General features: G+C 72.7%; 51 protein-coding genes and 1 pseudogene (2 of these 52 cut by a window edge). 22 read left to right on the top strand and 30 right to left on the bottom strand.

All coding sequences use genetic code 11. The features are described from left to right. The 14 genes and pseudogenes from P3T41_RS13395 to P3T41_RS13330 all read left to right on the top strand — a co-directional run. Positions 1-93 carry the final stretch of a hypothetical protein gene (locus P3T41_RS13395; protein ID WP_280690016.1) on the top strand. It extends 156 nt beyond the left edge of the window, so the window shows 93 of its 249 coding nt (coding positions 157-249); its start codon lies off the left edge, out of view; its stop codon occupies positions 91-93. A gap of 146 nt (positions 94-239) precedes the next feature. Next, entirely contained in the window at positions 240-2,054 is a 1,815-nt protein-coding gene (locus tag P3T41_RS13390) for a peptide-N4-asparagine amidase (RefSeq protein ID WP_280690015.1), read from the top strand. Positions 2,055-3,081: 1,027 nt separating this feature from the next. Then, entirely contained in the window at positions 3,082-5,067 is a 1,986-nt protein-coding gene (locus tag P3T41_RS13385) for an ATP-binding protein (RefSeq protein ID WP_280690014.1), read from the top strand. After that, a complete protein-coding gene (locus P3T41_RS13380) occupies positions 5,064-5,540 on the top strand; it encodes a roadblock/LC7 domain-containing protein (protein WP_280690013.1) in 477 nt (158 codons plus the stop codon). Before P3T41_RS13385 ends, P3T41_RS13380 begins: the two co-directional genes overlap by 4 nt. Positions 5,541-5,563: 23 nt before the next feature. Next, the gene (locus P3T41_RS13375) at positions 5,564-6,046 is read left to right on the top strand and encodes a DUF742 domain-containing protein (RefSeq protein ID WP_280690012.1); all 483 of its coding nucleotides are present in this window, start codon (positions 5,564-5,566) and stop codon (positions 6,044-6,046) included. Positions 6,047-6,104: 58 nt separating this feature from the next. Further along, positions 6,105-6,704 (top strand): ATP/GTP-binding protein, encoded by a 600-nt coding sequence (locus P3T41_RS13370; protein ID WP_280690011.1) that lies wholly within the window; start codon positions 6,105-6,107, stop codon positions 6,702-6,704. A 61-nt stretch (positions 6,705-6,765) separates the two neighbouring features. After that, on the top strand, positions 6,766-8,007 hold the full coding sequence (locus P3T41_RS13365; protein ID WP_280690010.1) for a styrene monooxygenase/indole monooxygenase family protein: 1,242 nt from the start codon (positions 6,766-6,768) through the stop codon (positions 8,005-8,007). Between the two features lie 146 nt (positions 8,008-8,153). Then, positions 8,154-9,668, top strand: coding sequence for a DUF4190 domain-containing protein (locus P3T41_RS13360; RefSeq protein ID WP_280690009.1), 1,515 nt, complete (start codon positions 8,154-8,156; stop codon positions 9,666-9,668). Positions 9,669-9,880: 212 nt separating this feature from the next. Continuing rightward, positions 9,881-10,369: a hypothetical protein gene (locus tag P3T41_RS13355; protein ID WP_280690008.1), complete on the top strand. Its 489-nt coding sequence runs from the start codon at positions 9,881-9,883 to the stop codon at positions 10,367-10,369. 124 nt (positions 10,370-10,493) lie between these two features. Further along, positions 10,494-11,021, top strand: a complete 528-nt coding sequence (locus P3T41_RS13350) for a GNAT family N-acetyltransferase (protein WP_280690007.1) — start codon at positions 10,494-10,496, stop codon at positions 11,019-11,021. Between the two features lie 106 nt (positions 11,022-11,127). Then, positions 11,128-11,769, top strand: a pseudogene (locus tag P3T41_RS13345) (VOC family protein); the annotation flags it as partial. Between the two features lie 69 nt (positions 11,770-11,838). Next, positions 11,839-12,375: a MarR family winged helix-turn-helix transcriptional regulator gene (locus tag P3T41_RS13340; RefSeq protein ID WP_280690006.1), complete on the top strand. Its 537-nt coding sequence runs from the start codon at positions 11,839-11,841 to the stop codon at positions 12,373-12,375. Beyond that, positions 12,372-13,349, top strand: coding sequence for an ATP-binding cassette domain-containing protein (locus P3T41_RS13335; RefSeq protein WP_280690005.1), 978 nt, complete (start codon positions 12,372-12,374; stop codon positions 13,347-13,349). Before P3T41_RS13340 ends, P3T41_RS13335 begins: the two co-directional genes overlap by 4 nt. Then, positions 13,309-14,187 (top strand): ABC transporter permease, encoded by an 879-nt coding sequence (locus tag P3T41_RS13330; RefSeq protein ID WP_280690004.1) that lies wholly within the window; start codon positions 13,309-13,311, stop codon positions 14,185-14,187. Before P3T41_RS13335 ends, P3T41_RS13330 begins: the two co-directional genes overlap by 41 nt. A 129-nt stretch (positions 14,188-14,316) precedes the next feature. Here P3T41_RS13330 and P3T41_RS13325 read toward each other — a convergent pair whose 3' ends face one another. From P3T41_RS13325 to P3T41_RS13275, 11 genes are all read right to left on the bottom strand, one after another. After that, positions 14,317-14,892, bottom strand: a complete 576-nt coding sequence (locus P3T41_RS13325) for a hypothetical protein (protein WP_280690003.1) — start codon at positions 14,890-14,892, stop codon at positions 14,317-14,319. Further along, a complete protein-coding gene (locus P3T41_RS13320; RefSeq protein WP_280690002.1) occupies positions 14,889-16,223 on the bottom strand; it encodes a DUF58 domain-containing protein in 1,335 nt (444 codons plus the stop codon). The genes P3T41_RS13325 and P3T41_RS13320 overlap by 4 nt, the downstream gene beginning before the upstream one ends. Beyond that, positions 16,220-17,233, bottom strand: a complete 1,014-nt coding sequence (locus tag P3T41_RS13315; RefSeq protein WP_280690001.1) for a MoxR family ATPase — start codon at positions 17,231-17,233, stop codon at positions 16,220-16,222. The genes P3T41_RS13320 and P3T41_RS13315 overlap by 4 nt, the downstream gene beginning before the upstream one ends. 82 nt (positions 17,234-17,315) lie before the next feature. Continuing rightward, positions 17,316-17,885 carry a hypothetical protein gene (locus P3T41_RS13310; protein WP_280690000.1) on the bottom strand — a complete coding sequence of 190 codons (570 nt, stop codon included), beginning with the start codon at positions 17,883-17,885 and terminating at the stop codon, positions 17,316-17,318. Then, entirely contained in the window at positions 17,885-18,904 is a 1,020-nt protein-coding gene (locus tag P3T41_RS13305; RefSeq protein WP_280689999.1) for a DUF4129 domain-containing protein, read from the bottom strand. Before P3T41_RS13305 ends, P3T41_RS13310 begins: the two co-directional genes overlap by 1 nt. Then, entirely contained in the window at positions 18,901-19,104 is a 204-nt protein-coding gene (locus tag P3T41_RS13300) for a hypothetical protein (protein WP_280689998.1), read from the bottom strand. Before P3T41_RS13300 ends, P3T41_RS13305 begins: the two co-directional genes overlap by 4 nt. A gap of 185 nt (positions 19,105-19,289) precedes the next feature. Continuing rightward, positions 19,290-21,842: an ABC transporter permease gene (locus P3T41_RS13295; RefSeq protein ID WP_280689997.1), complete on the bottom strand. Its 2,553-nt coding sequence runs from the start codon at positions 21,840-21,842 to the stop codon at positions 19,290-19,292. Positions 21,843-21,899: 57 nt separating this feature from the next. Then, positions 21,900-22,661, bottom strand: coding sequence for an ABC transporter ATP-binding protein (locus P3T41_RS13290; protein ID WP_280689996.1), 762 nt, complete (start codon positions 22,659-22,661; stop codon positions 21,900-21,902). Positions 22,662-22,916: 255 nt separating this feature from the next. After that, entirely contained in the window at positions 22,917-23,651 is a 735-nt protein-coding gene (locus P3T41_RS13285; RefSeq protein WP_280689995.1) for a succinate dehydrogenase/fumarate reductase iron-sulfur subunit, read from the bottom strand. Beyond that, positions 23,648-25,663, bottom strand: a complete 2,016-nt coding sequence (locus P3T41_RS13280) for a fumarate reductase/succinate dehydrogenase flavoprotein subunit (RefSeq protein WP_280689994.1) — start codon at positions 25,661-25,663, stop codon at positions 23,648-23,650. Before P3T41_RS13280 ends, P3T41_RS13285 begins: the two co-directional genes overlap by 4 nt. Continuing rightward, complete coding sequence (locus P3T41_RS13275; protein ID WP_280689993.1) at positions 25,660-26,397, bottom strand: succinate dehydrogenase cytochrome b subunit; 738 nt, start codon at positions 26,395-26,397, stop codon at positions 25,660-25,662. The genes P3T41_RS13280 and P3T41_RS13275 overlap by 4 nt, the downstream gene beginning before the upstream one ends. A gap of 84 nt (positions 26,398-26,481) precedes the next feature. On the opposite strand from P3T41_RS13275, the gene P3T41_RS13270 reads away from it, so the two are divergent. Both P3T41_RS13270 and P3T41_RS13265 read left to right on the top strand, forming a co-directional pair. Next, positions 26,482-27,417 carry a LysR substrate-binding domain-containing protein gene (locus P3T41_RS13270; RefSeq protein WP_280689992.1) on the top strand — a complete coding sequence of 312 codons (936 nt, stop codon included), beginning with the start codon at positions 26,482-26,484 and terminating at the stop codon, positions 27,415-27,417. Positions 27,418-27,665: 248 nt separating this feature from the next. After that, positions 27,666-29,477, top strand: a complete 1,812-nt coding sequence (locus tag P3T41_RS13265) for a hypothetical protein (protein ID WP_280689991.1) — start codon at positions 27,666-27,668, stop codon at positions 29,475-29,477. 83 nt (positions 29,478-29,560) lie between these two features. Here P3T41_RS13265 and P3T41_RS13260 read toward each other — a convergent pair whose 3' ends face one another. Both P3T41_RS13260 and P3T41_RS13255 read right to left on the bottom strand, forming a co-directional pair. Next, positions 29,561-29,953 (bottom strand): SCO5389 family protein, encoded by a 393-nt coding sequence (locus tag P3T41_RS13260; RefSeq protein ID WP_280689990.1) that lies wholly within the window; start codon positions 29,951-29,953, stop codon positions 29,561-29,563. 230 nt (positions 29,954-30,183) lie between these two features. Beyond that, positions 30,184-32,235: a transglycosylase domain-containing protein gene (locus tag P3T41_RS13255; protein ID WP_280689989.1), complete on the bottom strand. Its 2,052-nt coding sequence runs from the start codon at positions 32,233-32,235 to the stop codon at positions 30,184-30,186. A gap of 129 nt (positions 32,236-32,364) precedes the next feature. Here P3T41_RS13255 and P3T41_RS13250 point away from each other — a divergent pair, with 129 nt between their 5' ends. Next, positions 32,365-33,015 carry a DedA family protein gene (locus P3T41_RS13250; protein ID WP_280689988.1) on the top strand — a complete coding sequence of 217 codons (651 nt, stop codon included), beginning with the start codon at positions 32,365-32,367 and terminating at the stop codon, positions 33,013-33,015. Positions 33,016-33,076: 61 nt separating this feature from the next. Here the strand turns inward: P3T41_RS13250 and P3T41_RS13245 are convergent, their stop codons facing one another. Then, on the bottom strand, positions 33,077-33,262 hold the full coding sequence (locus P3T41_RS13245; protein WP_280689987.1) for a hypothetical protein: 186 nt from the start codon (positions 33,260-33,262) through the stop codon (positions 33,077-33,079). 195 nt (positions 33,263-33,457) lie between these two features. On the opposite strand from P3T41_RS13245, the gene P3T41_RS13240 reads away from it, so the two are divergent. Next, a complete protein-coding gene (locus P3T41_RS13240; RefSeq protein ID WP_280689986.1) occupies positions 33,458-33,808 on the top strand; it encodes a hypothetical protein in 351 nt (116 codons plus the stop codon). Between the two features lie 15 nt (positions 33,809-33,823). Here the strand turns inward: P3T41_RS13240 and P3T41_RS13235 are convergent, their stop codons facing one another. Both P3T41_RS13235 and P3T41_RS13230 read right to left on the bottom strand, forming a co-directional pair. Continuing rightward, on the bottom strand, positions 33,824-35,920 hold the full coding sequence (locus P3T41_RS13235) for a prolyl oligopeptidase family serine peptidase (protein ID WP_280689985.1): 2,097 nt from the start codon (positions 35,918-35,920) through the stop codon (positions 33,824-33,826). A gap of 82 nt (positions 35,921-36,002) precedes the next feature. Next, positions 36,003-36,449: a MarR family transcriptional regulator gene (locus P3T41_RS13230; RefSeq protein WP_280689984.1), complete on the bottom strand. Its 447-nt coding sequence runs from the start codon at positions 36,447-36,449 to the stop codon at positions 36,003-36,005. A 206-nt stretch (positions 36,450-36,655) separates the two neighbouring features. Here P3T41_RS13230 and P3T41_RS13225 point away from each other — a divergent pair, with 206 nt between their 5' ends. Further along, a complete protein-coding gene (locus P3T41_RS13225; RefSeq protein ID WP_280689983.1) occupies positions 36,656-37,015 on the top strand; it encodes a hypothetical protein in 360 nt (119 codons plus the stop codon). Between the two features lie 70 nt (positions 37,016-37,085). Here the strand turns inward: P3T41_RS13225 and P3T41_RS13220 are convergent, their stop codons facing one another. The 5 genes from P3T41_RS13220 to P3T41_RS13200 form a co-directional block, all read right to left on the bottom strand. After that, positions 37,086-37,679, bottom strand: a complete 594-nt coding sequence (locus tag P3T41_RS13220) for a hypothetical protein (RefSeq protein ID WP_280689981.1) — start codon at positions 37,677-37,679, stop codon at positions 37,086-37,088. Between the two features lie 63 nt (positions 37,680-37,742). Beyond that, on the bottom strand, positions 37,743-38,687 hold the full coding sequence (locus P3T41_RS13215) for a glycosyl hydrolase family 28-related protein (RefSeq protein WP_280689980.1): 945 nt from the start codon (positions 38,685-38,687) through the stop codon (positions 37,743-37,745). A 219-nt stretch (positions 38,688-38,906) separates the two neighbouring features. Beyond that, complete coding sequence (locus P3T41_RS13210) at positions 38,907-40,502, bottom strand: sigma-70 family RNA polymerase sigma factor (RefSeq protein ID WP_280689978.1); 1,596 nt, start codon at positions 40,500-40,502, stop codon at positions 38,907-38,909. A gap of 152 nt (positions 40,503-40,654) precedes the next feature. Next, positions 40,655-42,007 (bottom strand): ATP-binding protein, encoded by a 1,353-nt coding sequence (locus tag P3T41_RS13205; protein ID WP_280689976.1) that lies wholly within the window; start codon positions 42,005-42,007, stop codon positions 40,655-40,657. A gap of 103 nt (positions 42,008-42,110) precedes the next feature. Next, the gene (locus P3T41_RS13200; protein WP_280689975.1) at positions 42,111-42,788 is read right to left on the bottom strand and encodes a response regulator transcription factor; all 678 of its coding nucleotides are present in this window, start codon (positions 42,786-42,788) and stop codon (positions 42,111-42,113) included. A gap of 493 nt (positions 42,789-43,281) precedes the next feature. On the opposite strand from P3T41_RS13200, the gene P3T41_RS13195 reads away from it, so the two are divergent. Both P3T41_RS13195 and P3T41_RS13190 read left to right on the top strand, forming a co-directional pair. Then, on the top strand, positions 43,282-44,391 hold the full coding sequence (locus P3T41_RS13195) for a glycosyltransferase (protein ID WP_280689974.1): 1,110 nt from the start codon (positions 43,282-43,284) through the stop codon (positions 44,389-44,391). Beyond that, positions 44,388-45,146 (top strand): polysaccharide deacetylase family protein, encoded by a 759-nt coding sequence (locus P3T41_RS13190; RefSeq protein ID WP_280689972.1) that lies wholly within the window; start codon positions 44,388-44,390, stop codon positions 45,144-45,146. The genes P3T41_RS13195 and P3T41_RS13190 overlap by 4 nt, the downstream gene beginning before the upstream one ends. 77 nt (positions 45,147-45,223) lie before the next feature. Here the strand turns inward: P3T41_RS13190 and P3T41_RS13185 are convergent, their stop codons facing one another. The 6 genes from P3T41_RS13185 to P3T41_RS13160 form a co-directional block, all read right to left on the bottom strand. After that, entirely contained in the window at positions 45,224-46,336 is a 1,113-nt protein-coding gene (locus tag P3T41_RS13185; RefSeq protein WP_280689971.1) for a cytochrome P450, read from the bottom strand. Further along, positions 46,333-47,871 carry a cytochrome P450 gene (locus P3T41_RS13180; RefSeq protein WP_280689970.1) on the bottom strand — a complete coding sequence of 513 codons (1,539 nt, stop codon included), beginning with the start codon at positions 47,869-47,871 and terminating at the stop codon, positions 46,333-46,335. The genes P3T41_RS13185 and P3T41_RS13180 overlap by 4 nt, the downstream gene beginning before the upstream one ends. Beyond that, entirely contained in the window at positions 47,868-48,494 is a 627-nt protein-coding gene (locus P3T41_RS13175; RefSeq protein ID WP_280689969.1) for an ATP/GTP-binding protein, read from the bottom strand. The genes P3T41_RS13180 and P3T41_RS13175 overlap by 4 nt, the downstream gene beginning before the upstream one ends. Continuing rightward, positions 48,472-48,825, bottom strand: coding sequence for a DUF742 domain-containing protein (locus P3T41_RS13170; protein WP_280689968.1), 354 nt, complete (start codon positions 48,823-48,825; stop codon positions 48,472-48,474). Before P3T41_RS13170 ends, P3T41_RS13175 begins: the two co-directional genes overlap by 23 nt. Continuing rightward, positions 48,822-49,235, bottom strand: coding sequence for a roadblock/LC7 domain-containing protein (locus tag P3T41_RS13165; protein WP_280689966.1), 414 nt, complete (start codon positions 49,233-49,235; stop codon positions 48,822-48,824). The genes P3T41_RS13170 and P3T41_RS13165 overlap by 4 nt, the downstream gene beginning before the upstream one ends. A 73-nt stretch (positions 49,236-49,308) precedes the next feature. After that, positions 49,309-50,874 (bottom strand): ATP-binding protein, encoded by a 1,566-nt coding sequence (locus tag P3T41_RS13160; RefSeq protein WP_280689965.1) that lies wholly within the window; start codon positions 50,872-50,874, stop codon positions 49,309-49,311. 281 nt (positions 50,875-51,155) lie between these two features. On the opposite strand from P3T41_RS13160, the gene P3T41_RS13155 reads away from it, so the two are divergent. Next, the gene (locus P3T41_RS13155) at positions 51,156-52,991 is read left to right on the top strand and encodes an NAD-binding protein (RefSeq protein WP_280689963.1); all 1,836 of its coding nucleotides are present in this window, start codon (positions 51,156-51,158) and stop codon (positions 52,989-52,991) included. Between the two features lie 60 nt (positions 52,992-53,051). On the opposite strand, the gene P3T41_RS13150 is transcribed toward P3T41_RS13155, so the two are convergent. The 3 genes from P3T41_RS13150 to P3T41_RS13140 all read right to left on the bottom strand — a co-directional run. Further along, on the bottom strand, positions 53,052-53,957 hold the full coding sequence (locus P3T41_RS13150; protein ID WP_280689962.1) for a diiron oxygenase: 906 nt from the start codon (positions 53,955-53,957) through the stop codon (positions 53,052-53,054). Positions 53,958-54,022: 65 nt separating this feature from the next. Then, positions 54,023-54,628, bottom strand: a complete 606-nt coding sequence (locus tag P3T41_RS13145; RefSeq protein WP_280689961.1) for a TetR/AcrR family transcriptional regulator — start codon at positions 54,626-54,628, stop codon at positions 54,023-54,025. Positions 54,629-54,801: 173 nt separating this feature from the next. After that, positions 54,802-56,012 carry the 3' portion of an alkaline phosphatase family protein gene (locus P3T41_RS13140; protein WP_280689960.1) on the bottom strand. It continues 664 nt past the right edge of the window, so 1,211 of the gene's 1,875 nt are visible here — the last part of the coding sequence; its start codon lies off the right edge, out of view; the stop codon is at positions 54,802-54,804.

The following is a 56,012-nucleotide window of genomic DNA, read 5'->3' as shown; positions in this document are numbered from 1 at the left end:
GCGGGGCAGAGCTGGGACCGCGACGAGCTCGCCCGCTGGTGCCGTGGCATGGCCGCGCAGCTGCACCACGATCCCCATCACCAGCAGCACTGAGCCCGCTCGCGGTGCTGCCCACCGGGCGGCCGGTGCTCCCGTGTCCTCGCGGACGGGAGCACCGGCGGCGGACCTCAACCGCCTTGCCCGTCAAGGCCGGTCGGCACCCTTGACAGTGATCGTCGGCCCGTGAGTACATGCCAACCGTGCCGATACCCACCGTCGCTTCCCCCTCCCGCCGGCGCTCGCTCGCCCGCGCCGTCCCCACTCTGGTCCTCGCCGTGGCCGCCGCGCTCTGCCTCCCGACGGCCGCCACCGCAGCCACCGCAGGCCCGCCCGGCGCGGTCGCTCCCGCTGCTGCTCCCGCCGCCCCTGCCGCTCCCGCGGCCCCCCGCGCAGCCGATGCCGCGCGGGTCGAGACGAACTACGGCGACCCCGTCACCGCGCTGCCCCCGATCAGCCGCCCGGACACCGCGCACTGCACCGTCACCGCGATGCAGCACGACTTCGCCAACAGCTACGGCCAGCCCTTCACCGGCACCCTGACGCCACCGGCCGCCTGCCCGGGGCCGTGGAGCAAGGTGGTGCTGGACTGGTCCGGCAGCGTCGCGGGTCGGCAGTACGACCGGCTGGCCGGTGTCTGGATCGGCGGGGCCGAGGTGTTCCGCACCAGCACGCCCGAACCCGACGCGGCCGGTATCAGCTGGCACGTCGACCAGGACCTGAGCAGCTTCATCCCGCTGCTGCGCACCCCGCAACCGGTGGTCGTCGACCTGGGCAACGTGGTCAACTCCACCTACACCGGCATCTACCACATGACGATGACGGTCACCTACTACCAGGCGGACCGGCACAACCCGCCCGCCGCCACCGCGGACCAGGTGCTCCCGGTCTCGCAGTCGACCACCGCGCCCGGCTGGTGGACGCTGACGAAGGGTCAGACCGCGACCTCGACGCTGACCTTCCCGCGCAACCTCACCGGCGCCCACCTCCAGCTCTACGCCCGGGGCGGCGGCTGCGAGGAGTTCTGGTACTCCAACGTGCCCGACGACTACGCGGCCGCCCACCCCGGCTACGGGCTCTGCGGCGGCGGCACTTACCGCGAGGTGCAGGTGCTGGTCGACGGGCGGCTCGCCGGGGTGGTGCAGCCGTTCCCGGTCATCTATACCGGTGGGATCAGTCCGCTGATGTGGCGGCCGATCCCGAGCATCGACTCCTTCCGCACCCAGCCGTACGACGTCGACCTCACACCGTTCGCCGGAACCCTGACCGACGGCAAGCCGCACACCGTCACGCTCGCGCCCCCGGCCGGGATCAGTGACGGCTGGACGCTGGACGGCAGCCTCTTCCTGACCACCGACCCGCTGCGCGCGCAGACCGGCGGCGCCGTCACCACCGACACCATCACCGCCGCGCCGCAGGCGGCCACCACCGAGACGGCCCAGGCCGACGGCAGCGAGCTGATCACCGTGAACGCCGGACGGGACTGGACGCTGGCCGGGTACGTGGACACCTCGAGCGGCCGGATCACCACCCGGGTGGATCAGCACACCGACTACCGCAACAGCGACACCCTCTCCAACCAGGGTCAGAACCAGGTCACCGTGCAGCGTGACAGCGGCTGGACGGTGACCAGCACCGACGGTGGCCACGGCGGGTCCGAGCAGCGGCGCAGCAGCTGGTCGTATCCGCTCGACGCTACCAGCAGCTACACGCCGGGCGCCGATGCCGACAGCTACCTGGTGAGCGGTCAGGTGACGGTGGCCCGGCAGCTGGTGGACCAGACCCGGCGCGGTGAGGGGAACTGGCGCGGCGAGGGGAGCTGGCACGAGCAGTCGAGCAGCGACGACCGGCTGACCGCCGCGGGCGTGTTGCAGCGGCAATCCGGCACCACGGTGCAGGCCGACGGCAGCGGCACTGAGCACTACGTGGGTCACACCGCCGATGGCGGCTGCTACGACCACGAGGTGGCGGCCGACCACGGCTACGTCACCCTGGACCGGCTGCGCACCTGCCGCTGAGGGCTCGCCGGGGGCTCGCCCGGTCGAGCCCCCGGCTCCCGCCCGGGCCCGGTATCCCGGGCCGGGTCTTCAGCCCCGGGTGGGCAGTTGACGGCTCGTAGCGCGATCCATCGTGAACGACGAATCGTCGCTCCGCCTTGCTCGGCGATCATCCCGGTGCGAACTTCTTCTCGGCAAGGTGACGTGCACATGAAGCCGGGAGCGAGCGCGGGAAAGCGCTCTCCTCCCTTGCGTGGCGGGGCTCGCGCTGCGGGGTGGGCCATCGACCGTCGGCTTCCAAGTGCCACCCAGGGACCAATCGGAAAATCCGGGAGTGGTCGACACGTCCTTTCAAGGGCGCCGCTCTCCGATATGGCCGCCGGTGTTATCCGGGTCATTTCCAAGGGTTTTGCGAGGATTTTCTTCGGTTATTCCCGCAGTGCATTCGGGTGAGCGCCCGAGTGGGCTTGCCGGATGTCGTGGCGCCGGCCGGCAGTGCCGCTGGCCTGCTCTCATTCGGCTCGGGGTGGCCGGGCCCGTCTTCCGGGGTGCCGAGATTCCGCGCCTCGTCAAGGTGGCATCAAGGAGGCGCCGGGGAGGCGTCGAGGAGATATCGAGATGGCTCCGCAGATCCTTCGGTGGGTCGACTGTTTCAATCATGAACACATCGCCGCGCGAGGTGAGATATCCGTCACATTCGCGCTCGCGAAGTTTTCGACCGTCCGTCGGTGATGCATCTGTGACCTGCGGAAACCTGTTGTGGCGGGAGTTGTGCCTGGAGGATCCGACAAGTCCACCAAGTGAGTTGATCTTGTTCTCCGATGTGTTCTGCGCTTCACTCTTGCGGGTGTCAGCGGCGGAACGGGGTGCGGCCGCCTGTCTGAGAGTGCAACCAGGGTCGATACGGACCGTGGGTGCGTGAGGTCTGACGAGATTGTGAGCACCGTTGCGTAAGAGGACCGCGCGTCAGCAACCCGCGCAGCACCACCGCTTGGGGCCGGTGGTGGGTCGGCGACTTCGGCGCCGCCTCCTCGGGTCGCTGATCGTCTTGCCAGGTCTGACCACCCTCACCGGCTGCGGCGCCGCGCACGGCAGCGGCGGCAGTGACCTGTGGGTGGCCGGCGGCGCGGCGGCCGTGGTGCTGGTCGGAGGCACCGCCGTGGTGGTCCGCCGAGTCACCGCCCGCCCGTTGGAGAAGGCCCGCGACCTGGCCACCCGCAACCTGGCCGCGCTGCTCGACGAGCGTGGGGGCCTGCTGGAGGAACGCGCCCGCCTGATCGCCGAACGCGAGGCACAGGGCGGCCGGTTGCAAGCGCTGTCCGACGAGCACCGGGCCCTGCTCCAGGAGCGCGAGGAACTCCAGCGCCAGCACCGGGAGCTGACCGGTCAGTGGCAGCAGGTGATGACCGCCAACGGTGAGTCGGCCGCGCGGCTCGAGGAGTTGCTGCGCGAGTGCGAACTGCTGCTGGCCGAGCGGGACGGCCTGGCGAAGGAGCGCGACGAGCTGCAGGGCAGCGTGGACGCCACGTTCGTCAACCTCGCGATGCGCACCCTGACCCTGGTGGAGCGCCAGCTGGTGCTGATCGAAGCGCTGGAGGGCCGGGAGGCCGACGCGGCCCAGCTGGAGAGCCTCTTCCGCCTGGACCACCTGGCCACCCGGATGCGCCGCAACAGCGAGAACATGCTGCTGCTGGCCGGTCTGGAGAACAGCTCGCGCAGCCGCAAGACGGTCGCCCTGCTCGACGTGGTGCGGGCCGCCATCTCCGAGATCGAGCGCTACGAGCGGGTCAAGCCCGGCTTCCTCGCCGCGGTCCGGCTCACCGGCGCGGTCGCCGACGACACCAGCCACCTGCTGGCCGAACTCCTGGAGAATGCCACCGCGTTCTCTCCGCCGCAGGAGCAGGTCGAGGTCGGCGGCTGGCTGCTGGACAACGGTGAGCTGATGCTCGCGGTCACCGACCGCGGCATCGGGCTGCCGGCCGAGCGGCTGCGCGCACTCAACGAGCAGCTCGCCGAGCCGCTGCCGACCGATCAGGCCGAGCGCCGCGACGCGCTGCTCGCGGGGGCGCTCACCGGCCGCAGCATGGGGCTCTTCGTGGTGGCCCGGCTGGCCCGTCGGCACGGCGTCCGGGTCCAGCTGCGGGAGAACGGGCAGGGCGGCGGGATCAGCGCGATGGTGGTGCTGCCGCGCGAGGCACTGCACCAGGACGAGTTGAGCACGGCCGACCTGGACGACCAGCGGCGGGCCGAGCGGAGTGCCACAGCCGGTGCCGAACGGGCCAGGCTGGCTACGGAGTTCGCGGCCGCCGAGCGGGCCGCGGCGGACGCGGTGACACAGGCGGCGGCCCGGGCGGTCCCGTCCGCGTCCGCGCCCGCGACGCACCGTCAGGCGGCGCCCGCCGAGGGCGCCGGGCTGGACGACCCGGGCCTGCCCGCGCTGCCGCGCCGCCGTCCGGCGCACGCGGCCCCGGGCGAGCCGGTGAACGGTGTCGCCCCCGCGCCGGGCGCGTCGAGCGAGTCGGCCGCAGTGGCCTCGTCAGGCGCGACCAGTGCGCCGACCATGCCGACCGGACCTGCCGGACCTGCCGGACCTGCCGGACCTGCCGAGCCCACCGTGCCTGGCTGGCCCGCCGCGCCCGAGCTCCCCGACGATTCCCCGCTCGACACCCCCACCCGGCAGTTGACGATCAGTCAGCTCGGTGGCGGCCGGCCGGCCGGCCCCACCGCGCCGCAGGGCGGCGAGTTCACCTCGCTGGGTCTCCCCAAGCGGGTGCCCAGAGCCGGCGGCCTGCCGGGCACCGGCGAGCTGCCGACCTCCGGGTTGCGCCGGGTCGCCACCGAGTCGGCGGGCAGTGAGGCCGCTGCGGGTGGCGGCAGCGCGGCGGACGCCGTGCCGGCTCCGAACACCGCTGAGACATCCGGCCCGCACCGTTCCCGTACCTCCGCCGAAGAACTGCGTCGCAGACTCGGCGGCTTCCAGAGCGGGCTGCGCCAAGCGGCTCGCGAGTCCGCCGCCGAGGAACAGGACCGATGAGCGAATACGACTACCGGAACATCCCGGCCGCCGCCGCCACGGCCAACAACGCCGGCCAGCCGGTCAGTCAGGGCGCGCTCAACGTCCGCTGGCTGCTGGGCGACTTCCTCGGCCTGGTCGCCGGAGTCGAGGAGGCCGTCGTGGTCTCCTCCGACGGGCTGCTGCTCGCCGACTCGCAGCAGGGCCAGCGATCCGATCAACTCTCCGCCATCGTCTCGGCGTTGACCAGCCTTGCGCAGGGCCTGGCGCGTGCCATCGACTTCGGTGGGGTCAAGCAGACCATGGTGACCATGGACGAGGGCCACCTGGTGGTGATGGCCATCAGCGACGGGTCCTGCCTCGGTGTCTACGCCGCGCTCAGTTGCGATCTGGGCGTCCTGGCCTACCAGATGTCGCTGCTCGTCGAGCGCGCCGGACATGCGCTGACGCCGCAGGTGCGCAGCGAGTTGCACCGGGCGATGGCCGTCCGATGAGCCTGGATTCGAGCCCGGAGGAGATGAGAAGCATGCCCGGCACCGCCCGTAGCGGCAGTGGCACAAGTAGCGGTGGCACAAGCGGTGGTGGCATCGGCCTGGGGCGGCGTACGGACACCGTCCGTTCGGGGCAAGGGCGTTCCTCCCGGGTGCGGCCGTACGCGATCACCCGCGGGCGGACCCGGTTCGGCCGGGTGCTGCTGGTCGAGACCCTGGTGTCGGCGCTCAACCGGCCGGCCGACCCGGCCGACCGCAGCCTGCCCGAGCTGGCCGCGATCTGTGACGTGTGCCGAGGGCAGATGCGTTCGATCGCGGAGATCTCGGCGCTGCTGCGGATGCCGCTCGGTGTGGTGAAGGTGCTGGTCAGCGACCTTGCTGACCAGGGGAGGATCAGGGTGCACGGCGCGGATGTGGCCGACGGCACCGACCTGGACGGCACCGGCGAGGTTCCGGCGTCCAAGCGGGTTCTGTTGGAGAGGGTGCTGGGTGGACTTCGCAAGCTCTGAGTTCGGCGGCTCCGGCGGGTCTGATGGTTACGGCAGGTCCGATGGTTCCGGCGGTGCCGTGGCCGTGCCGCCGGGCGTCCCGCTGGTGACCGGCAACGCGACCTCCACCAAGATCGTGGTGGCGGGCGGCTTCGGGGTCGGCAAGACCACTTTCGTCCGCGCGGTCTCCGAGATCCCGCCGCTCACCACCGAGGCGGTGATGACCGAGGCGAGCATCGGCGTGGACGACACCGCGGCCGTCCCGGCCAAGTCCTCCACCACCGTGGCGATGGACTTCGGCCGGATCAGTCTCGACTCGGACCTGGTGCTCTACCTGTTCGGCACCCCCGGGCAGGGCCGGTTCTGGTTCATGTGGGACGACCTGGTGCGTGGCGCGGTCGGCGCGGTGGTCCTCGCGGACACCCGCCGACTGGCCGACTCCTTCCCGGCGTTGGACTACTTCGAGGGCAGCGGGCTGCCGTTCGTGGTGGCGGTCAACCAGTTCGACGGCGCGCCGGTCTACTCGCCCGAGGCGGTGCGGGACTCGCTGGCGGTGCCGCCGCAGGTGCCGGTGCTGATCTGCGACGCACGAGAACGCTCTTCGGTGGTCGCGGTGTTGACCGCGCTGGTGCTGAACGCACTGGCCGCCGAGCCGGCCGTTGCCGCCGCTCATATCTGACGGTCCGTCAGTTCACCTCCTCGCCCCACCAGCTGGGCAGCAAGCAAGAAGGCAGGCAGCGATGCGCAAGATTCTGATAGTCGGGGCCGGGCAGGCCGGACTCCAGCTCGCCCTGGGCCTCCAGTCCCACGGCTACGACGTGACGGTGATGACCAACCGCACCGCCGACGAGGTGCGCGATGGGCGGGTGCTCTCCACCCAGTGCATGTTCGACACCTCGCTGGGCCACGAGCGGGAGTTGGGCATCAACTTCTGGGAGGCCGAGGCGCCCAAGGTCGAGGGGCTCGGCGTCTCGGTGGCCGGTCCCGACTCCGCCAGAGTGATCGACTGGGTGGGCCGACTGGACGGCTACGCGCAGTCGGTCGACCAGCGGCTGAAGATGGCCGGCTGGCTGGAGGCCTTCGCCCAGCGCGGCGGCCAGGTGGTCGTGCACGGCGTCGCCGTCTCCGACCTGGACTACTTCGCCCGCACCTACGACCTGGTGCTGGTGGCCGCCGGCAAGGGTGAACTGGTCTCGATGTTCGGCCGCGACGCGAGCCGTTCGCCCTACGAGGCGCCGCAGCGCGCGCTCGCCGTCGCCTACGTGCACGGTCTCGGCCCGCGCCCCGAGCACGACTTCCGTGCCGTGCGCTGCAACCTGGTCCCGGGCGTCGGCGAGCTCTTCGTGATCCCCGCGCTGACCGTGTCGGGCGACTGCGACATCCTGTTCTGGGAGGGAATCCCCGGCGGCCCGCTGGACGTCTTCGGCGACGTCAAGGAGCCGGCCGAGCACCTGCGGCTCACCCTGGACCTGATGAAGACCTTCACGCCGTGGGAGTACGACCGCACCACTGGCGGCGTCGAACTCACCGACGCCGGTGCCACCCTGGCCGGCCGCTACGCCCCCGTGGTGCGCAACCCGATCGGTGAACTGCCGAGTGGTGGCCTGGTGTTGGGCGTTGCCGACGTGGTGGTCGCGAACGACCCGATCACCGGCCAGGGTTCCAACAACGCCGCCAAGTGCGCCGCCGTCTACCTGCAGGCGATCCTGGACCACGAGGACAAGCCGTTCGACCGCGAGTTCATGCAGTCCGCCTTCGACCGTTACTGGGAGGACGCCCAGCACGTCACCAAGTGGACCAACGCCATGCTGGCCCCGCCGCCGGAGCACGTGCTCAACCTGATCGGCGCCGCCGGCCAGCTGCCGCCGGTGGCCCACCGGTTCGCCAACGGTTTCAACGACCCGGCGGACTTCGAGAACTGGTTCTTCGACCCGGCGAAGGCGAACGCCTACCTCGCCTCGGTCGCCCCGCCGCAGGCCTGACCCGCGCTCGGCGCCGCCCGCCGGCCCTGCCGTGATCGGTGGGGTGGGGGCGGCGCCGATGCCTGTCCCCAAGATCCGCTAGAGTCCGGCCTCGATCGGACGGCTGCGCGGGCAGCACGGCAGCGGTAGGGGGAGCGAGCGCGACCATGGTGGACATATCGGGACAGGGCGCCGAGGAGGCGCCGGAGGCCGCCCACGTGGCGGAGAACGGCGCGCAGGACGCGGTGCCGGACGCGGCGCCGAACATGCTGAAGAAGGCTGCGCAGGCCCCGGCGGATTCCGTGGCGGCTGAGGAGTCCCCGAAGGACGCTCCACAGGCTGCTGAGCCGGTGACCGTTGAGCTGGAGATCGCCGAGCCTTCCCCCACTGCGGCCCCTGAGCCCGCCGCCGCCCCTGAGCCCGCCGCCGCTCCTGAGCCCGCCGCCGCTCCCGAGCCCGCTGGCGCTCCCGAGCCCGCGACCCCGACCGCCCTCGTGTCGCCGCAGCCGCCGGCCGACCCGTGGGCGCCCCCGGTCGGCGATGCCCCCGAGCTCCCGCCCACGGACCCCTGGGCGCAGCCCGGGGCCGCCCCGTACTACCCGCCGCAGCAGCCTGGGCCCTATGGCGCCCAGCCCCAGCTCGCGGGTACCAACGGGCTCGCCGTCACCTCGCTCGTCACCGGGCTGACCTGCTGCCTCTGGCCGGCCGCGCTCGGGTTCGGGATCGCCGCGCTGGTCCAGCTCGGCCGGCGTCGCCAGGCCGGTCGCGGGCTGGCCGTCGCGGGCGTGGTGCTCGGCGTGCTGGGGCTGCTCGGGAGCGTGGTCACGGGCGTGGGCCTGGTCATCGGCTTCCGGGACGCGAAAGCGAGCACCACCACCGTCGGGGCGGCGCCGGGCAGTGGCCCCTTCGGGCTGCGGCCGGGCGACTGCTTCACCGAGCGCACCACGCCGAGCGGCATCCAGCGCGTGCGGACGGCTTGCGACGCTCCGCACTACGGCGAGGTGATGTCGACGGTCACGCTCGCCGACGACCACTTCCCGGGTGCGCAGGCAGTCGCGAACGAGGCCTCCGGCATGTGCCAGAGCGCCGAACTCTCCTACATCCTCGACCCGTGGGCTCGACCCGCCACGGTCGGCATCCGCTACGTCTACCCGAACACCCAGGCCCGCTGGGACAGCACCCGCCACGCCGCCCTCTGCTTCCTGCACGACACCACGCCGGGAGGCAGCGTCGGCTCGCTGCGTCGCGACACGACCACCCTGACGTTTGATCAGCAGAACTTCCTGCAGGCCGTCAGCCAGTTGGACCAGGCGGAGGCCATGAGGCCCGCCGGTGATCCGGCGGACCACAACGCCGACGCGCAGGCCTGGATCCAGCACACCGCCCTCGGCATGAACCAGGCCTACATCGCGCTCAGCCGGCAGAACTGGCCGGACAGCGCCAAGGACCAGGTGGGCATGCTGGCCACCGAGCTCCAGCAGGACCAGCCGGCGTGGCAGACGGCCGGCAACGACAACTCCACCCCGATCGACGACCTGGTCGACCAACTCAGCGGTCAGGACCCGTCGCTGGACGAGAGCCTGGCCCGGAAGGCGCTTTCCCTGGCGGCCCAGCCGCCCTCGCCGGCAGCGACGACCGATCCGCAGTCCGGTGACACTGGCTCCGCTCCTGCCGCCACCTGAGGTAGGCGCTTTCCGGGCTGCCCGCCCAACTGCTCTGTGGAGTCGTCCACGAAAGTGTCTGCCGCATCTCCCTTCGGACACGAAAGCCACCGATCCGCCGCCGGTCCTGCGCGTTCAGCTGATCATTCAGTGACGCAGCGTATGAGCGCCGGGACTTGGGGGACGTCATGTCAGCAGGAGAGCCGGGGAGAGGGTGCGGCTGTGCGCTGAGCGTGCTGGCCGCGCTGGTGTTGACGGTGGTGGTCAGTCTGGCCTGGAGTGAGGTGTCCGATTCACGGCAGGCCGGGGTGAACCGCCGAGAAGCGGATCAACAGATCGCGACGATGGCCGCGTCTTTCGCGCAGCAAGTCGATTCGCAGGGCCAGCGTTCCATGGCTACCGACGCTGACCTCTGGCGGGACGCGCAGACCGCACAGAGAGCGAGGGCCGGTACCGTGAACGGTGTCCTGGCGGTCGGTGTCCAGGTGCTCCGGCCGGTTTCGCGCGGCACGGACCTCAAGGTCGACATCAGGGTCATGACGGTCTATCGGGAGCCAGGGCTGATCACCTACGGGGGCGACGAAGTCGACCGATGCTTCCGAGTCGAACTGCCAGGCCGTTCGGCGGACTCTGGGAGCGCCACGCTGACGGCCCTGCCGACGTGTCCGGGGTTCACCTCGATCGAGGTGCTGACGAGTCCCACGCCCAGCGCCGCCCCTTGACTTCCGAAGCCCTGTTGAGCAGCCACTTCGCGGTGTTACGCTCGCGCTGTCCGATCGAGCGACGCCGGGTTCGACCGCGCCGTGCCAGGGTCGGTCCGGTCGGCGCGACGCCAAGGGGGCTGGGGTGGCGGGGACTTCGGAGCGGTTCGTGATCCGGCGGCGCTGGTCCGGCGATCTGCCCGGCTGCGTGAGCGCGCTCGGCGAGGTCCAGCGGGCCGACGGCTACCCGGTGGTGTGGCCCGCCGAGCCGGGCCGCTGGCTGGTCGAGTCCGACCAACTGGCCTCCTGGGTGGCGGTTTCGGCGGCCACCGGTGAGATCGTCGGGCACGCCGCGCTCTGCCGTGGTCCGGGCTCGTCGGCGGCCGGGGTCTGGGCGGCGCGGGTCGTGGGTCGGGAAGCGGCTGAGGCCGGCGCGGTGAGTCGGCTCTACGTGGCACCCGGTGCGCGTGGGCACGGGCTCGGCGAGCGGCTGCTGGACGCGGTGGTGGCACAGGCGCGCGCCTGGGAGCTGCATCCGGTACTGGACGTGGTGACCGACAGCACGGCAGCCGTCGAGCTCTATCGTCGCCTGGGTTGGGAACTGCTGCTGACGATGGATCAGACCTGGTCCAACGGCGTGACGGTGGCCGTGCACTGTTTCGCGGCGGGGTAGCTCGCCGACGGGCGGTGACCGTTGACGAGGCCGTCAGATGCTGTCAATGGAGTCTCGCGGCACGGTCGGGACTTGCTACCTTCACCCCATGAATCATGATCTTGATGCTCGCCTGCCCGTGACCGCCGATGACGTCGAGGCGGCCGTTGATCTCTGCCTGGAGACGCTGGGCGGCGCACTGACCGCCGACTGGTCGGTGCCGGCAGGGGAGTTGGACTGGGACTGCTGGGAGACACTGGAGCACGCCGCCGATGGGCTGTGGGCGTATGCGGCCCAAGTCGGCTCGCGGCGAACGCCGTTGGACCGCTACGTGGCGCTGCGCTGGCACCGGGAGCGGCCGGGCGGTCCGGCCAACGCGGTGTTCGGGCAACGGGAGGAGGGGCCCGCCGCGCTGCTGGAGCTGTCGGAGGCCGGTGGCGCACTGCTGGCCGCGGTGGTCCGGACGGCTCGCCCGCAGGTGCGCGCCTTCCACTCGTACGGGGTGGCCGACCCCGAGGGCTTCGCCGCGATGGGCGTGGTGGAGACCTTGGTGCACACCGAGGACGTGGTGCGTGGGCTCGGTCTGAGCTGGGCGCCGCCGGGAGCGCTCTGTGCGCGGGCGTTGGCGCGGCTCTTCCCCGAGGTGGCGGCGGCCGCCGGATCGGACGACGACCCCTGGGCCACGCTGCTCTGGGCAACCGGCCGCGCCGAACTGCCCGGGCGACCGCGTCGCGTCTTCGAGCGCTGGCACAGCGCACCGCTGGTCTGACCCGCGACCGGGCACGGCGGGGAAGTTGCCTCTGGACAGATAGCTCTCAATGAGAGATAAAATTATCGTATGCCAGTACCCGACCCGGGCCCTGAGCCCCCGGACCCAGGGCTCGCCGACGAGTTCTCCACCCTGCTCGCCGGCATCTCGCGCCTGGTGCGCCGCCGCCTGCGCCAGGAGCTCACCATGCCGCGCCTGCGCGGTGCGCAGGTGGAGCTGCTGCGCCTGGTGGCGGCCAACCCCGGGATGCGGGTCTCGGCGGCTGCCAAGGAGCTGTGCCTGGCCGGCAATTCGGTGTCCACCCTGGTCAACCAGCTGGTCGCGGAGGGCCTGCTGTGCCGCGAGGTGGACCCGGCCGACCGTCGTGCGGCGCTGCTGCTGGTGACGCCGGAGGCCGCCGAACGGCTCGATGCCTGGACGGTCAAGCGCAAGGCGCTGGTCGGTGAACTGCTCGCCGACCTTCCCGTCGGGGACCGGGAAGCGCTTTCCGCCGCGCTGCCCGCCCTGCGCCGCCTGGCCGCCGGCCTTCAGGGCCGGGACGGCGAGCCCGAGGCGGAGATCGAGCCCGAGGGCGACGAAGAGGACAGGGGAGGGGATGACCGATGACCGACGATGACGCAGCCAGCCGCGACGCGACCAACCGTGCCGCAGCCGACCGCGACGCAACCGGCGCAGGCACCGACACCGGCACAGGCACCAGCACAGGCACCAGCGCGGGCACCGGCGCCGCGGCAGGCGCGGCCGAGGCCGTGGTCTGCCGGGGGCTGGAGTACTCCTTCGGCAAGCCCCGGGCCGGCGCGGCCCGTACCAAGGCCGTCGACGGTGTGGACCTCGAGGTGCGCACCGGCGAGGTGTTCGGCCTGCTCGGCCCGAACGGTGCCGGCAAGACCACGACGATCCGCGCGATCACCACCCTGCTGCCGGTCCCGGCGGGCATGGTCAGGGTGTTCGGCAACGACACCGCCCGCCGCAAGATGGACGTCCGCCGGCTGCTCGGCTACGTGCCCCAGCAGCTCTCGGCCGACGCCGGGCTGACCGGTCGGGAGAACGTCGAGCTGTTCGCCCGGGTCTTCGACGTGCCGCGCGCCGAGCGGGCCGCCCGGGTCGCCCAGGCGATCGCGGCGGTCGACCTGGTCGAGGCCGCCGACCGCCTGGTCGGCACCTATTCGGGCGGCATGGTGCGGCGCCTGGAGCTGGCGCAGGCGCTGGTCAGCGCGCCCCGGTTGCTGGTGCTGGACGAGCCGACCATCGGCCTGGACCCGATCGCCCGGACCAGCGTCTGGGAGTGCATCGACGCGGTCCGCGCGGCCACCGGCATGACCGTGCTGGTCACCACCCACTACATGGACGAGGCCGACCAGTACTGCCACCGGGTGGGCCTGATGGATCGCGGCAGGATCCGCGCGCTGGGCACCCCGGCGGAGCTGAAGGCCCAGGTGCGCGAGCAGGACCCGGAGTTGCCGCACCCCACTCTGGACGACGTGTTCCGCCACTTCGCGGGGCGCAACCTCGGCCATGGCCAGGAAGGAGACTTCAGCGATGTCCGCCGTACCCGCCGCACCGCTTCCCGCGTCGGCTGAGCAGGTGCCGGCGGCGGACGGCGTCCGCCGTCCCGACCTCGGGCTTCTGCTGGTCCCGCCGCGCGCCAGGACCGGCTGGCGCCTGGTGCCGGCCCGCGTGCTGGCGATGTGCGCCGTCGAGCTGCAGAAGCTGCGGCACGACCGCACCGAGCTCTACACCCGGGCCGTCCAACCCGCCCTCTGGCTGCTGATCTTCGGTGAGACCTTCACCAAGCTGCGGTCCATCCCGACCGGCAACATCCCCTACCTCGACTACCTGGCGCCGGGGATCATCGCGCAGTCCGCGATGTTCATCGCGATCTTCTACGGCATCATGATCATCTGGGAGCGGGACTCCGGGGTGCTCACCAAGCTCCTGGTCACTCCGACCCCACGGGCCGCGCTGGTCACCGGCAAGGCCTTCGCGGCGGGGGTGAAGGCGGTGATCCAGGCGGTCGTGGTGATCCTCATCGCCGCCCTGCTGGGTGTCGCGATGACCTGGAACCCGTTGCGCCTGCTGGGCGTCGCGGTGGTGGTGCTGCTGGGCTCGGCGTTCTTCTCCTGCCTCTCGATGACCATCGCCGGGATCGTGCTCACCCGCGACCGTCTGATGGGCATCGGCCAGGCCATCACCATGCCGCTCTTCTTCGGCTCCAACGCCCTCTACCCGGTGGGTCTGATGCCGGGCTGGCTGCAGGCGATCAGCAAGGCCAACCCGCTGAGCTACCAAGTCGACGCCCTGCGCGGCCTGTTGATCGGGACGCCCGCCCATCTGCCGCTCGACTTCGGGGTGCTGGCACTCGCCACGGTGCTGGGCATCACGGCGGCCTCCGCGCTGCTGGGGCGGCTGGCGAAGTAGCCGAGCAGTACCTCCCGGAACGGGAGTAGCCTGATGACCCGCTGACGGAGTGTCAGCGAACGGTGACGGGGTGACCGCTGAGCAGCAGTGGCCACCCCGTCACCGTCTGTCCAGGAGCCGCCGTTCTGCTCAGGAGTCGCCGTCCTGTTCCGGAGCGTCCTCGCCCCGCCGCTCGTACAGCGTCAGCCCCACCGCGCCGGCGGCGGCCGCCACACCCAGCACCGCGAGCAGTCGCGCCGCCGACGAACTGCCGGTGGGCGCCGCGGCGGCCAGCAGCACCAGGGCGGAGGCCGCGTAGGCGGCGGCCACCACGGCGCGTCCCGGCGGCCGGTGGAGCGGGCTGTAGGTGTCCACGTGCAGCAGGTAGCCGAGCAGCAGCGCGGCGACCGTGACGGTCAGCCACGGCCGGTGCGGGGCGACGGCGGCGAGCAGCACGGCGACCACGGCCAGCACGGTGTTGCGGTGCCAGGCCAGTTGGTGGTGCAGCCGGCCCCGGGGGCGTTCGGTGCGGTCCACCGCCGGCGCGGCCCACCAGGCGAACCCGGCGGCGAGCACCGCGACCGGCAGGCCCGAGGCGACCGTGGACCGGTCCACCGGGTCGGCCGCCGCGACGGCGAGCGCCAGGCCCAGGCAGCGCGAGGGCAGTTGCCAGGAACGCAGCCGGGCACCCGGCGCGGTGGATCCCACTGCTGTCGTCGATGTCACCGTTGCCTCCCCTGGATCCGGCCGCGCAGCAGTGGGGCGAGCGCCAGGTCCAGCGCCTCGCCGGGCGTGTGGGCGACCACCGGAACGCCCCGGTTGCGCAGCGCGAAGCGCATCGCGTCCCGGTCGGCCCGCCACAGGCGCAGCGCGAACCGGCCCGCCTCGTCGTCCTCGTCGACCCGCGGGTCACCGGTCGGGATCTCCACCACGACCAGCGGATTGCCCCGGTCGGCGAGATCGCCCAGCACGTCCAGCATCCGCTGGTCGGCCAGCGGCGTGAAGGCGTAGACCAGCGCGCCCGGCGGTAGCGCGGGCGGCGGCAGCCGGTTCAGTTCGGGGGTGCCGTAGCCGAGGTCCTTGCGCACGTCGAGCACGCTCTGCACGATCCGGTAGAAGTGCGCCTCGCCGGTGCCGGCCCGCAGCCAGCGCGTGGTGCCGCCGACCGAGACCAGGCCGATCCGGTCGTGGGTGCGCAGGTAGGCGCGGGTCAGCCCGGCGGCGGCCCGCAGCGACTCGTCCAGCGTGGAGACGCCGGTGGCCGGGTCGCGGAAGTCGCCCAGCGCGTCGAGCAGCAGCACCGTGTCCACGGCCCGCTCGGCGCTGAACTGGTTGAGCTGGATGCTGCCGCGCCGGGTGGTGGACGGCCAGTGGATCCGCCGCTGGCGCTCGCCCCAGACGTGCGGGCGCACGCCGTTGACCTCGACGCCCTCGCCGTGCTGCCGGGTGGTGTGCTCGCCGAGCCGCTCCGGCAGCCGGACCGGGATCGGGGTCAACCGGGCGTTGCCGGGCACCGGGAAGACCTCGATCTCGCCCAGCTCCACCCGCACCGTGCGGCGGGTCAGGTGGCCCGTGTCGTACAGGTCCAGGTCGACGTGGCCGATCGACCAGCGCCCCCAGCGGGTCGCGGTCAGCTCCAGCGTCACGGTGTCCAGGCTGCTCCGTTCGGCGGTCAGCACGATCCCGGGGCCGAGCAGCGGCGCCGGGTCGAGCAGTCCGGCCGCGCCGTCGTGCCGCACGCTGATCCGAGCGGTCACCTGCTCGCCCTCGAAGCAGCGTCGGGTGGTGACCTGGGCCTCGGCGTCGATCCGGGTCGGCCGGGTGCGGCCCGGCGTGGCCACTGCCAGCAGCACGGCGGGGCCCGCTGCCAGGGCGAACAGCCAGGCGTGTCCGGTGAGCAGCGCGGCGACGGTGGCCACGGCGGCGACGGTGAGCAGCCGTAGCGTCCGCTCGCTCGCCCGCCAGCCGGGCGGCGGTGGGGGCGGCGCGGTGCCCAGCCGGTACCCGGACGTCGTCGCTCTCTGATCAGCCGTCAGTTCGCCTGTCGGGCTGGTCATGAGCGAGCGACCGCGGCGTCCGCGAGGCTGTCGGCGGGCTTGTCCGGCACCGTCTGCGGGGTCGGCACCTGCGCCACCAGCGCGGCCAGCACGTCGTCCGAGTCGACCTGGCGTACCCACAACTCCGGCTTCAGGGTCACCCGGTGGGCCAGCGCGGGCACCGCCACCGACTTGACGTCCTCCGGGGTCAGGAAGTCGCGGCCGTCCAACACGGCGCGGGCTCGGGCCAGTTGGACCAGTGCGAGGCCGCCGCGCGGCGAAGCGCCGACCTGGATCTGCGGGTGCGAGCGGGTCGCGCCGACCAGCGCGACGATGTACTCCACCAGGTCGTCGGAGACCTCCACCCGCTCCAGGGCGGCCCGCATCGCGAGGACCTGCGCCGGGTTGCTCAACGGGCGCAGCACCGCTTCGGGCGCGGCCCGGTCGACCCGGGCGCGCAGCATCCGGGCCTCCAACTCGGCCGCCAGGTAGCCCATCCGCACGCGCAGCAGGAAGCGGTCCAGCTGTGCCTCGGGCAGCGCGTAGGTGCCCTCGTACTCGATCGGGTTCGCCGTGGCGATCACCACGAACGGGTCGGGCAGCCGGTGCGTGGTGCCGTCGATCGAGACCTGCGACTCGGCCATCGCCTCGAGCAGCGCCGCCTGGGTCTTGGGCGGGGTGCGGTTGATCTCGTCGGCCAGCAGCAGGTGGGTGAAGAGCGGGCCGGGCCGGAACACCATCTCACCGCTGCGCTGGTCGTAGAAGGGGGCGCCGGAGACGTCCGAGGGCAGCAGGTCGGGGGTGAACTGGATGCGGCGGAACTCCAGGCCCAGGGTGGTGGCGAAGGAGCGGGCCAGCAGCGTCTTGCCGAGGCCGGGCAGGTCCTCGATCAGGATGTGGCCGCCGGCCAGCACGCCGAGCATCACCAGCTCCAGCGCCTCGGGCTTGCCGACCACGGCGCGCTCGATCTCCGCCAGCACCTCGCGGGCGAGCTGGCCGGCCTGCTGGGGCGTCAGGGTCTCGGTCGTCACAGGGGTCCTCACAGGGATGGGTTGGGATCACGATGGTGGGTGAGGGGAAGCGGTGGGCCCGGTCGGCTCCGTGGCGCGGGGGTCAGAGCGCTTCGAGCCGGTCGATCAGCATGCTCAACTCCGCAGGTGACAGGACGTCCTCGGCCCTCGGATGCCCGGGGTCGATGAACTCCCAGGCCTCGGGGCCGACCAGCGCGGCGGCCCGTTCGGGCTCGGCGAGGAGCGAGACGCTGTGCCGCTCGGCGAGCTTGGCGGCGTACAGCCGGCGCAGGCGTCCGCGCAGCGGGTGCGGGAAGTCCTTCACGTCCAGCCCGTTGCGCACGGTCCAGCGCCAGTCGGTCAGGTTGGGGTCCTGGGTGCCCATCAGCCGCAGCCGGCGCCGGTACGTGCTGTCCTCGCTGCCGGCGCCCGCCACGTAGCGGGCGGTCAGCAGCGCGGCGCCGCCGAGCAGGACGGCGACCGCACCCAGCCCGGGGAGGCCGCCCACCAGGCCCGCCAGCAGCAGGGCGATCGGCACCAGTTGGCCGAGCACGACGAGGGTGTGCCGGGTGGAGCCGAGCTCGGTTCCGGCCGCCTTGCCGCCGATGGCCTCACCGGTGGCGCCGGCAGTGGTCCGGGCAGCGGTCCGGGCGATGGCGCGCTCGTCGGCCATCAGGGGCTCACCTCCGTCGACACGTCCTGGCGCTGGGCCGTGTCCTGGGGTTGGGCTCGCGCCGCCTGCTCGCCGAGTTGTTCGGCGATCGCGTCCAGTGCGGCGCGGGCTCGGCTCAGGTGGGTCTGGTCCATCGGGTGCCGGGAGAACCGGGCCTCGTGGAAGAGCGCGGTCAGGGCGCCGGCGTCCGTGCCGCGCAGGGTGCCCGCGGTGACCGCGCGGTCCAGCAGGTCGGTGGGGCTGTCGGCGATCAGCCGTTCGATGCCGGAGTCGGCCAGCGAGTCCTCCATCGCGGCGTAGCAGGCGATCACGGCGGCGCGCGGGTCCTCGCCCTGCAGCAGGGCCCGGCGGGCCGAGGCGACGGCGTCGGCCAACTCCCGCTCGTCGGTGCGCGTCCGCCGAACGCGGTGGCCGGCCGCCGGCTTCGGCAGCCGGCGCAGCCGGCGCCAGACCAGCACGGCGCAGGTCAGCACGGCGAGTACCGCGAGGATCGTGATGCCCAGGGCCAGGACGCCCAGCAGGCCGTGCCCGCCGGCCCGGGTAGGAGGCGGCGGCTGGAAGGTGGGCAGCGGTCGTGGCGACCGCGAGTCCTCCGGGGCCGGCAGCGGCGGCAGCGGGAGATGCTTGGCGGTGGGGTAGAGGAACAGCAGCACCAGCGGCAGTCCGATCGCCGCCAGCGGGATCAGCCGCATGGCCGCCTCGCGCAGGCGGTAGGCGCGTGGTGGCAGGTCGACGAGGTGGCGAACCTGGGTCCGGTAGTACCGCAGGGTCCGTTCCAGCAGTACCAGCCAGCCGAGTGCCAGCAGGAGCACCAGTCCGAACTCGTCGTTGAGCGGTGCGCCACCGCCGGTGAGCAGGCCACCGGCCGGGCGCAGCTCCAGGGCCGCGAAGGCCAGGCCCGCCACCGCTCCGACGGCCAGTACCCGGCGCAGGGCGGCGGTGTGCGCGGCTTCGTCCGAACCGGGCCGCACCGGTCGCCCGGTGCGCTCGCCGGGGCCGGGCGCGTCCGGTGCCGTCATGGTGTCGTTCCCCGGGGGTCGGTCCAACGGCTGAACAGGCTGGCGCCCGGCCGCAGTTCCAGCGCGGCGAAGGCGAGTCCGGCCGCCGCACCGGCGGCCGGGGCCCGGCGCGCATTCGCCGGGCCTGACGCCGCGTCGGCGCCGGGCCGCTCGGACCACCAGGCCAGGTCGGGTCGGCCTGGACCGCTCCGTACTCTCATCGTGTCGCTCCCCCCGCACGGGTCCGCCCGCATTCCGGTGACGGCCCGATCGGTGTGCAGCTTGGCACAGTAGGCGAACCATTGTCAGCACCGGGTCGGCACCAGATCCCCCGGAGCATCGGATGCCCCGGGGCACCTGTTTTCCAGCCGCTCCGGCGGCGCCCCCCGCGCCCGGCGGTGGCCCGTCAGCCGGTCCGGATGGCGTCCAGCACGTCCAGCCGGGCCGCCCGGCGGGCCGGCCAGACGGCCGCGAGCAGACCGACCAGCGCCGCCGCCGCGATGAAGCCGAGCACCGGTAGCGGGGGCACCACCGTGCCGAGGTGCTTGAAGCTGCCCGCGATGGTGCCGTTGCCGGCCCACGCCGTGAGGATCCCGAGCCCCACCCCGAGCACCCCGCCGAGCAGCGCGATCAGCAGCGACTCCAGCCGCACCATCCGCCGCACCCCGCGCCGGTCCAGGCCGACGGCGCGCAACATGCCGATCTCCCGGCGGCGTTCGAAGACCGACATGGCCATGGTGTTGACCACGCCCAGCACCGCGATCACCACGGACATCCCGAGCAGCCCGTACATGATGTTCAGGGCCGCGCTGAGCATCTGCCGGTGCTCCTTCTTCAGGTCGGCCTGGTCCTTGACCGCGATCAGCGGGTTGCCGCCGGTGGCGTTCTGCAAGGCCTGCTTCAGCGCCGGGTCGGCCCCGTGCGCGCCCTTGACCAGCACCTTGTCCGGACCCTGGCCGGCGCTGTGCGGGGCGATCAACTGGTCGGGGGCCAGCAGCCCGTCCACCACGGTGTTGTCGGCCACGATCCCGCCGATGGTCAGCCGCCCGGCGCTGCCGTCCGGGTAGACCACCGTCAGCACGTCACCCACTGCCGTGCCGTTGGCCTTCACATAGCCCTGGTCGACGAGCAGTTGACCGTGCGTCAGGGCCTCCGGCGATCCCGCCGTCGTCCGCAACGCGGCCAACTCGCCGATGCTGTTCGGGTCGACGCCGGTGATCCAGCGGGTGTCGTCGCCGACCTCGACCGGCACCTGGCGCACCACGCTGCTCGCGCTCACCCCGGAAGTCGCCGCGATCTGCGGGCCGACCTGGTCCGAGAGCTGCGCGAAGTTCTGCATGGCGACGGTGTAGTCGGCTTTCAGGTCGGTGCCGTCCGCCTGGTCGACGGCCCGGTTGACCGAGGCGCCGACCACGGTCAGCGCGGTGATCAGGGTGACCCCGATGGTCAGCGCGGAGGCGGTGGCGGCGGTGCGGCGCGGGTTGCGCAGCGCGTTCTCCCGGGCCAGCTTGGCGGGGCTGCCGTAGATCCGCTGCAGCGCGGGGGCGAGCAGCGCGATCAGCGGGCGGGAGAGCAGCGGGGTGAGGACGAAGACGCCGATCAGCAGCGCGCCCGCACCCAGCCCGACGGTGTTGGTGCTCCGGTTGCTCGCACCCAGCACCAGAAGTGCGGCGCCGGCCGCGCCGATCACCGCACCGATGGTGTTGCGGACCAGCAGGCTCTTCGGTGTCGCCGGTTGGTCGCCGTTGCTCATCGCGGCCACCGGGGCGATCCGCCCGGCCCGCCGGGCCGGCAGCCAGGCGGCCAGCAGGGTGACCAGCACGCCCACCGCGAGTGCGGTCAGCACGGTGCTGGCACTGACGATCAGCGGGCCGTCGGGCAGGTTGGCCTGCCCAGGGCCGTTCAGCACCCAGCGCAGCCCGGCGGCGATGCCGGTGCCGGCCAGCAGTCCGGCCGCCGAGGCCAGCAGGCCGACCAGCAGCGCCTCGATCAGCACCGAGCGGCCGACCTGCCGACGGCTGGCGCCGATCGCCCGCAACAGGGCCAGTTCCTTGGTGCGTTGGGCGACCAGCATGCTGAAGGTGTTGGCGATGATGAAGACGCCGACGAAGAGCGAGATTCCGGCGAAGACCAGCAGCGAGGCGCTCAACCCCTTGGTGGCCGCGCTGATCTGCCGATCCTGTTCGGCGGCCAGCTCCTGACCGGTCTGAGCGGTGAAGTCGCCGTTGCCCGGCAGGAGTCGGCGGACCTGGCCGAGCAGCGCCGAGGCGTCGGTGCCGGGCTTGGCGTGCACGTCGATCTCGTTGAACTGACTGGGCGTCAGATAGAGCCGCTGCGCGGTCGCGGTGTCGAAGGCGGCCAGCGAGCCGCCCGCCGTCACCCGCGGGTCGTCGACGTGCAGCAGGCCGGTCAGCTTCAGCTGCATCACCGGGCCGTTGACGGCCACCCGGACGGTGTCGCCGACCTGGTAGCCGCCCTTCCGTGCGGTCTCGGTGTCCAGCGCCAACTCGCCTGCGCTGGTGGGCCCGTGGCCCCCCGCGAGCGGATAGCGGGCGTCCTGGCCGTCGGCGCCCGGCACGTAGTTGGTGCCGGTGGTGGAGAAGCCGTCGCCGATCAACGCGCCCTTGCGGTCCGCGATCCCGGCGAAGCCGCTGACCACGCCACGGGCCTCGGCGGTACCGGGCAGGGCCGCGATCGCCTGCCTGGTCTGCTCGGTCAGGTGGCCCGCGTCGCTCCTGCGGGCGCCGCGGCTGTAGCCGTTGCTGACCGCGCCGTCGTCGCTGACCGAGACCGTGACGCCGGTGAAGCTCTTGGCGTTCTGCGATTTCAGGGCGCTGCCGAGGGTGTCGGTGAAGACCAGGGTGCCGGCCACGAAGGCGGTGCCGAGCAGCACGGCGAGGGTGGTCATGAGCAGGCGGGCCTTGTGGGCCAGGACGTTGCGCAGGGCGGTGCGGTACATGGAGCTTCCCTCGGTGTTCTCGGCTTCCTGCGGGACAGACCGGACAGGCCCCAGCGGTCAGCGGCTGCGGGTGGCGCCGTCGAAGCGGCGCATCCGGTCCAGCACGGTGCCGGGGGTCGGTAGCGACAGCTCGTCCACGATCCGGCCGTCGGCCAGGAAGATCACCCGGTCCGCGTAGCTCGCCGCCACCGGGTCGTGGGTCACCATCACCACGGTCTGGCCGAGTTCGCGCACCGAGTTCTGCAGGAACCCGAGGATCTCCGCGCCGGCCCGGGAGTCGAGGTTGCCGGTCGGTTCGTCGGCGAAGACGATCGCCGGCCGTCCGGCCAGTGCGCGGGCGCAGGCCACCCGCTGCTGCTGGCCGCCGGAGAGCTGGGCCGGGCGGTGCGAGAGCCGGTCGGACAGGCCCACCGTCGCCACCACCCGCTCCAGCCAGGCCTGGTCGATCCGGCGCCCGGCGATGTCCATCGGCAGGGTGATGTTCTCCAGCGCGGTGAGCATCGGCAGCAGGTTGAACGCCTGGAAGACGAAGCCGAGCCGGTCACGCCGCAAGCGGGTCAGCTGCCGGTCGGAGAGGCCCACCAGCTCGGTGTCGCCGAGCCGGGCCGAACCGGAGCTGGCGTAGTCCAGGCCTGCCATGCAGTGCATCAGGGTCGACTTGCCCGAGCCGGAGGGACCCATGATCGCCGTGAACTCGCCGGGCCGGAAGGTCACGCTGACCCGGTCCAGCGCCACCACCCTGGTCTCGCCGGAGCCGTAGACCTTGCTCAGCTCTCTGGCTTCGGCGGCGGCTCTGGCGGGGGCGAGGGTGAGGGTCATGGCGGTGCTCTCCGGGGGACGGTGCGGGGCGGCCGGGGCTCGGTCGGCTCCGCTCCATCCTGGTGGCCACAAGTGCGCCATCCGTCGCTCCGGCGAACGGTTGTCCGATCTCCGGCCGGAGGGGCGGCGGGGAGGGTTCTCCTCCTCAGGGATGACCCGCCCCTGAAATGCCGCCCCGGCCGCAACCGATCGGCCCGCCCGACCGTCGGTACTGCACTGTCCGCAGCTCACGGGCGGTCCGTCACCGCCCGCCCGTCACCGCCCGCCCCGCAGGAACTCCCGGTTCAGCGTGCCGATCGCGTTCAGCCCGATCCCCTTGGGGCAGGCGCTGGCGCACTCGCCGGTGTTGGTGCAGCCGCCGAAGCCCTCGGCGTCCATCGCGCCCACCATCGCCCGCACCCGGCCGCGCCGCTCCGGGGCGCCTTGCGGCAGCACGTTGAGATGCACCACCTTGGCGGCGGTGAAGAGCATCGCCGAGCCGTTCGGGCAGGCCGCCACGCAGGCGCCGCAGCCGATGCACTCGGCGTGCTCGAAGGCCAGGTCGGCGGCCTCCTTGGGGACCGGGGTGGCGTGCGCATCGGGAGCGCTGCCGGTGGGCGCGGTGATGTAGCCGCCCGAGCCGATGATCCGGTCGAACGCCGAGCGGTCCACCACCAGGTCCTTGACGACCGGGAAGGCCGCCGAGCGCCACGGCTCGACGTCGATCACCTCGCCGTCCTGGAAGTGCCGCATGTGCAACTGGCAGGTGGTGGTCCGCTCGGGGCCGTGTGCCTGGCCGTTGATCACCATGCCGCAGGCGCCGCAGATGCCCTCTCGGCAGTCGTGGTCGAAGGCCACCGGGACCTCGCCGCGCAGGATCAGTTCCTCGTTGAGCGTGTCCAGCATCTCCAGGAAGGACATCTCCGGGCTGATGCCGCTGACCTGATAGGTCGTCAGTTCGCCTGGCGCGTCAGGGCCGCTCTGCCGCCAGATCCGCAGGGTGAGGTTCATGCGTAACTCCGCTGGGTGGGGTGGACCTCGGTGAAGGTCAGCTCTTCGCGGTGCAGGACGGGAGCGCCGCCGGTGAACTCCCAGGCGGCGACGTAGCCGAACTCCTCGTCCTTGCGGGCGGCTTCGCCGCCCGGGGTCTGGCTCTCGGTGCGGAAGTGACCGCCGCAGGACTCGGTGCGGTGCAGCGCGTCCAGGCACATCAGCTCGGCCAGCTCGAAGTAGTCGACCAGGCGATTGGCCTTCTCCAAGGTCTGGTTGAGCTCCTCGCCGCCGCCCGGGACGGCCAGCCGCCGCCAGAACTCCTCGCGCAGCTCGGGGATCCGGGCCAGCGCCCGACGCAGGCCCGCCTCGTCCCTGGCCATCCCGCACTCGTCCCAGAGCAGTTCGCCCAGCTCGCGGTGGAACGACTCGGGCGTCCGGTCGCCGTCCACGGCCAGCAGCCGCTTCAGCCGGTCCGACACCTCGGCCAGCACGGTGGTGAGTTCGGGGTGGTCGCCGGGCACCGGCGCGCTCGGCACCTGGGCCAGATAGTCGGCCAGGGTGGCCGGCAGCACGAAGTAGCCGTCCGCCAGGCCCTGCATCAGCGCGCTGGCGCCGAGCCGATTGGCGCCGTGGTCGGAGAAGTTGGCCTCGCCGATCGCGAACAGGCCCGGCACGGTGGTCTGCAGGTCGTAGTCGACCCAGAGCCCGCCCATCGTGTAGTGGATCGCCGGGTAGATCCGCATCGGCACCTGGTAGGGGTCCTCGGCGGTGATCCGCTGGTACATCTCGAACAGGTTGCCGTACTTGGCCTCGACGGCCGCCCGCCCCAGCCGGGCGATCGCGTCGGCGAAGTCCAGGTAGACCCCCTGTCCGCCGGGACCGACCCCGCGTCCCTCGTCGCAGACGTTCTTGGCGGCCCGGGAGGCGATGTCGCGCGGCACCAGGTTCCCGAAGGCGGGGTAGATCCGCTCCAGGTAGTAGTCCCGCTCGTGCTCGGGGATCAGCTCCGGCGAGCGGGTGTCGCCGGCCGTCCTCGGCACCCAGATCCGTCCGTCGTTGCGCAGCGACTCGCTCATCAGGGTCAGCTTGGACTGGTGGTCGCCCGAGCGCGGGATGCAGGTCGGGTGGATCTGGGTGAAGCACGGGTTGGCGAAGTAGGCGCCGCGCCGGTGCGCGCGCCAGATCGCGGTGGCGTTGGAGTTCTTGGCGTTGGTGGACAGATGGAAGACGTTGCCGTAGCCGCCGGTGGCCAGCACCACCGCGTCCGCCAGGTAAGCGCTGACCTCGCCGGTCACCAGGTCGCGGGCCACGATGCCGCGGGCCCGCCCGTCGACCACCAGCAGGTCGAGCATCTCGGTGCGGGCGTGCATCTCCACGCTCCCGGCCGCGATCTGCCGCGACAGCGACTGGTAGGCGCCGAGCAGCAACTGCTGTCCGGTCTGGCCGCGGGCGTAGAAGGTGCGGGAGACCTGGACGCCGCCGAACGAGCGGGTGTCCAGCAGCCCGCCGTACTCCCGGGCGAACGGCACGCCCTGGGCCACGCACTGGTCGATGATCTCCACCGAGACCTGCGCCAACCGGTGCACGTTGGACTCCCTGGCTCGGAAGTCGCCGCCCTTGACGGTGTCGTAGAAGAGCCGGCGGATCGAGTCGCCGTCGTTGCGGTAGTTCTTGGCGGCGTTGATGCCGCCCTGAGCGGCGATCGAGTGAGCCCGCCTGGGGGAGTCCTGGAAGCAGAACTGGACCACGTGGTAGCCCTGCTCGGCCAGCGTGGCGCCGGCCGCGCCGCCCGCCAGGCCGGTGCCCACCACGATCACGGTCTTCTGGCGCCGGTTGGCCGGGTTGACCAGCTTCGCCTCGAACCGGCGCCGGTCCCAGCGCTCGGCGATCGGCCCGGCGGGCGCCTTGGCGTCGGCGATCGGCTCGCCCACGGTGTAGTCGGCGCAGGCGGCGGTCGGGTTGTCGGCAGCCGGGTTGTCGGCGGTCGAGCTGTCGGTGGTCGAGCTGTCGGTGGTCGGGTTGGAGGTCATCGCACGATTCCCGTCATCACGGCGATCGGAACGGAGAGGAAGCCGGCCGTCAGCACCAGTGCCAGCAGGTTCGCGGTGAGCTTCAGCGCCCGGTCCCGGCCCGGGCTGTTGGCCCCCAGCGTCTGCGCGGCGCTCCAGAACCCGTGCCGCACGTGCAGCCCGAGCGCGAGCATCGCCACGCAGTAGATCCCGCCGTCGTACCAGGTGCGGAAGGCGCCCACGATGTTCTGGTAGGGGTGCCCCGGGTCGGCCACCGGGTTCACGGTCAGCGTGGTCAGGTCGAGGATGTGCCAGACGATGAAGAGCGCCAGGATCACCCCGCCCCAGCGCATGGTCCGGGTCGCGTAGCTCTGCCGGGCCCGGGTGCGCCGGGCCCCGCTGTGCTGATAGCCGGTCGGCCGGGCGGCCAGGTCGCGGCGGCTCAGCTGGTAGGCGGCCACGCCGTGCACCACGACGGCGGCCACCAGCGCGACCCGGGCGATCCAGAGGAACCACGCGTGGCCGAGGAAGGGCTGGCCGATGGTGCGCAGCCAGGCCGCGTAACCGTTGAGCTCGCTCGCGCCGAAGAAGATCTTCAGATTGCCGATCATGTGAAGGACCAGATAGCCCAGCATCACCAGACCGCTGACCGCCATCGCGGCCTTCTTGCCGACGGTCGAACCCCACAGGATCGCCAGGGTGGACCGGGCCCGCGCTGCTTCACGGCGCGGCCGTGCTCCCGTTGTCACTGCCATGTTCAGCACGGTAGGGAGCCGACCGGTGATCCGTCCAAGACAGCTTCCGGCTCGTGACGATAGTGAACGCCTATGCTGGCCGGTATGCAGCTCCAGCAGCTCCGCTACTTCGTCGCCGTCGCCGAACTGCGGAACTTCACCCGCGCCGCCGAGCAGACGCATGTCGCGCAGCCCTCGCTCTCCCAGCAGATCCGCTCGCTGGAGCGGGAGTTGGGAGCCGAACTGTTCCACCGTGCCCGCGGCCGGATCGCCCTCACCGACGCGGGCGCCGCGCTGTTGCCGCTGGCCCGCCGGATCCTGGCGGACGCCGAGAGCGCCCGGCTCGCGGTGCAAGAGACGGTGCAGCTGCGCCGCGGCCGGGTCCGGCTCGGTGCCCCGCCGAGCCTCTGCACCAGCCTGGTCCCCGACGTGCTGCGGGCGTACCGGGTCCGGTACCCGGAGGTCGAACTGATGGTCCGCGAGGACGGCTCGCGCGACCTGGTCCGTACCTTGGCGGCCGGTGAACTCGACCTCGCGCTGATCATCACACCGCAGGCCGGACCGGCGCCCGGCCTCGCGGTCACCGAACTGCTCTACGAGGACCTGGTGCTCGTCTCGGCGACCGCCCCCAGGCGTCGCCAGGCCCGGATCGAGGACCTGCGCGGGCAGCCCCTGGTGATGTTCCGTGAGGGCTATGACCTGCGCGAAGCCACCCTGGCGGCCTGCCGGGCGGCCGGGTTCGAGCCCGAATTCTCGGTGGAGGGCGGCGAGATGGACGCCGTGCTCGGTTTCGTCCGGGCAGGCCTGGGGCCCGCGGTGCTGCCGGGCATGGTGGCCGCCCGCAGCGGACTGGCCGTCACCCCGTTCGCGGCCCCGGGGATCGGCCGGGTGATCGCCCTCGCCCGCGGCGCCGAACTGCCGCTCAGCCGCGCCGCCGCCGCGCTGCACCAGGTGCTCCTCGACCACCTCGCCCAGGCCGGAACGGCGGGCGCGCTGCCGCCGGGCACCCGGCTGCTGACACCCAGGTCGGACCACATCTGACGGAGTGTCAGCTGATCACACCGGGGGGGCGGGGCGCGCCACAGGCGCGCTCGGTGGGCCGGGTGCGTGCAAGCCTCGAACGGCCACCCGTATCCTGGCCTACCAGCACGGACGTCGGTGCGCGGGAGCTGTTCCACCCGCCCCGGCCGCCGTTCGTACGTTCCACCCGCCGCAGCTCTTCCCCCTCAACCTTCCCCGACAGCCTGCCCCGCACTCGAACCGGACGGTTCTCAATGACAGTACTTCCCGTGCAGAACGCCGATGTACCGCCGCAGGACCGCTCGGCCGGTCCTGCCGACGACCGGACACCGGAGCGCACCTCGGACCTCGCGCCGGACCTCCGTGACGGCCTGCTCCGTTACGCCGACCTGGGCGGTTTCACGCTGGCCGCCGACACCCATGCCTGGTACGCCGCCGCCGACACCGTGACCGGGCCCGAAGAGGCCCGGGCCGCGTCCACCGTCCTCGCCGAGGTGCGCGGTTGCGACCTGAGCGTGCTGCGCGAGGCCGCCGCGCTGCTGGCCGGCGAGGCCGCGCTGCGCGCGCCGGCCACGCTCGCCGAGGTCCTGACCCTGCTGGCGCTGCTCCGCCGGGTCCGGGAGACCGCCACGACGCTGCGCTCCGGCGCCTACGAGGCGGACCTGGACGCGCTCGCGGCGGCCACCGCCAACGGCAGCTGGCGCAAGGAGCGGGGCCTGCGGATCTCCTGGGGCCGACGCCGCAAGCTGCGCGCCGAGGCCAAGCGCCTGGCCGTCGCGGACCGCCCGCGTCGCGACGCGCTGCACCTGGCGCTGGTCGCGGCCGCCGCCGAGCACAGCGAGTGGCAAGCGCTTTCCGCTGCGCCGGGCACCACCGCCCGCCCGGTCGACGCCGAGCTGCTGGAGAGCACCGGGCTGGCCGCCGACACCCTGGTCGGCGCCCTGCGCGGCCTCGGACGGCTGCTGGCGGACCGTGAGCTGACCGAGCTTTCGTTCGCCGAGCTGGGCGACCTGGTGGACGCCCTGGCCGCCGACGAGGGCACCCTCTTCCGCCTCCCGGAGCTGCGCACCCTGCGCACCGCGCTGGAGGACGGTGGCCTGACCGAACTGCTCGCCGAGCTGACGGAGGACCGCGCGGACCGCGCGGCGGCCCTGGCGGCGTACCTCCGTTCGGAGGGCGAGGACGTGGCCGAGGCTACGGCCGAGGACGAGGGCGAGGACGAGGGGACGGTGGAGGCTGCGGCGCTGGTCGCGGACGTCGCCGAGCCCGAGGTCGAGTCCGAGCCGGAGATCGAGTTGCCGGCGCAGTCCGTGGCAGAGCCGGTGGCCGAGGTGGCCGAGGTCGAGGTCGTCGAGGCGGTACTGCCCGCGCAGTCCGTGGCGGAGCCCGAGATCGAGTCGGTGACCGCTGAGCCCGAGGCTGAGGTCGTGGTCGAGCCCGAGGTCGAGCCCGAAGCCGTGGTCGAGCCGGACGCTGACGCTGACTCCGAGGTGGAGCCCGAGGTTGAGGCCTCTCAGCCGGTCGAGGCCATTGTCGAGCCCGAGCCGCTGGTTGAGGCCGAGACCGAGGCAGATGTCGAGTCGGCGGCCGACGTTGTCGCCGAGCCGGCCGTCGAGCGAGAGGTCGCGCCGGAGCCCGAGCCCGAGCTGGTCGTCGAGTCCGAGCCTGAGGCTGTGACGCTGCCCGAGCCCGAGCTTGAGGCCGAGCCCGCCGTCGAGGCCCCTGCCCCGGTGGAGGAGCTCCCCGCCCCTGCCGACGAGCCCCTCGCCACGGAGGAGCCCGCCGCCGTCGAGCCGGCCGTTGAGGAGCCCGCTGCCGAGGAGCCCGCCGCCGAGGAGGTCGACCCCGCCGCCAAGCGCTCGCGGCGCCCGAAGCGGCCCGAGCTCACCCCCGGCCGCCCGATCACCGCCTACTCCGCCGACGAACTCCTGGCGCTGGTCCGCTGGATCGACAGCGACTACGTCGAGCGCACCGACGACGAGCTGCTCCGCGCCGCCATGAAGGAGCTGGGCTTCGCCCGCCTCGGCCCCCGGATCAAGGAGGCCTTGGCTACTGCCGTCACCGCCGCCCGCGCGGCATAAGCAGGCACGCGACACAGTGGGGCCCGGCCCGAGCGAGTCACCTTCGCTCGGGCCGGGCCCCGGTCATGCGGCCGCTCGCCGGTTCAGCAACTGCGCAGCTCGGGCGTCTGGTTGAGCAGCTGCGCGCGCATCGACACGAACGACTGGTACGCCGCCCCCTGCTCCGCCCCGACCGGGAAGACCGCCACCCGGTGGCAGTTCATGAACGCCAGCCGCACCCCGAAGTGCCGCTCCAGGCTGCCTCGGATCGAGTCGCTCGCCATCGCGCGCAGCAGCTGCCCACGCTCGGCGTCCGACGGCGGCTCCTCGTGGTTGTCCGCGAACGGCGCCCCGCCGGAGGCCAGTTCGCCGGTGAGTCGCTCGACCATCTGGTACGCGAAGGGCAGCGAGTCGCGGACGGTGGCGACGAAGTCGGCTTCGGCCACCTCCCCAGCCTCGGCCTGGGCGAGCAGCTCGGGGGAAACGGTGAGGGACATGCGGAGGCTCCGATCATCAGCACAGTAAGAAATGAAATCCATTTCCACTTACCGCCACTGATCGTGGCCCAGACCTGACGCCCTGTCAACCGACACCCCGACCTCGGCACCCCGACGCCCCGGCGGCCCGTACCCCGACGCCCGCCCCCCTCCACCCGCCCCACGCAAAAGCCGCCCCGGACCCCGACGCGAGGTCGGTGCCCGGAGCGGCCGCGATGCCCGGAAAGCGCTTACTGCAGCGGCACCGAAGGCAGCGAGCTCGGCGGCGTCCCCTGCAGGGCCCCGCTCATCGCACCGTTCCAGATCGGCCCGGCCAGCGTGCCGCCGAACGCCTGCGCGACGTACTGCCCGCCGATCCGCTGCCCGTCCAGCGAGGTCGTGCCGTTGTCGTCACTGACCACGGTGGCTCCGGACAGCTCGGGCGTGTAGCCGACGAACCAGACCTGGTTGCCGTTGTTGGTGGTACCGGTCTTGCCCGCGTTGTCGCGGTCGGTCAGGCCGGCCGGCGCGCCGGTGCCGTCCTGCACCACGCCCTTCAGCATGGTGCTCACGGTGTCCGCCGTGTTGGCCGACATCACCTGGCTGCACTGGCTCTGCGGCACGTCCACCGACTTGCCGTCGGCGTTGGTCACGCTGGTGATCGCGGTCGGCGCGCAGTAGGTGCCGTGCGCGGCGAAGGTGGCGTACACGCTGGCCATCTCCAGCGGGGTCAGGTCGTTGCTGCCCAGCGCCATCGAGGGCACCACCTGGAGCTTCTCGCCGCCCGCCTGCTGGGTGATGCCCATCTTGTTGGCCATCTGCGCGACGTTGCACAGCCCGGCGTCCGCCTCCAGCGAGGCGAAGTAGGTGTTCACCGACTGCGCCATGGCCGGCCCCATGGTGAACGGGCCGACCAGCGAGGTGCTGTCGTTGTGCACGGTGCTGCTGGGGTTGGACTTGAACTTGCCGCCGTTGCAGTCGGTCATGGCCGGCCACGGCATGCTGTACGGCGAGGGGTAGGACTGCGAGGGCACGATGCCGTTCTCCAGTGCCGCGGCCGCCACGATCGGCTTGAAGGTCGAGCCGGTCGGGAAGCCCAGGCCGCCGCCCATCGCCTTGCCGACGTTCAGGTTGATCTGGGTCTGGTTGGCGCTGACGCCGTACGGCCGGCTCTGGCCCATCGCGATGATCTTGCCGGTGCCGGGCTGCACCTCGGTCATCGCGGTCGCCGCCTTGTCGGTGGCGTAGACGTGACTGGTCACCGAGGACTGCAGGGCGGCCTGCGCCTTGGGGTCGAGCGTGGTGTGGATCTGCAGCCCGCCGCGCTGCCACAGCGCCTGCCGGGCCGCCGAACTCGAGCCGAAGGCCGGGTCGGCGAGCACCTGGTTCTTCACGTAGTCGCAGAAGAAGCCCTCGCCCTGCTGCGCCGTGATGCACCCCTGCTGCGGCTTGCTGACGTTCAGCGTGATCGGCGTGTTGATCGCGTCGTCGGCCTGCGCCTGGGTGATCGTCCCGTACTGCGCCATCTTCTTCAGCACGGTGTCCCGCCGCTCCTTGGCGGTCTTCGGGTTGACGATCGGGTCGTACCCGGTGGGCGACTGCACCATGCCGGCCAGCAGCGCGGCCTGCGGCAGCGTGAGGTCCTTGGCGTGCACGCTGAAGTACCGCTGGGAGGCGGCCTCGATCCCGTACGCCTGCTCACCGAAGAAGGTGATGTTCAGGTAGTTGGTCAGGATCTGGTCCTTGCTCAGGGTCTGCTCGACCTTGATCGCGTACTTCATCTCCTTGATCTTGCGACCCACGTTCTGCGCCTGGGCCGCCTGCACCGCCGCCGGGTCGTCCCCCGCCTCCTCGACGAAGACGTTCTTCACGTACTGCTGGGTGAGCGTCGAGGCCCCCTGGGTGCCCGAGCCCGAGGCGTTGTTGTTCAGCGCCCGCAGCACGCCCTTCACGTCGATCGCGCCGTGCTGGTAGAAGCGGTTGTCCTCGATGTCCACCAGGGCCGACTTCATCAGCGGGGATATCTGGTCGCTCGGCACCACCGTGCGGTCGCGGTCGTAGACGGTGGCGATCACGCCGCCGTTCGCGTCGTAGATCGTGGAGGCCTGCGACAGCGGGGGAGCAGTGAAGTCGTCGGGCAGACTGTTGAAGTCGCCGACGGCGCTCTTCGCGCCCAGTCCGACCCCGCCTATCGCAGGCAGTGCCAGCCCCGCGGTGAGTGCGCCGGCCACCACGCTGACGCCCAGGAACGTGGCGGTGAGCTTGGTTTTGTGGACGAACGAGCCCTTGTGCGACGAAGACATGCATCGAAGCCTATGCACGAAAGATGAGTAAATCGGACCAATCGGCGCGCGGTAGATGTCACAAGCCTGCGACAATATGCCCCAAATGATCACCAAGGGGTTGGATCATGAGAGCGGAGGTATCGCCCCATGATCGCCACCACGCCACCGCACACCCCGGTACTGCCGGGCCCACTGGCCGCGCTCGCCCCGTTCCTCTCGCACTACGGCTACCTGGCCGTCGGCCTGCTGGTGCTGCTGGACAACGCCGCCATCCCGGTCCCCGGGCAGACCGTGCTGATCCTCGCCGCCGTCTACGCCGGGGCCGGGCAGCTGAACCTCGCGGCGGTGATCGTGGTCGCGGTGGTCGCCGCGGTGGCCGGCGGCTGCGTGGGCTACCTGCTGGGCCACTACGGCGGGCAGGCCCTGGTGCACCGCTACGGGCGCTACGTCGGGCTGACCGGCGCCCGGCTGCACAAGGCCGAGGACTTCTTCGAGCGCAACGGCGGCAAGGTGGTCCTGGTCGCCCGCTTCATCGACGGGCTGCGCCAGACCTTCGGCATCATCGCCGGCACCACCGGGATGCCCTGGCGCCGGTTCCTGCTCTGGAACACGCTGGGCGCACTGCTCTGGGTCGGCGTCTGGAGTACGGCGGGCTACCTGGCCGGCAGCAACATCGACCAGGTCTACCGGACGGCGCTGCGCTACCAGCTCTACCTGCTACTGGCCGTCGCCGCGCTGCTGCTCGCCCTCGGCGCCCGGCACGCGCTGCGCTGGTACGAACGCCGACGCCGCCGCTGAGGGGTACGGCCTCAGCGGCGGCGGCGGCGTGGCGTGGCGCAGGTCGCGCGGTCCGTTCGCGTCAGGGGAGCACTCGCTCAACGGCGGCGGCGCCCTCCCGCTCCAGCTTCAGGCGCGCCTTCTCGATCAGTTCCGGGGTCGGGTCCTGGCCGGTGGCCATCACCAGGTCGACCGGGTCGATGGGGTGCTCGGCACCGGTGTGCAGCAGGCGGTCGGGCGTGGGCGACTCGTCGATGGGCTCGGACATGGGAGGCCTCCGTGGTTCGGGGCGTTGTCGGCCGGATGGCCCTGCTCTCCCGAGTGTGGAGCCGAACCGGTGGCGCGCGCACCTCCGACGCGCCCGAACTTCCGTTCGGCACGGCCGGACTTCCGCCTTCGCCGGTTCGCCCCCTTGGCCGCGTTGAGCACGCCCCGGCACCCGGGGCGTGCGTAACCTGCGGTCATGACCAGCCACGATGTGACGTCCCGGGTCGGGGCGCGTTCCCGGGAGCAGGTTGAGAGCGCGCTCGCGCGCCTGGAGTACATCGGCGACACCCCGTTCGAGCCCTCGCACGCCCGCGAAGGCGCACTGGACGGCTACCGCTGGGCGCTCGGCCAGAGCCGGCTCGCGCCGATCACCGCCAGCGTCGCCAGCGGACCCGAGGGCCCCTGCCCGGCCCAGCTCGGTGCCGAGCAGCAGGCCGCCCAGGTCCGCGAGCTGGACGTGCGGTTGGCGGACGAGGTGCGCGACCACGCCCGCGGCGTGCACGACGCCATCGCCTGGATCTCCGGGCGCAGCGACGTGCAGCCGTAGCGACGGGGGCCTGCGTTACCGCAGCCCCAAGTGGCGCCGGAGGAAATCCAGTTGGTGGCCGAGCAGCTGCGGGAAGAGCGGGGACCCCGCGCCCGCGTGCGTGACACCGCTCAGCGGAAGCACCTCGTGCGGGCGGCCGGCGGCCAGCAGGGCGGTGGACAGGCGCAGCGTGTTGGCGGCGAAGACGTTGTCGTCGGCCAGCCCGTGGATCAGCAGCAGGGGGCGGGTCAGCTTCGGCGCTTCGAGAACCGGTGAGCAGGCGTCGTACCAGTCCGGGTGATCCTCGGGCATCCCCAGGTAGCGCTCGCGCCAGTGGCTGTCGTAGAGCCGCTGGTCGCTGACCGCCGCGCCGGCCACCGCCGCGTGGAAGACGTCCGGGCGGCGCAGCACCGCCAGCGCGGCCAGCCCGCCGCTGAACGACCAGCCGCGGATCGCGACCCGGCCCAGGTCCAGTTCCGGGTGCCGCTCCGCGACCTCGTGCAGCGCGGTGATCTGGTCGTCCAGCACTGGCTGGAAGATGTCGCCGTAGATCTCCCGCTCCCAGGCGGGGCCACGCCCCTGGACCCCGGCGCCGTCGGTGACCAGCACCGCGAATCCCTGCTCGGCGAACCACTGCGAGACCAGCGCCTGCGAGGACTGCTGGACGAGCACCTTCTGGATCGCCGGGCCGGCGTACGGGTCGAGCAGCACCGGCAGCGGCGCGTCCCCGGGCCGGTGCCAGGACGGCAGGAAGAGCACCGTCCGCAGCTCCCGCGGCCCCACCGCCGCGAACTCGGCGCGCAGCGCCAGCACCGGTGTCTCGACGTACGAGGCGACCGCCAGGGTGGCCCGCCCCGTCCGCCGCACGATGGTCCGCGAGCCGGCGTGTGCGAGCGTGCGGGCGGTGTGCACCAGGGTGCCGGCGCGCAGCACGCCGCGGTGGACGCCGGGCTCCTCGCTCAGCCGCCGGGCGCCGTGTTCCGGGTGGTAGGACCAGAGGTGGATCTCGGTGGGTTCCTCGGAGGCGGTGAAGAGCACGGTCTCGCCGTCCGTGCCGAGCACCTCGCGCAGCTGGACGCCGGGGTCGGTGACCGGCTTGCCGGCCACCGTCAGCCGGCGGGTGTCGCTCTCGTCGACGGACCCGAGCAGCGCGCCGCCGGCCGTCCGGGCGGGCAGCCCGGGCAGCAGGTGGACCCAGGGGGAGTCGCGCTGCTCGTCCAGCAGGGTGGTCGTACCGTCGGCCGGGTCGATCGCCAGCAGTCGGAGGCTGCGCTGGTCGCGGCTCTGCACGCTCACGAACGGGCCGTGCGCGTCCCAGCCGGCGGCGGGGACGTACTCGTGGGCCTGCCGGTCCCAGCGCACCTCGTGCCGGGTGCCGTCCAGCTCGGTGAGCCAGAGGGTGACATCGGCGTTGGTGCTGCCGGCCGCCGGGTAGCGCATGGTGCGCGGCGGCTTGCCGGGGTCGGCCGGATCGGCGATGTGCCAGCGCAGCACGCTGGAGTTGTCCACCCGGGCGACCAGTAGCCGCTCGCCGTCCGGTGCCCACCAGTAGCCGCGGTGGCGATGCATCGACTCGCCGGCGACGTGCTCGGGCGCGCCGAAGGTCACCTCGGAGCCGTCCGGCCCGTCGGGGGCGGCCAGCGCGCGGTCGCCGGTGCCGTCGGCCGCTATCACGCGCAGGGTGCCGCCGCTCAGGTAGGCGATCCGGCGGCCCGTCGGGTCGGGTCGCGGGTCGACCACCGGGCCCTCGGCGGGCAGCCGGCGGGCGGTGCCGCTGCCGGTGTCCACCGTCCACAGGTTGCCGGAGAGGGCGAAGACGGCCAGTCGGCCGGCCGTGTCGGTGGTGAAGCCGACGATCCCGCCGCGCGGTTCCCGGCTGCGCTCGCGCCGGGTCCGCTCCTCCTCGGAGAGCTGCTCGGCGCTGCCGCCCAGGAGCTCGGCCGGGTCGACCAGCAGGCGCTCCCGCTCGCTGTCGAGATCGAGTGCCCAGAGGCAGCCGATCGGATCGTCACCGGCGCGGCTGCGCAGGAAGAGGACCGAGGCGCCGTCGGGGGCCACGGAGAAGTGCTCGGCGGCGCCGGAGGTGAAGCCGCGGGTCCGGGTCAGCTGGTGGGGCAGCGAGATGGTCGACATGCTGAGACTCTGTCACCTCGCCGGCGGGCGACGGGTGACGGGGGCTTGGCGGGGTTCGCGGCGGGCGCGCGGCGGCCGGTGGTCAGTGCGGCAGGCCCAGGCTCGCGGCGAGGGTCCCGAGGACGGCGTTCAGTGCCTGCCGGGTCGGCTCGTCCAGCTCGGCGGTCAGCTCGGCGTCCAGCTCCTGGGCGGCCGTGGTGCACCGTCCCAGCAGCTCGTGGCCCTGCTCGGTCAGCACCAGCTGCTGGCGGCGCCGGTCGCCCGGGTCGCGCAGGCGCCGCACGGCGCCCAGCACCTCCAGCCGGTCGGCCATCGCGACCACCAGGCTCGGCGCCACCCCCAGGAGCCGGGCCACCTCCAGCTGCGAGGCGGGGCCGCCGTCCTGGAGCAGGTGCAGCAGCCCGACGTCCTTGAGCTTCAGGCCGAACGTCTCGATCCGCTCGGTGAAGCGGTTGGTGGTGAGGGTGCCGATGGTGCCGAGCCGGAAGGAGACCGTTGCGGTGAGGGAGACGGGCTGAGCGGCGTTCATGCAGGGAACGGTAGCATGTCAAAACCGTTCCACTTGAGAACAATAGGGTGATTGGGACGGACGAGTGACGGCCAATCTGGTCGTCCGGGGTGCGGCGGCCGTCTGTCAGGGCCAGGCTGTGCACATGGACGGAGTCGAGCGGCCACACAGGGTGACCGATGCCGATCCGCCCAGAACCCTGGAGATCTCACCCTGGAGCTGAGCCGATGACCTCGGACCTGACATCCCACCAGCTCACCGCCGCCCGGCCGCCGATCCCGATCGACTACCACCCGATCGACGGCCCCGCCCAGCAACTGCTGGTCAGCGGTGAGCAGCTGCATGCCAACGCCTGCCTGTACTGCGGCACGGACCAGCAGCAGCTGCACACCGCCGGACACGCCTACACCCACAGCGGCGGCCTCGCCTGGGTGGTGGTGGCCTGCGCCGCCCACCTGGCCCTCGGCCGGGCCGAAGTGCAGGCGGCGAACGCGGCGCAGGCCGCCGGCGCCGCGCAGGCCGCTCCGGCGGTGCACCTCGGCGGTGCGCAGCCGCCGGGGCCGGATGAGGCGGTGCGGGTGAGCTGACGGTCCGTCGAGGTCCTGCCCTGAGGTTGGGGCAGGACCCGTTCTGTGTCCGCTCACCGATCTCCGCGGCTCAGGGCTTCTCGGCAGCCGCGGCCTGGCGCTCGTGCAGCTGCTCGTCGTAGAGGCTGGTCGGGCCGGCCGGGGTGCCGGCGGACTCCAGCTCGCCGTCGGTGCCCTTCAGGACGGAACCGGTGCAGCCGATCGCCCAGTTGTGCGCGGTTGGCGGGTTCTGGACCTCGAAGCCCGTGGTCCTGCAGTTCCAGGCGGTGCTGTTGGCGTCCGACCAGCCGTGGCCGGTGCCCCGGGTGCCATTGTCGACCATCAGCAGGCTGCCCTGGATGTTGACATCGTCGTAGAGCGTGCCGCTGCCCCACCGCTCGTGGCCGCCCGCGTCGTAGCTGACGTCGGTGGTGGTGGCGGTGCAGTGGGAGAAGACGTTGGGGCCGGCCTGGCGGCCCTCGGTGACGAAGGCGTGGATCTTGGCGGCGGTCAGGGTGCAGTCCTGGATCAGGTTCTGCTGGCCCTCCAGCAGGTAGCCGAAGGAGCGGGCGGAGGTGCCCAGGTAGGTGACCATGTCCAGCGCCGAGGTGTGCACCTCGGAGATCCGGCGGCTCTGCTCGCTGGGCAGCGCGACGCCGTAGTCGCCGTAGTGGTGCGTCGTCACATTGCTGACCCAGCTGTCCTCGACGGCGTTGAAGACGGCGAAGCCCGAGTTGTAGAAGTCCTTCTAGTAGTTCGGGTCGGCTGCCATCGCCTGGCCGTCGGAGCTGAGGTTCTCGATGCCGACGTGGTTGATCCGCGGGAAGCTGTAGTGGTAGACGCTTGCCTGGGTGTACTGCTTCTCCAGTGCGGTGGTCAGCGGGGCGTCGAAGGTGATCTCGTCGCCCTGGATCGCGGTGATCGTGCGCTCCGAGCGCAGGCTCCAGTTGGGGGTCCAGGTGCCGTTCATCCCGATCGCGTCGATCCAGGCCTGGGTGGTCGGCCGCTCGATCACCACCTGGTCGCCGACCTTGAAGCCGGCGGTGCTCTGCATGGTGAGCGAAGTGGCGCCGACCGGGACGTAGGTGTCGGTGACCGGCTGGGGCGTGCCCAGCGTCTGGTAGCGGGAGTCGCCACCGATGGTCAACAGGGTTCGGGCGGAGGCGTTCTGGGCGACCAGGCTGGTCTGGCCGGCGTCGGTGCCGGCGCCGCGCAGCACCACGCCCGAGGCGTTGATGGTCAGGCTGCCGGCGATCTGGTACTTCCCGGGCGCGAGTTGGACGGCGCCACGGAAGCCGTTCGGGTCGAGCGGGAGCGCTGCGGCCTTGTCGAGCGCGGCCTGGATGGCGGCGGTGTCGTCGTTGCCGCTCGGGGGCGGGACGGTGACCTTCGTCGGCACGGTGGGCAGCGGGACGCCGCCGCCGGCGTAACCGGCGGCGGAGTAGTCGGGAATCCGGTTGCCCTGGGCGTCCTGGCCGTACGTCAGGTGGCCGGGCGTGTAGCTGATCCACTTGCCGGTCGGGCCCGGGGTGCCGGGCGCGGGGGAGCCGGTGGCACCGGGCTGGGCCGGGTGCGAGGTGACCCCCGCCAGCGCGGAGCTCTGGGCCACGGCGTAGGCGGAACCGGCCGTCAAGGTCACTGCCGCGGCGAGCGCCAGACGTCGTCGGCGCGAACGCTTCCGGGCGTGGGTCATCGAGTCTCTCCTTGCACGGTCGGTCGGCGGCTTGGGGAAGGCGGCCGCCGGCGACCATGCTGGAGTCTGACGATCAGTCGGGTAAAGCTGAGAGGGCCGCGTTCATCGGATCTCCTCGCAATCCAACCGGGCCTGTGACGTTGTTTGGCGGATGTTTCACCGGTAAACCTCCGACCTCTTGCCTACTGACCGATCAGTTGCCAGCGCTGGCAGCGTCGTTCAGGCCGGCGCGCCGAAGTCCTGGGTCCACCAGGGGCCGCCGGTGCCGAGGTGGATCCCGACGCCCATCTCCTTGAAGCCGCAGTTGAGGATGTTCGCCCGGTGGCCCGGGCTGTTCATCCAACTGTCCATCACCGACGCCGGATCGGCCTGGCCCTGGGCGATGTTCTCGCCCCAGCTGCTCCACTGGTAGCCGGCCGCGTCGATCCGCTGCTGGGGGCCGGCGCCGTCGGGGTTGGTGTGGTCGAAGAACTGACGGGCCGCCATGTCGTCGGACTGGCCCTGGGCGGCCGCCTGGAGCTTGCTGTTGGCCGTCAGCGGGCCGCAACCGTGTTGCGCGCGCTGGGCGTTGACCAGGTCGAGCACCTGCTGGGCGTAACCGGCCACGCTGGGGCCGGTGTTGCCACGCGGCGCGGCGATGCTGGGGGCGGGCGGCGGCGCGGGCGAGGCGGTGGCGGTGGGGGACGGCGAGGGGGACGCCGTCGGGGAGGGGGCGACGGACGGCGCGGTGCTGGACGCCCCCTCCACCACCGCCGTGCCCGGGGCGACCAGGGAGGCGGGCCGGGCGCTGGTGGTCGACGCCGCGAGCGGCCGCGCGGCGCTGTGGGAGCTGGGGCCCAGCCCGCTCCAGACCAGGCCGGTCGCCGTCACGGTGGCGAGGGTGCCGAGCGCCAGCACGGCGAGCGCCTTGGGCCCGCGCGGGCGTGGTGCCCGGCGCCGGCCACCGGCCGGGCGGCGGCGCGTGCCGTGGCCCGGCCGGTGCCGGTGGGAAGCGCTTGCCGCGTGGCTCGACCCGGCGGTGCTCGCGGTGGCCTGGGCGTGCAGGTGGCGGGGGAGCGGCAGCAGGGCCAGTCCGGCCAGCAGCCCCTCGGCCGGGACCAGGTCGCTGGCCCGGCCCTGGCAGGTGGCGCAGTCCGCGGCGTGCCGGACGATCCGCTTGCGCCACAGGGTGCCGGGGGTGCCGTCCCAGTCGGCGGTGAGCGCGTCCAGCTGCGGGCAGGCCGGGCGGGTGGCCAGCGTCCGGACCACCACCCGGGCGGTGTCCAGCCGCTCCTTGACCCGCTGCACCCGCACCGCGGTGTGCTGCGGGCTCAGCTCCAGGGCGGCCGCGAGCTCGGCGCGGCTCAGCTCACCCGCCGCCTCCTGCCACCAGAGCGCGAGCAGCTCGCGGTCGGCCGGGTCCAGCCAGCGGGTGGCCTCGGCGACCTCGCGCCGCTGGCCGGACAGGCCGAGCCGGGTGATGGTCAGCCCCACGAAGTCGGCGGCCGGGTCCGCCAGCTCGCGCGCCTCGTCCAGCCCGCCGCCGTCCTGCGCGTTGCGGGTGCTCTGCTGGGCGCGGTGGCGGTGGCGCACCTGGTTCAGCGCGATCGCCACCAGCCAGGAGCGGAAAGCGCTTGCCTCGCGCAGCTCGGGCAGGCCGTCCACCGCGCGGAGCATGGTCTCCTGGACCACGTCGTCGGTGTCCGGGTGCCCGTTCAGGGCGCGTCCCACGATGTTGTAGACGAGGGGCAGGTGTCCGGCGATCAGGTCCTGGCAGGCGCGCTCGTCCCCGGCCCGCGCCCGGCCCACCACGTTCTCGTCCGCAGCCGTGTCCACCCGTGCCCACCCTCTCCGTCAACCGACCTGTCCACTCTGGGAGACCCGCCCGGGGCCGGCCGATAACGGAAAACTCCCCGTGGATGAAGTTGGTCGCCGCAAGGATCCTAGGGCCTGTCGTCTGGGGGTGGGTGACGGAGCGGTGGCCCGGCTCAGTTGCCCGGCGCGGCTGCCGCCAGGGGCAGCCGGACCACCAGGCGCGCACCGCGTGGGGCGGGCTCGGCGGTGAGGGTGCCGTGGTGGTGCTCGGCCAGGTCGCGGGCGATGGCCAGGCCCAGGCCGGTGCCGCCGTGGTCGCGGCTGCGTGCGTCATCGAGCCGGGTGAACCGCTCGAAGACCCGCTCGCGGTCCGGCTCGGGGATGCCAGGACCGTCGTCGGTCACCTCCAGCACCGCCTGCCGCGCGGTCGGCTCGGTCCGCAGCACCACGCCGACCCGCTGTTCGGCGAAGCGCTGGGCGTTGTCGAGCAGGTTGGTCACCACCCGGGTCAGCCAGAGTCCACTGCCGGCCACCTCGATCCCGGGCGCGAGTTCCGTGTGGATCGGCAGCCGGTCCCCGCGCCGCTTGCGCACCGCGTCGTCGACCAGGTCGCTGAGGTCCAGCCGACCGTTGGGGCGGGGCTCGGCCGCGTCGATCCGGGCCAGCAGCAGCAGGTCGGCGGCCAGCTGCTGGAGCCGCTCGGTGTCCTCCAGCGCGCCCAGCAGCAGCTCGGGTCGCAGCTCCGGGTCCGGCACCGCGAGCGCCACCTCCAGCTGGGTGCGCAGCACCGCGATCGGGCTGCGCAGCTCGTGCGAGGCGTCCGCGATGAACTGGCGCTGGCGCTGACCGGAGGACTCCAGCCGGTCCAGGGTGGCGTTCATGGTCAGCGCGAGCCGGGCGATCTCGTCGTGGGTCTGCGGCACCGGGACCCGGCGGTGCAGGTCGCGGTCGCTGATCTCGGCCACCTCGGTCCGGATCGCCTCCACCGGGCGCAGCGCCCGCCCGGTCACCCACCAGGTGACCCCGGCGACGGTGAGCAGCAGCAGTGGCATGCCGACGGCCAGGGCCGCCGAGGTGGTCGAGTCGGCGGCGTCGGCGTCCCGCAGTGAGGTGCCGGCGTAGACAGTGACCAGGCCGTCGTTGGTCTCGGCGGTGACCTGCACCACCCGCTGCCGGTACTCCTGCCCCAGCGCGCCGACGTCCAGCGTGCTGAGGACGGTGCCGGGCGCGGTGGGGCGGTCGGCGGACACCGGCGGCCGTCCGGTCAGGTTCTGACTGGACGTCAGGACGATGCCCTGCTCGTTCACCACCTGGAGGAAGTCGGCCCCGTGGGTGGGCGGCAGCAGCGGGTCGAGCCGTCCGGCCTCGGCGAGTCGGGCCACCGCGGTGGCCTGCGCCTCGGCGTCGCTCTCCGCGTTGTGCAGCAGGTTGGCGTCGAGCAGGCCGAGCAGCGAGAGCGAGGCGATGGCCAGCGCGATCGCGACCACCGCGCTGGCCCCGATGGTGGCCCGGGCCCGCACGGTCATCGGCCGCAGCCGGCCCAGACCGCGCCGCCGTGGCCCGGGTGCTGCCGTCCCAGGTGTGGCCGCCGGTGCCGCGGTGCCGGGTGCCGACGCGCCCGCGGCGGCCTCAGCCACCGTCGGCCGCCAGCCGGTAGCCGGCTCCTCGGACGGTCTCCAGCGCCGCACGCCCGAACGGCGCGTCGATCTTCCGCCGCACCGCGCTGATGTGCACCTCCACCACGTTCGGATCGCCCTCGAAGGCGCTGTCCCAGATCTGCTCCAGGATCTCCCTCTTGGGTACCACCTCGCCCACCCGCCGGGCCAGGCACTCCAGCACCGCGAACTCGCGCGCGGTCAGCTTGATCGGCACCCCGCCCCTGGCGCAGCTGTGCCGGGCCGGGTCGAGGATCAGGTCGCCGAACTCCAGGGTCTGCGGCCGGCGCCGCCCGGTGCGCCGGGCCAGTGCGCGCAGCCGGGCCACCAGCACCACGTAGGAGAACGGCTTGGAGAGGAAGTCGTCGGCGCCGGTGTCCAGTGCCTCGGCCTCGTCGTACTCGCCGTCCTTGGCCGTGAGCATCAGGATCCCGGCCTCGTTGCCGGCCGCCCGCAGCCGCGCGCAGACCCGGTAGCCGTTGACCCCGGGCAGCATGATGTCGAGCACGATCACGTCGTAGTCGTGCTCGCCCGCCAGCCACAGTCCTTGCGGCCCGTCGTGGGCCACGTCGACGGTCATGCCCTCGGCCTGCAGCCCGCGCTGCAGCGCCGCGGCCAGCCGCCGCTCGTCCTCCACCACCAGTACACGCATGCCACCAGGATCCCAGGCGACCGAGGCGGTTTGCTGAAGACGGCTTCAGCTTCCTTCAGCTCCGCTTCAGGTGGCGGCCACCATGCTGTGGCGCGGCAGTTCGACGGGGCGGGTGGGCAGTGACGGTCAGCAGCAGTTCTGACTACGGACACCTGGTGTCCGGCCTCCGGTCAATCGGACTCCCGCTGGGCGGCCTAGCGTCCGTGCCTGACCGGCGAGCCGCCGGCTCGGGCCGACGAGCTGGACCGGCTCCGACAGGGATCTCGGAGCCGGTCCGTCAGGTTTTCCCGGACCCAGGTCCGGCACGGGGCGACGGGGGTACCCACCGCAACGGCGCCGGGCGGTCGGTTCCCGGGCGGTCACGCGTACGCGCGACGGCCGAGGGTCGACCGGGCCGTACGCCCGGTGGTCCCAGCACATCCGTGAGACGCAGTGAAGTCGCGGGTGCGGCTTCCGCCGTCGGCGGTTGCGGCGCCCGCCTGGAAGGAGCCTGATGCGGTCGACTCAGCCGCGCCGGATCACCGTCGTGTCCGCGAGCGTGGGGGCGGGCCATGACGGTGCCGCCCGCGAACTGGTCCGCCGCCTGGAGGCGGCCGGCTTCGACGCCGATTGCCACGACTTCCTCGACCTGCTGCCGCCGGGCTGCGGTCGGCTGCTGCGCGGCAGCTACGCGCTGGAGCTGAAGGTCGCGCCGTGGGCCTGGGGCTGGATGCTGCACGGGCTGGAGAACCACCAGGGCTCCAAGTCGCTGGTCGGCACCCTGTTCGCGAAGGCCGCCGCGCGCCGGACCAGGAAGCTGGTCGGCCCCGACGTCGGCGCGGTGGTCTCCACCTACCCGCTGGCCAGCCAGGCGCTCGGGCGGCTGCGGCAGCGCGGTGAGCTGCAGGTGCCGGTGGCCACCTTCCTCACCGACATGTCGGTGCACCCGCTCTGGGTGGCCGAGGGCGTCGACCTGCACCTCGCGCTGCACCCGGTGGCCGCCGACCAGGCGCAGGGCCACGGCGCCCGGCTGGTGGAGATCTGCGCCCCGCTGGTCGGCCCGGCCTTCCGCCCGGTCCGCTCCACCGCCGAGCGGCAGCGCGAGCGGGTCCGCTTCGGGCTGCCGCTCGACGAGCCGATAGCGCTCATCACCGCGGGCTCCTGGGGAGTCGGCGAGGTCGAGCAGACGGCCAGGGAGATCGCCGCCTCGGGAGTGGCCGTCCCGGTCACCGTCTGCGGCCACAACCAGGCGCTGCGCGACAAGCTGGTGGCGAGCGGGACCGGGGTGGCGCTCGGCTGGGTGGACGACATGCCGGCCCTGCTGCGGGCCTGCGACGTGGTGGTGCAGAACGCCGGCGGGCTCACCTCGCTGGAGGCGATGGCCAGTGGCGTTCCGGTGGTCAGCTACCGTTGCCTGCCGGGCCACGGGGTGACCAACGCGGCCGCACTGGACGAGGCCGGGCTGGCCGTGTGGATCCGTGACGAGCAGCGGCTCGGCAAGACCCTGATCGACGCGCTGGCCGGCGTCTCGGTGCCGCGCCGCCGCCCCGCCCCGGGGGCCGACGACCTGGTGGCCGCCCTGGCGGGAGGGCTGCCCGCACCGATCCTGGAGGTGGCCTCGTGAAGCCCGATCGTTCCCCGGCGACCCGTGCTGCGGCGACCCGTTCCCTGGCGACCCGTGCGCTGGCAGTGACCGCCGGCGCCCTCGCGGTGGGTCACAGCCTGCCCGCGCTCACCTCGCTCGGCCCGCTGCGTCCGCTGCTCGCCCCGAGGCTGAGCGGCCCGGGCGACGCCGGGCACGTCGCGCTGACCTTCGACGACGGCCCCGACCCCGCCTCCACCCCGCTCTTCCTGGAGGAGCTGGCGAAGACCGGGACCAAGGCGACCTTCTTCCTGCTCGGCCGGATGCTGCAGCGGGCCCCCGAACTCGGCCGCGAACTGGTCGACGCCGGACACGAGGTGGCCGTGCACGGCTGGGCGCACCGCCCGCTGCTGGTCCGCTCGCCCCGGGCGACCCGGGACGACGTGGCCCGGGCCCGCGACCTGATCGCCTCGGTCACCGGCGAGGAGCCGCGCTGGTACCGCCCGCCGTACGGGGTGCTGAGCGCCTCCGCGCTCTACGCGGCCCGCGAGAACGGGCTGCGCCCGGTGCTCTGGACGCACTGGGGCCAGGACTGGACGGCGCGGGCCACACCCGACTCGGTGCTGCGCACCCTCACCAGGGCCCCGCTGGCCGGTGGCACCGTGCTGCTGCACGACTCGGACTGCACCTCGGCGCCGCAGGCCTGGCGGTCCACGCTCGGTGCGCTGCCCCGGCTGCTGGACATGTGCGCGGAGCAGGGGCTCAAGGTCGGGCCGCTGCGCGAGCACGGTTTCTGACAGGGGAACCTGACAGGAAAGGGGAGTTGACGGACGGTCGGCTGACCATCCGTCAACTCCCCTCAGGCAATGAGAGGTCAGCTCGCGGACGGGCGCAGCACCACCGGCAGGTTCCGGTGCCCGTTCGAGATGAAGGACTCCATCGGCTTCAACTCGGCCTCGGCCAGGGCCAGGTCGGGGAACCGCTCGAAGAGCGCCGGCAGCGCGACCATCGCCTCCAGCCGGGCCAGCGGCGCACCCAGGCAGAAGTGCGCGCCGTGCCCGAAGGCGAGGTGCGACTTGTCGGCCCGGGTCAGGTCGAAGACGTCCGCGTCCGCGCCGTGCACCGCCTCGTCGCGCCCGGCGGCGGCGTAGGCCGCCAGGATCGCCTCGCCCTTGCGGATCAGCACGTCGCCGACCTGGATGTCCTCGATCGCGTACCGCAGCGGCAGGTTGGCCACCGGCGACTGCACCCGCAGCGTCTCCTCGATCACGTCGCCCCAGGAGGCCTGACCGGAGCGGACCAGGGCCAGCTGCTCGGGGTGGGTGAGCAGCAGGTGGATGGCGTTGTCCAGCAGGTTGACCGTGGTCTCGTGCCCGGCGCTGATCACCAGCAGCAGGGTGTCGAGCAGTTCCTGCTCGGTGAGCGTGCTGCCGTCCCCGCCGTCCTCCTCGTCGCGGGCCGAGATCAGCGCGCTGGTCAGGTCGTCACCGGGCTCCTTGCGCTTGAGCGCGACCAGCTCGCCGAGGATCCGGTAGACCTGCTCCACGTTGGCCTGCGCGGCCGCGGGCGTGATGGTGGTGTCGAAGAAGCCGTCCACGCAGGTGCGCAGGCCCGGGTGCAGCTGCTCGGGCACCCCGAACAGCTCACAGATCACCTGGATCGGCAGCGGGTAGGCGTATTCCTCGCGCAGGTCGGCGGCGGTGCCGGCCGGGGTGGCCGCCAGCTGCGCCAGCAGGTCCTCGGTGATCCGCTCGACCCGCGGCCGCAGCGCCTCGGTGCGGCGGTTGGTGAAGGCGCCGGCCACCAGGCGGCGCAGCCGGCGGTGCTCGGGACCGTAGGCGGTGAACATGTTGTCCACCGCCACCCAGATCATCAGCGGCCAGTCGGCGGGCACCTCACCGTTGACGAAGGCGGACCAGTGCTGCCGGGCGCTCTTGGAGACCCGGGGATCGGCCAGCAGCTGCTTGACCAGCTGCTGGCTGCTCACCGACCACGCAACCACGCCACCAGGGAGCTCCACCTGGGCCACCGGCCCGTCCTGGTGGATCCGCCGGGCCTCGGCGTGGATGTCGCTACCGGAAGGGTCGATCCGGAAGGGGCAGCGGTCGGACTCCATGGAGTGCCTCCTGAGGCAGGGTCGGATGCGAGGGCCGTCGAGTCGGCCGCGGCGACCGCCGGATGGGGCCCGGCGGTGGCTGCTGCGGTGGCTTCGGCGGTACTGGTGCTGCCGGTGGTGCTGGTCGGACCGTTGGTCGTGGCGTTGGTGGCGAGCGGGGTGGCGAGCGCGGTGGTGACGGTGGCCGGCGGGAAGCGCACCGGCAGGGCGGCCAGCGCCCGGTGGAACGGCCCCGGGCGCCAGACCAACTCATCGGGCTTGACGGCGAGTTCGAGATCCGGCAACCGGTCGAGCAGTCGCTCCACGGCGACCGAGGCGATCAGCCGGGCCGGGCCCTGGGCCGGGCAGGCGTGCGGGCCGGCGCTCCAGGCCAGGTGCGCCCGGTTGCCGGTGCGGCTCACTCCGGCCAGCGCCGGGTCGGTGTTGGCGGCGGCGAAGCTCACCACCACCGGCTCGCCCTCGGGCAGCCGGACGCCCGCCAGGTCCACGTCCCGAACCGGGAAGTGCACCGCGTAGTTGGCCATCGGCGGGTCGGTCCAGAGCACCTCGTCCAGCGCGTCCTCGATCGGCAGGCTGCCGCCCGCCAGGTCGCCGCCGAACCGGTCGTCGGAGAGCAGCAGCCGCAGCGTGTTGCTGATCAGGTTGAGCTGCGGCTCGGTGCCCGCGCCCATCAGCAGCACCAGGTGGTGCAGCATCTCCTCGTCGTTCAGCGCGGCCGGATGGGCCATCAGCCAACTGGTCACGTCGGCGCCCGGACTGGCCCGCTTGAGCGCCACCAGTTCCAGCAGGGTGGCGGTCAGCTCGGCGTTGGCCCGCTCGGCGTCGACGCCGTCGAAGATGCCGGACATCCCGGCCACCAGGCGGTCGCCGAAGTGCGCGGGGGAGCCGAAGAGTTCGTTGAAGACCAGCAGCGGCAGCGCCCTGGCGTACTCGCCCACCAAGTCGGCCTCGCCGCGTGCGGCGAAGTGGTCGATCAGCCGGTCGGCGCCGCGCTCGATGTAGCCGCGCAGCGCGTTCGGGTCCACCCGGTCCAGCGAGTCGGTCACCGCGCCGCGCAGCCGGTCGTGCGCGTCGCCGTCGCTGAACAGGCAGTTGGGGCGGTAGGCCATCATCGGCACGGTCGGGTTGTCCGGGCTCACCCGGCCGTCCGCCAGGCCCTTCCAGCGCCGCGAGTCCTTGGAGAAGGTCTCCGGGCTGCGCAGCACCTCGAGGGCCGCCTGGTAGGAGAGCGCCAGGGTCGCGGTGGCGCCCGGGTAGAGCTCGACCGGGGCGAGCGGGCCGTAGGTGGCCCGCAGCCGGGCGTAGACGTCGGCCGGGTCGGTGGCGAACTCCTCGCTGTACAGCGGGAATCCGGCGTGCTGCGGCTGATGCGCCGGGCAGCCGGGGGGCGGTGTCTGGGAGGTCACGCGGGCTCCTGGTCGGTGCGGCTGAGCAGATACTGGACGAGCGAGATCAGCGCCCGGGTGGCCGAGGCCGGGTCGCGGGCGTCGCAGAGCATCAGCGGGGTGCTGGGCAGCAGGTCGAGCGCCTCGCGCAGTTCCGCCTCGGCGAACTCCGGTGCGCCGTCGAACCGGTTGACCGCCACGGCGTACGGCAGGCCGTGCTCCTCCAGCAGGTCCATCACCGGGAAGGAGTGCTCGAGCCGGCGGGTGTCGGCGAGCACCAGGGCGCCCAGCGCACCGAGCGTCATGTCCCGCCAGAGCGGGGTGAACCGTTGCTGGCCGGGCGCGCCGAACAGGTACAGCACCAGGGACTGACTGAGCGTCAGGCGGCCGAAGTCCATCGCGACCGTGGTGGTGGTCTTCTCCGGCACCCCGGTCAGGTCGTCCACCAGCGCGCCGGCCTCGGTCATCGGCTCCTCGGTGCGCAGCGGCTCGATCTCCGAGAGGGTGCCGACGAAGGTGGTCTTGCCGACCGCGAAGTGGCCGGTGATCAGCAGCTTCACGGCGGTCTGGACGCCCTCGCCCAGGTAGCTGACGGCCGGCGCCTCGGGCAGGGTCAGGGTCTCAGAGCCGGGCGCGAAGACCATCGAGTACCTCCTGGAGCAGTTGGGACTCGGGCAGTTGGGCGCGCGGCACGGCGGCCCGGGTGAGCAGGTGGCCGCTGTCGACCAGGTCGCCGAGCAGCACCTTGACCACGCTGACCGGCAGCCGCAGGTGGGCGGCCACCTCGGCGAGCGAGAGCGAGCCGTGTGCGCACAGCTCGACCATCCGGCGCTGCTCGGGGGTGAGACCGGTATTGGGCCGGCCCGATGCGGCGGTGACCAGGGTGACCAGGTCGAAGGTGTTGCGGGTGGGCTCGGAGCGCCCGTTGGTCACCACGTAGGGCCGGACCAGCCCCCGATCGCGCCGCCCGCTCACCGGGCCACCCCCGCGCCCTCGCGGGGCGGTGCGGTCAGCTCCTTGCCGAGCCGGTCCACCAGCTTCTGCATCCGGTAGCTCACCGCCTCCATGTCCACGTTCTCGCCGGCGGAGACCGCGAGATAGGCGCCGGGGCCGGCGGCGACCAGGAAGACGTAGCCGCCGGCGAACTCGATCAGCGTCTGCCGCCAGGGAGTCGGCTCGGCGCCGACGAAGCCGGCGGTGCTGCGGCTGATCGACTGGACGCCGGAGAGCGCGGCGGCCTGCCGGTCGGCCTCGTCCCTGGTGATGCCCGCCGAGTGGGCGCGCAGCAGGCCGTCGGCGGAGAGCAGGATGGCGTGCCGGGCCTCGGGAACCAGCAGGACGTCGTCGAGCATCCAACCGAGGTCGTTGGTCGGGTGGCTGTTCATCGAATGCTCCTAGCGAGGGTACGGGCGGCGGTCGGGGGGCAGGGCCGGCCGCAGGGGCTGCCGTGGGGGCCGGTCAGCCGGCGAACGGTACGTCAGGTGACGAACCGTCAGATACCGGGCCGTCGGGTGCTGGTCGGCCGGGCGGCGGGTAGCCGGGCGCCGGGTGGTTGAGGGCCGGATGGCTCAGCGCCGTTCGGTCGGGGCCCGTTCGGTCGGGCCGGGCCGCGTGGCGCCCGTACCCGGTGGGCGGCGTGTCGGGCTCGGCCTCGCGCCCGGCCCGGGTGCCACGGGCGAAGGCGCCGAGGCGGCGGGCGGTGGCCTCGGCGTCCCGGGTCCACTCGGCCGGCGTCTCGGCGGTGCCGTCGGCTGGGCCGGCCGTGGCCGGCGTGGTGGTGGCGAACGGGTCGGTGGCCAGGGCCGCCTCGGCCAACTGCTCGGCACCCAGCGGCTCGCGGCGGCGCCGCTTGGGCAGACCGCCGGCGGTGCGCGGGGCAGCCGGCGGCGGGTAGCCGGCCGCGGGCGGGTAGGGGGCGGTCGGCGCGCTCGGTTCCGGCGTCGCGGTGGGAGCGGGCGACGCGGGTGACGCGGCCGGTGCGGCGCCCCGGCGCGGCAGTGGTGCGGCGGCGCGCGGTGCGGCTGCCGGCTCGGGCGCCAGCTGGGTGAGCAGCGCGGTGGGCAGGAAGAGCACCGCGCGCACCCCGCCGTACGGCGAGCGGGTGTCCACCGAGACGCTGAACCCGTACCGCGCCGCCAGCACGCCGATCACCGCGAAGCCGAACTGCGGCGGGTCGCCGAGCCGGGTGACGTCCACCGACCGCTGCCCGGTGAGCAGTTGCCCGGCGAGCTGGGCCTCGCGCGGGTCCATCCCGACCCCGGCGTCGTCGATCACGATGCAGGCGCCGTTGTGCGCGGGCTGCAGGTTGACCTCGACCGTGGTGTTGGGCTGCGAGTGCCGGGCCGCGTTGTCCAGCAGTTCGGCCACCGCGAGCACCACGGGTTCGACCGCCCGGCTGACCACTGCGAGGTCGATCTGGGTGCGCACCTCGACCCGCTTGTAGTCGCGGACCCGGGACTTGGCCCCGCGCACCACGTCGCTCAGCGAGGAGGCGGAGCGCTGACGTCCGGGCCACGAGCCGCAGAGCACCGCGATCGCCTGCGCGCGCCGGCCGAACTGGGAGTTGGCGTGGTCGATCTCCAACAGGTCGTGCAGCACCGCCGGTTGGTCGTGCCGCTCCTGCATCTCGGAGATCGCCACCTGCTGCTCGTTGGCCAGCCCCTGCAGCGCCCGCATCGCGCCCTTGAGCGCGGCCTTGGCGTTCTGGTCGGCCCGCGCCTCGGCCCGTGCCACGGCGCTGCGGAACTGCTCGATCACCGCTTCCAGGTTGCGCTCGTACTCGCTGCCCGCCAGCAGCGGGTCGCCGGCGGCCGGGTGCGCGACGGCGGCCTGTGCGAGGGCGGGCAACTGCACGGTGGCCAGCCGCCGCGCCTCCTCGTCCCTGGCCCGGATGGCCGCTCGTAGGCCGACCAGCGTCCTGGACCGGTTCCGGGCGACCCACCACTGCCGGACCAGCAGAGCCAGGGCCACCAGCAGCCCGGCAGCCAGGCACCAGGTCACCGCCTGCGGTATGTGTGACATCAATTTCCTTGCACGGGCGGACGGTTCGTAGCTGCCGAGGGGATGGCGTACGTCATGCCCGGGGAGCGGCAGGCGCGGATTATCTAACCAGATTGACGACAGAATGTCAGAAGAGGATCTCAGTAAGTGATCTGATGGACAGTAAACTGTCGGACAGTGGCTGAAACTGATCGCGTCGGCTGACGGGCCTCGGCTCGTGCGACGGCGGCGGCCGACCCGTTGAACCTGCTGAAGTTCTTCCCGATGATCCCTACGCGGACCATCTCGGCACTACCATCCGGGCTATGACACAGGTAGCTCGGGGGGTGATTCCGGTCGCCGGGGACCCCACCGTCCCGGTCCGGGACCACTACATCATCTGCGGAGCCAACGCCCTGGCCCACCGCTTGATCCTGGAACTGGTGAAGCACTACGAGGTCCCGGTGGTGGCGATCGTCCCCGACCGGATGCGCGACCACGCGCCGCGGATCGAGCGGCTCGACGGCGTCGCCGCGGTCCTGGAGTACAGCAGCGTCACCGAGGAGGCGCTGCTGGCGGCCGGCGCCGGCGCCGCGCGCGGCATCGCCCTGGTGGACGGTGACGATCAGGCCAACATCCACACCGCGCTCAGCGTTCAGGGCCTCAATCCGGAGATCCGGATCGTGCTGCGGATGTTCAACCAGCGACTCGGCGACCAGATCCAGGTCCTGCTGAAGAACTGCGCCGCGCTCTCCGGCTCGGCCACCGCCGCGCCCGCCTTCGCCAACGGCGCACTGGCCCGCCCCAACTCGGTGCAGGTCGGCGATCGCTTCCTCTACGTCGCCTACGACGCCGACCTGCACGCCGGTCACCTGTGCGTGGCCGCCGACCGGATCGACCGCCAGGACCTCACCAGGCTGCGGCTGCTGCCGGACACCGGGCCCGCCTCCAAGGACTTCATCCGGCTGGCCCAGGCCTTCGGCGAGGGCGGTCCGATCGAGATCGGGCCACCCGTGCCGCACACCGGCTCGGTGGAGGCCGGCGACGGCGTGGCTGTGCTGCAGACCCTGCCCACCGAGCCCCGGCTGCGGGTGCCGCTGCGCTTCCGGCTGCTCTACCGCTTCCTGGACACGCTGCGGTTCTTCACCGGCGTGCGGATCCGGCTGGTGCTCTTCACCGCCTTCGCGGCGATCATCTCCGCCGCGCTGATCATCTGGTACTTCAACCGGAGCTTCGGCTGGACCCTCTACCTCACCCTGCTCGACATGGCCGGCTCCGCGCAGCCGGACCAGATGTCCGACCCGACCGCCGGCACCGGGGGTCCCTGGCAGCGGGTGGCCCAGGTGATCATCACCTTCAGCGGCATCGCGCTGGTGCCGGTGCTCACCGCGATCATGGTCGACGTGCTCGCCTCCGGCCGGCGCGGGCAGCCGCGCAGCCCCAGTGCGGGCCTGCGTGGCCACGTGATCGTGGTCGGGCTGGGCAACGTCGGCACCCGGGTGGCCACCTTGATGCACGAACTCGGCGTGCCGGTGACCGGTCTGGAACGCGATCCGGGGGCCCGCGGGATCGCCGCGATGCGCGCGCTCGGCATCCCGGTGGTGATCGGTGACGGTCCGATGGCCGACCAGCTGCGGATCGCCCGGGCCCGGCACGCCCGCGCGGTGGTCGCCGTCACCAGTGACGACGCGGCCAACCTGGAGGCCGCGCTGGAGGCCCGGGCGCAGCGCGAGAGCGTGCGGGTGGTGGTCCGGCTCTTCGACGACGACTTCGCCCAGCACGTCTACTCGACCCTGGAGAACGTCGCCTCCCGCTCGGTCTCCTACCTGGCCGCGCCCGCCTTCGCCGCCGCGCTGATGGGCCGTGAGGTGCTCGGCACCCTCTCGGTCTTCCGGAACGTGCTGCTGATCGCCGAGTTGACGGCGGAGGAGGGCGGGGCACTGGTCGGGATGAACCGCAACGATCTGGAGGGGATCGGCGGCCTGCGGGTGCTCGCGGTGCGGCTGGCCCGGTCGCCCGACACCTACCAGTGGGGGTTCGCCGACCGCAGCCGGGGCCTGCGGCCCGGCGACCGGGTGGTGGTGGTCGCCACCCGGGGCGGCCTGGCCCGGCTCAACAACGCCGCACCGGAGCCGCTGGTGGCGGAGCCGGCCGGGAACTGATCGTCCGTCGTCGGCCGGCCGGTCGCGGTGGTCGTGCCTGTCACGGTCGTCGTCGGCCCGTCACGGCAGCAGCGAGGCCCGGCGCCACATCGCCTCGCTGCGCCGGTCGATGATGCCGAGCTCGGTGAAGAAGGAGACCGCCTTGCGTGCCCAGTCCATCTTGGCCTGCCGCCAGTACGGGTTGGCCGCGGCGATGGCCTTGGCCTGCTGGGGGTCGAGACCGGCCAGCGTGTAGATGCGGGGATGGACGCACTCGATCACCGCCTCGTAGGTCAGCACCGCGAGCAGCCGGCGGAACACCGCGCGCCTGGCCGGGCTCATCCGCGCCCAGCGTCGCTCCAACTCGGGCTTGGCGTAGCCGATGTGCCGAGCCTCCTCGATCACGTGGATCTTCGCCACCGAGCGGGCGAGCGGCTGCAGGCTCTCGTCCCGGATCATCTCGCGCTGCATCGCGTCGGTGAACTCCTCGACGAATATGGCGCCCGCGAAGGTCAGCGTGGTGTCGTTGAGCAGCAGGTGCAGCTTGCCGCGCCGGTGCGCCCGGGTGCTCGGGCGGGCGGAGGGGTAGCCGGTCTTGGTGATGTAGCGGGCGAACATGGTGGAGTGGCGGCACTCGTCGGCCACCTCGGTCAGCGCGTACTGCGCGTGCTGGGTGGTCAGGTCGCTGTCGTAGACGTGCCGGACCAGGCCGTTCATCAGGATCAGCTCGAACCAGATGCCCGCCGAGGTGACGCTGGCCAGCTGGTGGGTGCTCAACTGCGCCTGCTGGCGCGGTGTCAGCTGGTGCCAGAGCTGGGTTCCGTAGAGCGAGACCCGGTGCGGTGGCAGCGCGAACTGGTCGGGGTCGATCGGGGCGTCCCAGTCGATCTCGGTGAGCGGGTCGTGGGAGTGCTTGGCGGAGACGCGCAGCAGGCGTTCGGCGTTCTGCTCGCGGACGTCCGGTGCGGTGGGGGCGAGGTCGCGCATGGAGCGGCTCCGGTTCATGCGGTGGGGTGGGGAGGGTGGGCGTGCTCCGCGCGTGCTCCCGGGTGTCAGGTGGGGGTGCCGCCCAGGGCGCGCAGCGAGAAGGAGATCAGGGCGGGGATCAGGTCGTCGGGTGCCCGGCCGCCGTCCGCGAGCGGCCCGACCAGTGCCTCGCCGACCCCGCCGACCAGCAGCGCGGCGGTCAACTCGGCGTCCTGCGCGGGCAGTCGGCCGGCCGCCACGCCCTCGGCGATCCGGGCCGCGATCACGTCGCGAAAGGCCCGGCGGAAGACCAGGCGCTCGGCCTCCACCTCCGGGTCCACCGGCTCGGCCAGGAGCGCGTAGGCCAGGCGCGGGGCGCCCAGCGCGCGGCCCGCGAAGGTGCCGATCACCGAGGCGACCTGGGCGTGCAGGTCGCCCGCGAAGGCGGCCGCCTCGCGCACCGCCGCCACCTCCCGGCCGACCACGGTGCGGAACAGCTCGGCCACCAGCTCGGCCTTGCTCGGGAAGGAGCGGTACACCGTCCCGGTGGCGATCTGGGCCCGCTCGGCCACGGCGGCCACCGAGCAGGCGGCGTAACCGCGTTCGGCGAGCAGCCCGGTCGCGGCGGCCAGCACCGTCTCGCGCTGGGCGTCGAGCCGGGCTTGCACGGCGGGTGTCTTCCGGTAGGCCACGGCAAGAAGTGAAGCAGCGATTCAGTTCTTCGGCAAGACCCCTGGCACGACCGCGAGCAGTGCCCCTGCGGGGGCTCTGGAACGCGGAACCGGGGCCGTGGCAGGCGGCCACGGCCCCGGTCGGGACGGCTACTCGGGCAGCGGCGTCGCTCGACGCCAGGCCCCGGCGGAGGTCAGCTGGCGTTCAGTGCGGTGTCGTCGATCACGAAGCTGGTCTGTGCGGAGGAGGAGTTCTCCACGCCGGTGAACTTCAGGGCGACGCTCTTGCCCGCGTAGGAGGAGAGGTTGAGGTTGATCTGGGTGTAGCCGTTGTTGGCGTTGAGGTTGCTGTAGGTGGCCAGGGTGGTGCCGTTGGCGGTGACGGTGAGCTTGTCGGCTGCGGTGGTGCCGGTCTTGTTGGTGTCGATGTGCAGCCAGAAGCTGAAGTTCGCGGAGCAGCCGGCCGGGATGGTGACGGTCTGCGCCAGGGTGTCGGTGTGGGAGGAGCCGTAGCCGTCCAGCCAGGCGTCGTAGTTGCCGGAGTGGGCGGGTTCGCTGGCCGTGTCGCTGTTGATGACGCCGGAGGTCGCGGTCCACGGGGCGGCGCTGCCGGTCTCGAACCCGGGGTTGCCGAGCAACTGGGCCGGGGTGCAGCCGCTGGAGCTGGGGCTGACGGTCCAGCTGAAGGTGGTGCTGCCGGTGGCGCCGGTGGTGTCGGTGGCCGTGGCGGTCACCGAGGAGGTGCCGGCGGTGGTCGGGGTGCCGGAGACCAGACCGCTGGAGTTGATGGTGAGGCCGGCGGGCAGGCCGGTGGCGGTGTAGGTGAGGGTCTGGCCGGTGGCGCTGTCGGTGCCGGTGAGCTGGAGGTTGGCGGCGGTGCCGACGGTGCCGTTCTGGGTGCCGGGGTTGTTGAGGGTGACGGTGTTGCCGGCGGCCGGTGCGACGGTCCAGTTGAAGGTGGCACTGCCGGAGGGCCCGGTGGAGTCGGTGGCCGTGACGGTCACCGAGGAGGTGCCGGCGGTGGTCGGGGTGCCCGAGATCAGGCCGCTGGCGGCGTTGACGCTCAGGCCGGCCGGCAGGCCGGTGGCGGTCCAGTTGAGCGTGCCGGTGGCGGTGTCGGTGGCGCCGAGCTGGAGCGAGGCGGCGGTGCCGACGGTGCCGTTCTGGTCGCCGGGCGCGGTCACCGTGACGCTGCCGGTGCTGCCGCTGCCGGCCCAGGCGTCGGTGATCGGGGTGGCCTGGGCGGCGGCGCCGGCGTACGGCAGGCCGTACATGTCCTCGATCGTGCGCAGCACGCTGAAGTGGTTGATCTGCTCGTTGTAGGTGCCGGGCTTGACCTGCTGGCCGTTGAAGAAGGTGGCGATCTGGTTGAGGCTGGAGCTGCTGTCGTCCTCGTCGAAGGTGG

The organism is Kitasatospora sp. GAS204B, from assembly GCF_029892155.1.
In the GTDB taxonomy this organism is placed as follows: Bacteria; Actinomycetota; Actinomycetes; order Streptomycetales; family Streptomycetaceae; genus Kitasatospora.
Note: the sequence above shows the minus strand (reverse complement) of the source record. Positions and strands in the feature narration are given on the sequence as shown.

What these genes read in the sequence shown, in the direction of transcription:
- P3T41_RS13380 (WP_280690013.1), top strand. Translation starts at nt 5,064, where the DNA reads ATGAGCGAATACGACTACCGGAACATCCCGGCCGCCGCCGCCACGGCC.
- P3T41_RS13375 (WP_280690012.1), top strand. Translation starts at nt 5,564, where the DNA reads ATGAGAAGCATGCCCGGCACCGCCCGTAGCGGCAGTGGCACAAGTAGC.
- P3T41_RS13365 (WP_280690010.1), top strand. Translation starts at nt 6,766, where the DNA reads ATGCGCAAGATTCTGATAGTCGGGGCCGGGCAGGCCGGACTCCAGCTC.
- P3T41_RS13360 (WP_280690009.1), top strand. Translation starts at nt 8,154, where the DNA reads ATGGTGGACATATCGGGACAGGGCGCCGAGGAGGCGCCGGAGGCCGCC.
- P3T41_RS13340 (WP_280690006.1), top strand. Translation starts at nt 11,839, where the DNA reads ATGCCAGTACCCGACCCGGGCCCTGAGCCCCCGGACCCAGGGCTCGCC.
- P3T41_RS13335 (WP_280690005.1), top strand. Translation starts at nt 12,372, where the DNA reads ATGACCGACGATGACGCAGCCAGCCGCGACGCGACCAACCGTGCCGCA.
- P3T41_RS13330 (WP_280690004.1), top strand. Translation starts at nt 13,309, where the DNA reads ATGTCCGCCGTACCCGCCGCACCGCTTCCCGCGTCGGCTGAGCAGGTG.
- P3T41_RS13320 (WP_280690002.1), bottom strand. Translation starts at nt 16,223, where the DNA reads ATGACCAGCCCGACAGGCGAACTGACGGCTGATCAGAGAGCGACGACG.
- P3T41_RS13310 (WP_280690000.1), bottom strand. Translation starts at nt 17,885, where the DNA reads ATGGCCGACGAGCGCGCCATCGCCCGGACCGCTGCCCGGACCACTGCC.
- P3T41_RS13305 (WP_280689999.1), bottom strand. Translation starts at nt 18,904, where the DNA reads ATGACGGCACCGGACGCGCCCGGCCCCGGCGAGCGCACCGGGCGACCG.
- P3T41_RS13300 (WP_280689998.1), bottom strand. Translation starts at nt 19,104, where the DNA reads ATGAGAGTACGGAGCGGTCCAGGCCGACCCGACCTGGCCTGGTGGTCC.
- P3T41_RS13295 (WP_280689997.1), bottom strand. Translation starts at nt 21,842, where the DNA reads ATGTACCGCACCGCCCTGCGCAACGTCCTGGCCCACAAGGCCCGCCTG.
- P3T41_RS13290 (WP_280689996.1), bottom strand. Translation starts at nt 22,661, where the DNA reads ATGACCCTCACCCTCGCCCCCGCCAGAGCCGCCGCCGAAGCCAGAGAG.
- P3T41_RS13285 (WP_280689995.1), bottom strand. Translation starts at nt 23,651, where the DNA reads ATGAACCTCACCCTGCGGATCTGGCGGCAGAGCGGCCCTGACGCGCCA.
- P3T41_RS13280 (WP_280689994.1), bottom strand. Translation starts at nt 25,663, where the DNA reads ATGACCTCCAACCCGACCACCGACAGCTCGACCACCGACAGCTCGACC.
- P3T41_RS13275 (WP_280689993.1), bottom strand. Translation starts at nt 26,397, where the DNA reads ATGGCAGTGACAACGGGAGCACGGCCGCGCCGTGAAGCAGCGCGGGCC.
- P3T41_RS13270 (WP_280689992.1), top strand. Translation starts at nt 26,482, where the DNA reads ATGCAGCTCCAGCAGCTCCGCTACTTCGTCGCCGTCGCCGAACTGCGG.
- P3T41_RS13260 (WP_280689990.1), bottom strand. Translation starts at nt 29,953, where the DNA reads ATGTCCCTCACCGTTTCCCCCGAGCTGCTCGCCCAGGCCGAGGCTGGG.
- P3T41_RS13255 (WP_280689989.1), bottom strand. Translation starts at nt 32,235, where the DNA reads ATGTCTTCGTCGCACAAGGGCTCGTTCGTCCACAAAACCAAGCTCACC.
- P3T41_RS13250 (WP_280689988.1), top strand. Translation starts at nt 32,365, where the DNA reads ATGATCGCCACCACGCCACCGCACACCCCGGTACTGCCGGGCCCACTG.
- P3T41_RS13245 (WP_280689987.1), bottom strand. Translation starts at nt 33,262, where the DNA reads ATGTCCGAGCCCATCGACGAGTCGCCCACGCCCGACCGCCTGCTGCAC.
- P3T41_RS13240 (WP_280689986.1), top strand. Translation starts at nt 33,458, where the DNA reads ATGACCAGCCACGATGTGACGTCCCGGGTCGGGGCGCGTTCCCGGGAG.
- P3T41_RS13235 (WP_280689985.1), bottom strand. Translation starts at nt 35,920, where the DNA reads ATGTCGACCATCTCGCTGCCCCACCAGCTGACCCGGACCCGCGGCTTC.
- P3T41_RS13230 (WP_280689984.1), bottom strand. Translation starts at nt 36,449, where the DNA reads ATGAACGCCGCTCAGCCCGTCTCCCTCACCGCAACGGTCTCCTTCCGG.
- P3T41_RS13225 (WP_280689983.1), top strand. Translation starts at nt 36,656, where the DNA reads ATGACCTCGGACCTGACATCCCACCAGCTCACCGCCGCCCGGCCGCCG.
- P3T41_RS13215 (WP_280689980.1), bottom strand. Translation starts at nt 38,687, where the DNA reads ATGACCCACGCCCGGAAGCGTTCGCGCCGACGACGTCTGGCGCTCGCC.
- P3T41_RS13205 (WP_280689976.1), bottom strand. Translation starts at nt 42,007, where the DNA reads ATGACCGTGCGGGCCCGGGCCACCATCGGGGCCAGCGCGGTGGTCGCG.
- P3T41_RS13200 (WP_280689975.1), bottom strand. Translation starts at nt 42,788, where the DNA reads ATGCGTGTACTGGTGGTGGAGGACGAGCGGCGGCTGGCCGCGGCGCTG.
- P3T41_RS13195 (WP_280689974.1), top strand. Translation starts at nt 43,282, where the DNA reads ATGCGGTCGACTCAGCCGCGCCGGATCACCGTCGTGTCCGCGAGCGTG.
- P3T41_RS13175 (WP_280689969.1), bottom strand. Translation starts at nt 48,494, where the DNA reads ATGGTCTTCGCGCCCGGCTCTGAGACCCTGACCCTGCCCGAGGCGCCG.
- P3T41_RS13165 (WP_280689966.1), bottom strand. Translation starts at nt 49,235, where the DNA reads ATGAACAGCCACCCGACCAACGACCTCGGTTGGATGCTCGACGACGTC.
- P3T41_RS13155 (WP_280689963.1), top strand. Translation starts at nt 51,156, where the DNA reads ATGACACAGGTAGCTCGGGGGGTGATTCCGGTCGCCGGGGACCCCACC.
- P3T41_RS13150 (WP_280689962.1), bottom strand. Translation starts at nt 53,957, where the DNA reads ATGCGCGACCTCGCCCCCACCGCACCGGACGTCCGCGAGCAGAACGCC.